Genomic DNA, 55,382 nt, shown 5'->3' with positions numbered 1-55,382 from the left:
CTTCTCTTCACCCCGCAAGCGGGGGCGCACTGGACCGAGATCTGGGTCTGGACGAAAGGGTTCGCCGTGGTCGCGATGACCTGGTTCCATCATTGGCTCGGTCTGCGGCGCAAGGACTTCGAAGGCGGTGAAAACGCGCTGTCCGGGCGGCGCTACCGGTTGATGAACGAGGTTCCGACGCTTCTGATGATCGTGATCGTGCTGTCGGTGGTCGTGAAGTGGTGAGCGCGATTGACTCGCGGCACGCACGCGATTAACTGACGACGACTGCCCGTCCGGGCAGTATACCTCCATACCCAGACAAAGCGGATCACGGCCGCGCAGGCGATCCGGAACGGTGTTTTCATGACCGAAGAGCGTCTCAATCTTGCCGACCTGAAGGCCAAGAGCCCCAAGGATCTTCTTGCCATGGCGGAGGAGCTTGAGATCGAGAACGCCTCGACCATGCGCAAGGGCGAGATGATGTTCCAGATCCTGCGCGAGCGCGCGGACGAGGGCTGGGAAGTCTCTGGCGATGGCGTGGTCGAGGTGCTGCAGGACGGGTTCGGCTTCCTGCGGTCCCCCGAGGCGAACTACCTCCCGGGCCCGGACGACATCTACGTGTCGCCCGACATGATCCGGCAATACAGCCTGCGCACCGGGGACACGATCGAGGGCGTGATCAAGGCGCCCGATGGCGACGAGCGCTATTTCGCGCTCACGGCGGTGAACAAGATCAACTTCGAGGACCCGGCGAAGGCCCGCCACAAGATCGCCTTCGACAACCTGACGCCGCTTTATCCCGACGAGCGGCTGAAGATGGAAATCGAGGACCCGACCATCAAGGATCGTTCGGCCCGCATCATCGATCTGGTGGCGCCGATCGGAAAGGGCCAGCGAAGCCTGATCGTCGCGCCGCCGCGGACGGGCAAGACGGTGATCCTGCAGAACATCGCTCATTCGATCGAGCAGAATCACCCAGAGTGCTATCTCATCGTTCTTCTGATCGACGAGCGCCCGGAAGAGGTGACCGACATGCAGCGTTCGGTGAAAGGGGAAGTGATCTCCTCGACCTTCGACGAACCGGCCACGCGGCACGTGGCCGTCAGCGAGATGGTGATCGAAAAAGCGAAGCGCCTGGTCGAACATAAACGAGATGTTGTTATTCTTTTGGACTCTATCACAAGACTTGGTAGAGCCTTCAATACCGTCGTGCCGTCCTCGGGAAAGGTGCTGACCGGGGGCGTCGATGCCAACGCGCTGCAACGGCCCAAGCGATTCTTCGGCGCTGCGCGCAATATCGAGGAAGGCGGGTCGCTGACGATCATCGCGACCGCGCTCATCGACACGGGCTCGCGGATGGACGAAGTGATCTTCGAGGAGTTCAAGGGAACCGGCAACTCGGAGCTCGTGCTGGATCGCAAGATCGCCGACAAGCGCGTCTTCCCCGCCATCGACATCCTGAAGTCCGGCACGCGGAAGGAAGAGCTTCTCGTGGACAAGGGAGACATGCAGAAGACATTCGTCCTGCGGCGGATCCTCAACCCCATGGGTACCACCGATGCGGTGGAGTTCCTGCTATCGAAACTCAAGCAGACCAAGACGAACGCGGAGTTCTTCGACTCCATGAACACCTGAGGCCGTGTCGGAAGAGACGATTTTCGCGGTTGCGACGGCCCCGGGAAAGGCCGGTGTGTCGGTCATCCGCATATCGGGCCCGGACGCCCACGCGGCTGCGGAGACGCTTGCGCGGGCGCTCCCTCCGCCCCGGCTTGCCGGGCTGCGCAGGCTGCGGGACGCCAAGGGCGACGTTCTGGACGAGGCCTTGGTGCTTCGGTTTCAGGCAGGTCAGAGTTTCACCGGTGAAGATGTTGTGGAATTCCACTGCCATGGCAGTATCGCGGTCGTCAGACGCGTGCTGACTTGTCTTGGAGACTTGCCCGGATGTCGGAGTGCCGACCCGGGCGAATTCACCCGGCGCGCGATGGAAAACGGGCGCCTCGACCTGACGCAGGTCGAGGCCTTGGCCGATCTGATCGAAGCCGAAACCGAGGTGCAGCGGCGGCAGGCGCAGCGCGCATTGAGCGGAGCGCTTGGCGCGCGCGTCGCGTCCTGGAGGGTGGATCTGGTGCGTGCGGCGGCACTTCTGGAGGCGGTGATCGACTTCGCTGACGAGGAGGTTCCGGAAGATGTGTCAGTGGAAGTGCTGGAGCTTCTGGGCCGTGTCCGGGATGGGCTTAGCACCGAGTTGAGTGGCATGGGTGCAGCGGAGCGCGTCCGGGAGGGGTTCGAGGTCGCGATCGTCGGTGCGCCGAATGTCGGGAAATCCACGCTCCTCAATCGCCTGGCTGGAAGGGAGGCCGCGATCACCTCGGATATCGCCGGAACGACGCGGGATGTCATCGAGGTCAAGATGGACGTTCATGGCCTCCCCGTCACGTTTTTGGATACGGCCGGTATCCGCGAAGCGCGCGATGCCGTTGAGGAGATCGGGATCAGCCGGGCCCGCGACCGTGCATCGGCAGCGGATTTGCGTGTTTTCCTTGTCAGCGCGAAGGAAGACGTGGAAGGGATCGCACCGCAATCAGAGGATATCGTTTTGACCGCGAAGGCCGATCTGAGCGGCGCGTCGGGCGGGGTGTCCGGTCTTACGGGTGCGGGCGTAGAGGACCTGTTGCGCCGGGTCGCGGACGTGCTGGGGGCGAGGGTGAACCAGTCCGGGCTGGCAACGCGAGAGCGCCATCGCGTCGCGATGATCGGTGCGGAACAGTCGCTCGAAGCGGCGGTGGCGTTGGTGGCTCGCGGTCCGGAGGCGTATGATGTTGGTGCGGAGGAAACAAGGGCGGCGATTCGAACTCTTGAAGCGCTGGTGGGACGGATCGATGTAGAGGATTTGCTGGACGAGATATTCGCCAGCTTCTGTCTCGGGAAGTAGGAGTGTTTCACGTGAAACAGGACTTCGACGTCATCGTGATCGGCGGGGGCCATGCGGGTTGCGAAGCCGCACATGCGGCAGCCCGAATGGGCGCTCGCACGGCGCTGGTCACGCTCACGCGGGACGGGCTGGGCGTGATGTCGTGCAACCCGGCGATCGGGGGTCTTGGCAAGGGGCATCTCGTGCGCGAGATTGATGCGATGGACGGCACCATGGGACGCGTGGCGGACCGATCCGGTATTCAGTTCCGCCTTTTGAACCGCCGGAAGGGCCCGGCGGTTCAGGGCCCCCGTGCCCAGAGCGATCGCGGCCTCTACAAGAGATGGATGACCGCGGAAATCGACGGCTGCGCCAACCTTTCGGTGATCGAGGGAGAGGTCACCGATTTCGTGATGGAGCGCGAGACCGTTCGTGGTGTCCGCCTCCACGACGGCGCGGAACTGTCGGCGCCGTCCGTTGTCCTGACAACGGGCACGTTCCTGCGCGGCGTGATCCATATCGGGGATGTCAGCCGGCCGGGTGGGCGCATGGGCGACAGACCCTCGGTACCACTCGCGGAGCGGATCGAGTCCTTCGGTTTGCCGCTCGGGCGGCTGAAGACGGGCACGCCCCCGCGTCTGGATGGAAGCACGATTGAATGGTCCCGCGTGCAGAAGCAGCCCGGGGATGACGAGCCCGTCATGTTTTCGTTCCTGAACCGCGCGCCATTCGCGAAACAGGTCGCGTGCGGGATCACGCACACGAATACAAGGACTCACGAGGTGATCCGGGCGAACCTGGATCGCTCGGCAATGTATGGCGGTCGTATCGACGGGGTGGGTCCGCGCTACTGCCCGTCGATCGAGGACAAGGTGGTCCGGTTCGCAGACAAGGACTCGCACCAGATCTTCCTGGAGCCCGAGGGGCTTGATGTCTCGACGGTCTATCCGAACGGCATTTCGACGTCGCTGCCAGAGGATGTGCAGGAGTCCTATGTCCGGTCGATCGTCGGGCTGGAAAAGGCGGTGATCCTGCAACCGGGTTATGCAATCGAATATGACTACGTGGACCCGCGTGCGTTGGACGCGACGTTGGCGGTGAAAGCGGTTCCGGGGCTCTATCTGGCGGGTCAGATAAACGGCACGACCGGGTATGAGGAAGCGGCGGCCCAGGGTTTGGTTGCTGGCCTCAATGCGGCGCGCCATGCGCAGGGTGGCGCGCCGGTGTATTTCGGCCGCTCTGACAGCTACATCGGCGTTATGGTCGATGACTTGGTGACACGGGGCGTCAGCGAGCCCTATCGCATGTTCACGTCGCGCGCGGAATTCCGGCTCGCGCTGCGGGCTGATAATGCGGACCAGCGCCTGACACCCAAGGGGATTGAGCTCGGCTGTGTTTCCGAAGCGCGGCAACGGGTTTTCGAGGCGCGTATGGGCGAGCTTGAAAGCGCTCGGCGGCGTCTTGGCGCGATGTCCGTCACGCCGCGGCAGTTGGCCGGAGCAGGCGTTGACGTGAACCCGGATGGGCCGCGGAGGGATGGCTTCTCGGCACTCTCCGTGCCCGGGGTGACCGTCGAGACGCTGGAGGCGTTCGAGCCGGCGCTTAGCGAAGTGGATCTCGAAACTCGCCGTCAGATCGAGAGAGATGCGCTTTATGCGAATTACATCGATCGGCAGCGGCGCGATGTGGAAGCGATGCGTCGGGATGAGGCACTCTCAATACCCAGCGAGTTCGAATATGCCGAAATCGCCGGGCTATCGAACGAGTTGAAAGCCAAGCTGCAAGAGGCGCGCCCGACCAATCTGGCCCAGGCATCTAGGATTGATGGCATGACGCCCGCGGCTCTCGCGCTGCTTTTGGTAAAGCTGCGGCAAGCGGAGCGTGAGCATGCGCGCGCGGCAGGGTAATGCGGGGCACCACTTTGTCGCTGGATGTTTCACGTGAAACAGGAGCGCGCCTGGATCATTTCCGCGGGCTCGTCGAGAAATGGTCGCCGCGCATCAACCTGGTTTCGCGGGCCGCACTCGCGGATTTGCAGGCGCGTCACATCGCCGATTCGGCACAGCTTTGGCACCTCGCGCCGCCGGCCAGGCGGTGGGTCGATCTGGGAAGTGGAGGCGGCTTTCCCGGCATGGTGATCGCAATCCTCGCGCGAGAGCTTCGCCCGGATTTGCGTGTCGTTCTCATCGAGAGTGACACGCGAAAGGCCGCATTTCTTGCGACGGCCATCCGAGAGACGGACGTGAACGCCGACATCATCGCTGAGCGCATCGAAACCGTGTCTCCACAAGCTGCCGATATCGTATCGGCCCGCGCGCTTGCGCCACTGGAGCGCTTGCTCGGCCTGGTCATGCGTCATCTTGCGCCGGGGGGCCGCGCGCTTCTGCCGAAGGGCGCGAAATGGCGGGAAGAGGTGGAAAACGCCCGTCGGACTTGGACTTTCGAGACGGACACGATACCAAGTGTCACCGACCCGTCCGCCGTCATCCTGTCGATTGGAGAGATTGCGCGTGCCTGATTCGCCCCGTGCCCGTGTTCCGAAAATCATCGCCATCGCCAACCAGAAGGGTGGTGTGGGAAAGACGACGACCACGATCAACCTCGGGGCAGCTCTTGCGGCAGAGGGAAAGCGTGTCCTCATCGTGGATCTGGACCCGCAAGGCAACGCCTCCACCGGGCTGGGTGTTGAACCAGGGCGCCGCGACTACACGACATACGATCTCCTGCTCGAAGACGTGGCCCTGGCGAACGTGATACGCCAATGCGGTCCCGACGGGCTTGCGCTGATCCCCGCCAACGTCGATCTGAGTTCCGCGGACATGGAGCTTCTGACCACGGAACGGCGCAGCTTCCTTCTGAAAAAGGCGCTCAGACAGTCCGGCATGGCAGAGTATGGTTGGGACTATATCCTGATCGATTGTCCGCCGTCGCTGAACCTTCTGACCGTCAATGCGATGGTGGCGGCGGATTCGGTGCTCGTCCCGCTGCAAAGCGAGTTTTTCGCGCTCGAGGGTCTGTCGCAACTCATGTTGACGATCCGCGAGGTTCGGTCGACCGCGAATACCGGCCTCCGGATCGAGGGTGTCGTGCTGACCATGTACGACGTCCGGAACAATCTTTCGCAGCAGGTGGAAGCCGACGCGCGCGAAACGCTTGGGGAGCTCGTCTTCCAGACCGTGATCCCGCGCAATGTCCGGCTGAGCGAGGCGCCGTCCTATGCGATGCCCGTGCTGCAATACGATCCCGCCTCCAAGGGTGCCGAGGCGTATCGCGCTCTCGCTGCGGAGCTTTTGCGCAATCATGCCCGAGTGGCAGCCTGATCCGGAGACTGAAGCATGTCGGAAAAGAAGGGCAAGGCACGCGGTCTCGGGCGCGGGCTGTCGGCGCTGATGGCGGATGTGGAGCCGGCGCGTGACGCCTCTGGCGAGGCGGCACCGCGGCGTCCCGACACCCTCGTGCCCATAGAGCAGGTCGCGCCCAATCCGGATCAGCCGCGTCGGCATTTCGCCGAAGCCGATTTGCAGGAACTGGCGGAGTCCGTCCGCGCTCGCGGGATCCTTCAGCCCCTCATCGTTCGCCCGGACCCGCGGGATCCCGGCGCTTTCCAGATCGTCGCCGGCGAACGGCGCTGGCGCGCGGCGCAACTTGCCCAGCTTCACGAGATCCCCGTTCTCGTGCGCGACTTCGATGATACCGAGGTGCTGGAAGTCGCCATCGTCGAGAACATCCAGCGCGCCGACCTCAATCCCCTGGAAGAGGCCGCCGGCTATCGTCAACTCATGGATCGCTTCGGTCACACCCAGGAAAAGCTGGCGCAAGCGCTGGGCAAGAGCCGCAGCCACATCGCGAACCTGCTGCGGCTTCTCAATCTTCCCGATGAAGTGCAGGGGATGGTGCGCGAGGGCAGTTTGTCGGCCGGCCATGCCCGGGCGCTGGTCGCAACCGACATGCCGGTAGAGATTGCCCGGCAGGTGGCCGCCAAGGGGCTATCGGTTCGGGAAACCGAGAAGCTGGTGAAGAAATCGGCGCAGGAGCCGCGATCACCGCGCGCGCCGCGCCAAAGCGGCGGCGAGAAGGACGCCGATACCCGCGCGCTCGAAGGGGATCTTCATGCCGCGCTTGGGATGGGCGTGGCCATCGAGCACGATCCGGGCACCAATGGCGGTCGCATTGTGATCCGGTATCACTCGCTGGAGCAGCTTGATACGTTGTGTAACCTATTGAGTCGCAACTGAAATCCCGACAGTGTACTATTCCGACAATAACTGTCGGATAACTCCGTTCAACAGAAGGCGGCCCGAATCGGTCGCGCGAAGCCAATCATCCGCTCGCTCAACCAGCCCGAGTTCGGCAAGCTCTTCGATCGATTCTTCGCGCACCGCGTTCGGATCGAGCGATGCGAGTCGCGACAGGGACACGCCCTCGCGCAGTCGCAGGCCCATCATCAGGCATTCGGCCGCCTCGTCCGCGGCGGCAAGCGGCTCGGTCGATCGCCAGCCATGCCCGCGCTCGGCCATGTCCAGCCATGCGTCCGGGGCAAGTTCGGTATCGGTGCCGATGCGCCGCGTGCCGAGGGTCAGCCGGCCATGGGCTCCAGGCCCGATGCCGGCATAGTCGCCGTAGCGCCAATAGATCAGGTTGTGACGCGACTCCGCACCGGGACGCGCGTGGTTGGAGATCTCGTAGCCGTGCATCCCGGCGACGGCGCAGATCTCCTGCGTCAGCTCGTACATGTCCGCGCCCAGCGGCTCGTCCGGAAGCCCCCGCAATCCACCCCGCGCCGCGCGCTCCGCGAAAGCTGTGCCCGGCTCCAGCGTGAGTTGGTAGAGCGAGAGATGGTCCACCGCCATCTCGAGGGCCTCGGAAAGCTCCGCGCGCCATCCCTCCAGCGTCTGGTGCTGGCGGGCGTAGATCAGGTCGAAGCTGACGCGGTCGAAAACGCTTCGCGCGACATCGAAGGCGGCGCGCGCCTCGGCCGCCGAATGCTGCCGTCCGAGCCGCGCCAGGTCCTCGTCGTTCAGGGCCTGCACGCCCATCGACAGCCGGGTCACGCCGGCCGCCCCGTAGGCCCGGAAACGACTCGCTTCGACGGAGGTCGGGTTGGCCTCCAGGGTGACCTCGAGCGTTTCCTCCGTTTTCCACGTTCTTCGCACCCGGTCGAGGATCGCGGCCACCAGATCGGGGTCCATCAGGCTGGGCGTGCCACCGCCGAAGAACACGGTATCAAGACGCCTGTCCGCGGTCAGGCGCCCGACACGATCGATCTCTGCAAGGTAGGCGCGCCGCCAGCGCCCCTGGTCGATGTCGCGCGAGACGTGGCTGTTGAAATCGCAATAGGGGCACTTGGCCGCGCAGAAAGGCCAGTGGACATAAAGGCCGAACCCGCCGGCGCGCCAATCCTCAGCCAAAACAGCCTGCGAGCAGCTTTTCCATCGCGCGCCCGCGATGGCTCATGCGGTTCTTTTTCCAGCGATCCATCTCCGCGAAGGTGATGTCGTGACCGTCAGGTATGAAGATCGGGTCGTAGCCGTGACCCTGCCTGCCCCGCATCGGCCATGTGATGCGCCCCTCGATCGCGCCGTCGAACACCTCATCGTGGCCGTCCGGCCAGGCAAGGACGAGCGTGCAGCGAAACCGCCCCGTCCAGGGTTGTGGCGCGCCGGTTTCGACGAGCGCGTCGTGGGCCTTGCTCATCGCGTGGATGAAATCGCGACCTGCACCCGTCTCCGCCCAATCGGCGGTATGCACGCCGGGCGCCCCGTCCAGCGCATCGATCTCCAGCCCGGAATCGTCCGCCAGCGCAGGCAACCCGGTCGCCCGGGCCGCGGCATGTGCCTTTATGCGGGCGTTTCCCGCGAAACTCGTCTCGGTCTCCTCGGGTTCGGGCAGGTCATGCGCGGCGGCGCCCGTCACCGTGACGCCGTGATCCGCGAGCAACGCCGCGATCTCTTCGAGCTTGCCCGCGTTGTGCGTGGCCACGAGAAGCTGATCGCCCGCGAAACGTCTCATGCCGCGACCGCTGCTTTCTGCACCTCGGCCAGCCGCTTCACGCCCGCATCCGCGAGGTCGAGCAGGGTCTCCATCTGCGCGCGGGTGTAGGTGGCGCCCTCGGCCGACATCTGCACCTCGATCAGGCGACCGTCGCCCGTCATCACGAAATTCCCGTCCGCGCCGGCCTCGCTGTCCTCGGCGTAGTCGAGGTCGAGGACGGCCTGGCCGGCGTAAAGACCGCAGGACACCGCCGCGACAGGTTCGCCCAGCGGGTCGGAGACGATGTCGCCGGCCTTCATCAGCTTGTTCACCGCCAGTCGCAGCGCGACCCAGCCGCCCGTGATCGCGGCACAGCGCGTTCCGCCATCGGCCTGGATCACGTCGCAATCGACGGTGATCTGGCGCTCTCCCAGCGCGACCCGGTCCACCCCGGCGCGAAGCGACCGTCCGATCAGGCGCTGGATCTCGACCGTGCGCCCGCCCTGCTTTCCTGCCGTGGCCTCGCGGCGCATCCGCGTGTTGGTGGCGCGCGGCAGCATCCCGTATTCCGCGGTGACCCAGCCCAGGCCCGCGCCCTTCAGGAAGGGGGGCACGCGCTCTTCCAGCGTCGCGGTGCAGAGAACATGAGTGTCCCCCATGCGAATCATGCACGACCCCTCGGCGTGCTTCGTGACCCCGGTGTCGATTGAAACGGGGCGCAGATCGCTTAAGTCTCTACCAGACGGGCGCATCACTTCTCCTGAGCTTGGAATACGCGCACCGGATACAGGGCCGTGCCGGAGATGCGCAAGCCCGATTGAATTTTCGCAGCCGCGCAGTTTAATGGCAGGCCGGGCAGGGGACTTTTTCGGCAATGCAGGACGCCACACGCCTTCTGGAAGAGCTGAACGACCGCTCGCGCGAGGTCTTTCGGCGGGTGGTGGAAGGGTATCTCGACAGCGGGGAGCCCGTGGGCTCCCGCACGCTGACCCGCGCGATGTCGGAAAAGGTGTCCGCCGCGACGATCCGCAACGTGATGCAGGATCTCGAATATCTCGGGCTTCTGGACAGCCCCCATGTCAGCGCGGGACGTGTCCCCACACAGCTTGGGTTGCGCATGTTCGTCGACGGCCTGCTCGAGGTTGGGGACCTTACCGACGAGGACCGGCAGAAGATCGACGTGACGCTCGGTTCCAACACCGCGGACACCAGCGGCCTGCTCGATCGCGTGGGCGCCGCGCTTTCGGGCGTCACGCAGGGCGCGAGCCTCGTTCTGACACCGAAACACGAGGCGCCGATCCGGCACATCGAATTCGTCAGCCTGGGCCCGGACCGCGCGCTTGTGGTGCTCGTTTTCGCCGATGGCCATGTCGAAAACCGCATCTTCACCCCGCCACCGGGTCAGACGCCGTCTTCCATGCGCGAGGCCGGCAATTTCCTGAACGCGCTGGTCGAGGGGCGCACGATTTCCGAACTGCGCACCGTCATCGGCGCCGAGATCGAGCGCCGGCGGCAGGAGATCGACGGTCTGGCCCGGCAGCTGGTCGAGGACGGGCTGGCGGTCTGGGCAGAGGACGGGGACACGCGGGCGCGCCTCATCGTCCGGGGCCGGGCCAATCTTCTTGGAGGCGCCGGCGGGGACGAAGAGCTGGAACGCATCCGCGTGCTCTTCGACGACCTGGAGCGCAAGCGCGACATCGCGGAGTTCCTGGAACTTGCCGAGGACGGTGAGGGCGTGCGGATATTCATAGGGTCCGAGAACAAACTTTTTTCGCTTTCGGGTTCCTCTCTGGTCGTCTCTCCATATATGAACGCGGACCGGAAGATCGTGGGCGCCGTGGGTGTGATCGGACCGACGCGCCTGAACTACGGGCGCATCGTTCCGATCGTGGATTACACGGCGCACCTGGTCGGGCGGCTGATCTCCGACCGCAGCTAGAGGTGACACATGGCAGACTCCAAGCGTGAGGACAATTTCCTTGATGACGTCGAGGCGGCAGAGGTCGAAGAGCGAGCCTTCGAAACGGAGGAGCCCGCGGCCGAAGAGCTGGAACTCGACGCCTTGAGGGCCGAGCGCGACGAATTGCGCGACCGCTACATGCGCGCGCTCGCCGACGCCGAGAATGCCCGGAAACGATCCGAGAAGGATCGGCGCGAGGCAGAGCGTTACGGCGGGACGCGCATCGCGCGCGACCTCGTGCCGGTTTACGACAACCTGCAGCGCGCGCTTCTCGCGGCACGCGACGAGGGGGAGTCGGCCTCCGTCGCCCTTGTCGAGGGGGTCGAGCTGACCTTGCGCGAACTGATGAACGTTTTCCGCAAGCACGGGGTGGAGGCGATCACGCCGCAGGTGGGCGACCGCTTCGATCCGCAGCTTCACGAAGCGATGTACGAGGCGCCGGTCCCCGGCACCACGGCGGGCGAGATCATCCAGGTGCAGGCGGACGGTTTCCTGCTGCACGACCGGCTGCTGCGCGCCGCGCAGGTGGGCGTGTCCTCCAACACGGGCTGAGAACGACTCCCCGGCTAGGGCGCTCGAGCGATCTCGGCCTTCAATTCGTAGAGCAGGTCGAGAGCCTCGCGCGGGCTGAGTTCGTCGGGGTGGATCTCGGCGAGGCGCGTTTCGATCGCGGAAGGCTGCGCCGGGGCCGGCGCGGATGTGGCCGCTGCTGCGAACAACGGAAGGTCCTCGGCCAGGTCGACCGCGCGGGCGCCGCCCTCGCGATCGCCGCGCTCCAATGTCTCCAGCACCGTGCGCGCGCGCGCCACGACCGAGGCCGGGAGACCGGCAAGCTGGGCCACCTGCACGCCGTAGGACCGGTCGGCCGCGCCGGGGCGCACCTCGTGCAGGAAGATGACCTCGCCTTCCCATTCCTTCACCGCCACCGTTGCGTTCTCCACGCCATCAAGGCGCGTGGCGAGCGCGGTGAGCTCATGGTAGTGGGTGGCGAAGAGCGCGCGGCAGCGGTTCACCTCGTGCAGATGCTCGAGGGTGGCCCATGCGATGGAAAGCCCGTCATAGGTGGCGGTGCCGCGGCCGATCTCGTCGAGGATGACCAGCGCACGGTCGTCGGCCTGGTTCAGGATCGCCGCGGTCTCGACCATTTCCACCATGAAGGTGGAGCGCCCGCGCGCCAGATCGTCCGACGCCCCGACGCGGCTGAAAAGCTGGCTCACGAGGCCGAGACGGGCGTGCCGCGCGGGCACGAAGGCGCCCATCTGTGCCAGCACGGCGATCAGCGCGTTCTGCCGCAGCCACGTGGATTTTCCGGCCATGTTCGGCCCGGTCAGCAGCCGGATCGCCGCCGTATCACCCTCGGCGGACAGCGCGCAGTCGTTGGCGATGAAGGGCGCTCCGTCGGCGCGCAGCGCCGCCTCGACCACCGGGTGGCGTCCGCCTTCCACCGCGAAGGCACGGCTTGCATCGACCTCGGGCCGGGTCCAGTCCTGCTCGCGGGCGAGATCGGCGAGCGCAGCGGCGAGATCGAGTTCCGCGAGCGCGCGCGCCACCTCTCCGAGGGCCGCGGCCTCGGAGAGGATCGCGTCGCGCAGGCGCGCGAACACCGCTTTCTCCATCTCGAGCGCGCGAGCCCCGGCGTTCAGGATCTTCGTCTCCAGCTCGGAAAGTTCCACCGTGACGAAGCGCAGCTGGTTCGCCGTCGTCTGGCGGTGGATGAAGGTTTCCGAAAGGGGCGGGGCCATCATGCGCTCTGCATGGGTGGCGGTTGTTTCCACGAAATAGCCCAGCACGTTGTTGTGCTTGATCTTGAGCGAGGCGATACCCGTGAGTTCCGCGTATTGCGCCTGAAGCCCGGCGATGACGCCGCGCCCCTCGTCGCGCAGCCGCCGCGTGTCGTCGAGTTCGGGTTCGAACCCTTCGGCCACGAAACCCCCGTCCCGCGCAAGCAGGGGAGGCTCGGCCACCAGCGCGGCGTCGAGCAGGGAGAAAAGCGCCTCATGGCCCCGCAGCGCCGCGACGGCCCCGGCAAGAAGATCGGGCAGATCATGCGCCGACGCGCGGACCTGAAGCGTCTCTGCCTCTTGCAGCGCGGCGCGTATCGCGGCGAGGTCGCGCGGCCCGGCGCGGTCCAGCGCCAGACGAGACAGCGCGCGATCGATGTCGGGCACCTTGCGCAGCCGCGCGCGCAGTTCGCCCGCGAGCGTCTGATCCTCGAAAAGCGCGCCGACGGCGGATTGACGGGCGTGGATTGTCGACAGTTCGCGCGAGGGGGCGGAAAGCCGCCGCTCCAGGAGCCGCGCGCCCCCCGCCGTCACGGTGCGGTCTATGGCGGCAAGCAGCGATCCGGCGCGCCCGCCCTGCAGCGCGCGGGTGAGTTCGAGGTTGCGGCGGGTCGCCGCGTCGATCTGCATCAGGGCGCCGGAGGCCTCTCGTGCCGGCGGCCGCAGAAGGGGCAGTTTCCCCTTCTGCGTGAGTTCGAGATATTCGACGATCGCCCCCATCGCGGACAGTTCGGCGCGGGTGAAGGCCCCGAAACCGTCCAGCGTCTCCACCCGGAACAGCGCGGCGATCCGCCCCTCGGCCGCGGTGCTGTCGAAGGCCGAGCGCCCCAGCGCCGTGAGCGCCGCGCCATGATCGGCCACCACGTTCGCGCAGTCGCGTTCCAGTACCTCGGAGACGAGAACTTCCGACGGCGCCAGCCGCGCCAGTTCCGGTCCGAGCCGGACACGCGGAATCGACATGACGTGAAAGGCGCCGGTGGAAATGTCGACCCAGGCGAGGGCGCCCTCGTTCCGCGTCTCGGCATAGGCGGCCAGGAAATTGTGGCGCCGCGCCTCGAGAAGGCTCTCCTCGGTCAGCGTGCCGGGGGTGACGAGGCGGACCACCTCGCGCCTGACCACGGCCTTGGAACCGCGCTTGCGGGCCTCTTCGGGGCGTTCCATCTGCTCGCAGACCGCGACGCGGAATCCCTTGCGGATCAGGGTCAGAAGATAGCCCTCCGCGGAATGCACGGGCACGCCGCACATCGGGATGTCCTCGCCGTCGTGCTTGCCGCGCCTGGTGAGCGCGATGTCGAGCGCCCCCGCGGCCGCCACCGCGTCGTCGAAGAACATCTCGTAGAAATCGCCCATCCGGTAGAACAGGAGCGCGTCCGGATTCTCCGCCTTGATCGCGGAATATTGTGCCATCATCGGCGTTGTGTTGGCGGTTGCAGTCAGGCTACACTCCCCAGCCATCGTTTGCACCCAGCATCCGGAAGGTGACCCGTTGCCGATATTCGGTGGGCTTAGTCAATGTTGACGACCTTTGCACCCCTCGATCTCAGCCATCTGACGCCCGCGGCGCAAGGCTCGGAGCGGCGGGTGTACCTGCACCCGCGGGACGACGACCTCGTGGTCAAGACGATCATCCCGCGCGATGCGCGAAACCTCAGCCTGCGCACGATGCGGGGGCTGACCACGCGGCTTTTCTCGTCGGTCCTCACCCGCTCCACCATCGCCGAGCAGAAGGAGCAGGCGCGCACGCTTTCGGCGGCGCAGGCGAATTTCGGGCGCCCGCCCTTCGCGCTGCATTACGGCTTCGTTCAGACGACCCAAGGCTGGGGCGCGCTCGCGCAACGGGTCGCCGGCCCGCAAGGGCGGCTGGGGCCGACGCTCCTGCAACTCTCCAGAACCGGAGGCCTTACCGAGGAAGTCGTCGAGCTGCTGAACGACACCGCTCGGCGGATGGAGCTTTACGGCGTGCAGGCCAGTGACATGAACGCCAAGAATTTCGTGCTCGGCACCCGGGGCGACGGGCGCGAGGTGGTGCTTGTGGACGGGCTGGGCGACGTGCACGCGCTGCCGTTGCGCAGGCTGTCGCGGCGTTTCAACCGCGCGGCACAGGATCGCGCCTTCCGCAAATGCGCGGCGCGGCTCGGTCTCGAGTGGGACAGCGCGGCATGGCGGTTCCACAAGAGCTGACCGTTGCGTGTAAGGCCCGGCCCTGCTTCGCTGCCGCAAGACGCGGCGGATCTTCCGTAGAAAAACGTGCCGAAGCCACGCGGGCGTGGCGGGGGCCGACGTCTCCGAGCACCGCCGGGGCCGGGAAGAAGGACAGGATGCGATGACGATCTGGAACCTCGGCTCGATCAACGCTGATTTCGCCTATGCCGTGTCGCGTCTGCCGGGGCCCGGAGAGACGGTCGCCGCGACCGCGCTCGATCGTGGCCTGGGCGGCAAGGGCGCCAATATCTCGGTCGCCGCGGCGCGCGCGGCCGCGCGGGTTGTCCATGTGGGCGCGATCGGGCCGGACGGGCGATGGGCGGCGGAGCGGCTCTTGGAATACGGGGTGGACACGCGCCACATCGCCGAGGTGGGCGAGGTGACCGGCCATGCCGTCATCGCCGTAGAGCCGGGCGGCGAGAATGCGATCCTGATCTGGCCGGGGGCGAACGCCGCGATCCCGGAAAGCGTGCGCGATGCCGCGCTTGCCGCCGCGCGCACGGGCGACTGGGCGGTGACGCAGAACGAAACCAACGGCCAGGCCGGGTGGCTTTCGGCGGCGCGGCGGCTCGGGCTGCGAACGGCCTATGTCGCCGCGCCCTTCGAAACTGGCGCGGCGCGGGCGGCGCTGCCTCACGCCGACCTGCTGATCCTGAACGCGGTCGAGGCGCGCCAGCTGAGCGAGGCCACCGGCGCGGCGCCGGGTGCGCTGAGCGTCGCGGATGTGGTGGTGACGTGCGGGGCGGAAGGCTGCACATGGCACGGCCCCGGAGGCGCACGCGAGTTCCCGGCCGATCCCGTGCAGGCGGTGGACACTACCGGCGCGGGCGACACCTTCGCCGGTTACCTGCTCGCGGGTCTGGACCGGGGCTTTCCCATGGCCCAGGCCATAGGGATGGCCCAGAGCGCCGCCGCGCTCATGGTCGCGCGGCGCGGCACGGCGGACGTGATCCCGGATCTTGCAGAGGTGCAGGCTGCCCGCGGCGCGCCCTAGCCGCCGGCGAAGGGCGCGGCCTCTCCCCAGAGCTCGCGCACCCGCGCGTCGCGCCCGCAGCGATCCCGGTAGCGGTTGTAGGCCACCCTTTTCGGCACGCCGATCCCGACGCTGGTGAAGGCGATGCGGTCGTCGCTCTTGTAGTAGTCCTGGTGATAGTCCTCGGCCCGGTAGAAGGGACCTTCCTCGAGGATGGGCGTCACGATGTCCTGGCCCAGGGCGGTCGCGGCGGCATCCTTAGCGTCCGTCGCGAGGCGGCGTTCGGCGGGGCCATCCACGAAGATCGCTGAGCGGTAGCTTTCGCCCCGGTCGCAGAACTGTCCGCCGGCATCGAGCGGGTCGATGGATCGGAAAAAGAGGTGCAGAAGCTGCTCGCGGCTGACCGCGTCGGGGTCGAAGCGGATCTGCACCGCCTCGTAATGGCCGGTTCCGCCCCGCACCACCTGCTCGTAGGTGGGGTTCTCGACCTTCCCGCCGGTATAGCCCGAGACCACCTCGGACACGCCGCGGACCTTCTCGAAATCCGCTTCCACGCACCAGAAACAGCCGCCGGCGACGGTAAGCACCTCGGTCTCGGCGGCGTGAACCTCTTTGGCGTTCACGGTGAGTCCCATCACGATCAGCACCGCCAGAAGCGCGGGCTTGAGGCTTTTGAGAAGACCCATCGCAGATTTCCTTCCAGAATTCGCGCAGGCAGGCTGGGCCGCGTGCGGGCTTTGCGCAAGCCACGAAATCGTGTGTCACGCAGGCGTGAGCGGTCCCCGCCGGCGGGTCGTGCGGGCTTGCGGGCGCGCGCGGACCCAGCCGGCCCCGCAGGGCCGGAGCGCGCGGAAGCTCAGGATCCCAGGCGCTTGCGCCGCGAGGCCAGCAGCTTCAGCCGGAGCGCGTTGAGCTGGATGAAGCCCTTCGCGTCGGCCTGGTCGTAGGCGCCGGCATCGTCCTCGAAGGTGACATGCGCCTCGGAATAAAGCGAATGGTCCGACCAGCGGCCGACCGTGCGCGCGAGCCCCTTGTAGAGCTTGAGCCGCACCGTGCCGGTCACGTGCTCCTGGCTTCTGTCTATCGCGGCCTGAAGCATCTCGCGCTCGGGCGAGAACCAGAAGCCGTTGTAGATGAGCTCCGCATAGCGCGGCATCAGCTCGTCCTTCAGGTGCGCCGCCCCGCGATCGAGCGTGATCTGCTCGATCCCGCGGTGCGCTTCCAGCAAGAGCGTGCCGCCCGGCGTCTCGTAGATGCCGCGGGATTTCATGCCGACGAAACGCCCCTCGACGAGGTCGAGGCGGCCGATCCCGTGCTTGCCGCCGAGCTCGTTCAGCCGCGTCAGCAGCGCGGCCGGCGACAGCCAGTCGCCGTTCACGCTGACCGCATCGCCCTTCTCGAAGCCGATATCGACGTATTCCGGCCGGTCCGGCGCGTCCTCGGGATGCACGGTGCGCTGATAGACGTAGTCGGGCGCATCCTGTGCCGGGTCTTCCAGCACCTTTCCCTCGGAGGAGGTGTGCAGAAGGTTCGCGTCCACGCTGAAGGGCGCTTCGCCCCGCTTGTCCCTGGCGATCGGGATCTGGTGCGCCTCGGCCCATTCGATGAGCTTCGTGCGCGAGGTGAGGTCCCATTCGCGCCATGGCGCGATGACCTTGATGTCGGGGTCGAGCGCATAGGCCGAAAGTTCGAAACGCACCTGGTCGTTGCCCTTGCCGGTCGCGCCATGGGCCACGGCGTCGGCGCCCTCGCGGGCCGCGATCTCGACCAGCCGCTTGGAGATCAGGGGCCGCGCGATGGAGGTGCCGAGCAGGTAGAGCCCCTCGTAGACGGCGTTCGCCCGGAACATCGGGAAGACGAAGTCGCGCACGAACTCCTCGCGCAGATCCTCGATGTAGACGGCCGAGGCCCCCATCATCTCCGCCTTCTGGCGCGCGGGCTCGAGCTCTTCGCCCTGGCCGAGGTCGGCGGTGAAGGTCACGACCTCGCAGCGGTATTCGCTTTGAAGCCACTTGAGGATGATCGAGGTGTCGAGGCCGCCGGAATAGGCCAGCACGACTTTCTTCGGCGCGTCCATTATGGGAACCCTTCGAAATCTTCGGCAGTCGCCGCTAGGTATTGAGTTTCCGGAAGGGGGGCAAGGGTTTGACCGATAGCCGGCAGCCAGGCGCGAACGGGGAGGACATTCAGGTGGATCCGCCCGCCAAGCACCTGCGCCCGGAGGTGCGCGCGCAGTGGTCGTCCGAACCCGCCTTCGTCTTCTCCATGGCCGCCGCGGCGGTGGGTCTGGGCAATCTCTGGCGCTTTCCCTACATGGTGGGCGAGAACGGCGGCGGCGCCTTCATCCTCGCCTATCTGGTGGTGCTCTTCGGGCTCGCGGTGCCGATCATGATGCTGGAGGTCGCGGCGGGCCGTCTGCAGCACGGCAGCGTGGTGACCACCTTCGCCGGCCTGACGCGGCTCGGGCGGCCCTATGGCTGGTTCGTGGTCGCGCTGACTGTGGTCGTGTCCAGCTACTACCTCGTCATCACGGGATGGACGATGGGCTATGCCGTCAACGCGCTTCGGCAGGAGATCACGCTTTTCCGTGATTTCACCGCCGGTTACGGCTCCGTCTGGTATTTTCTCGCCGTCACCGCGCTGTGCGGCCTGGTGCTCTTGCGCGGCGTCCGCGCCATCGAGGCGTTGTCGAAGCTGCTGATGCCGGTGCTGGCGCTCATGATCGCCGGCCTCGTGGGCTTCGCCGCCACCACCGAGGGCTGGGGCCCGGCGGCGGATTTCCTTCTGCGGTGGGAGCCGGCCGCCCTGGCGCGGCCCGAGCTCTGGGCCTTCGCGGCGGGCCAGGCCTTCTACACGCTCGCCATCGGGCAGGGTTATCTCGTGACCTATGGCAGCTACATCCCGCGCAAGACCCATGTCCCGCGGGCCGCGCTGATCGTGACGGCGACCGAGACGGGGGTCGCGCTCCTGGCGGGCTGGATGATCTTTCCCTTCGTCTTCAGCGAGGGGCTGGCGCCCGATACCGGCAGCGACCTCGCCTTCACGACGCTGCCGCGGGTCTTCGACGGTCTGGCCGGGGGCGTCTACCTGGCGACGGCGTTCTTCCTGCTGTTCTTTTTCGCGGCGTTCTCGTCCTGCCTTGCCGGTCTGAAGGTCATCGTCGCCGCGCTGGCCGAGGAACTGAGCCTGCGCAACAGTCATGCGGTGGCGCTGACCGTGGCGGCGATGATCGTGCTGGGCCTTCCCTCGGCGCTGAGCTATTCGCCGCTCGCGCTGACGCTCTGGGGAATGCCGGTGCTCGATTTCCTCGACAGGTTCGGGGGCACGAACGTCGTCCTCGCCTCGGGCGTGATCGGGACCACGCTGCTGTGCTGGATGCTGCCGGCGCCGCGAATCGTCTACGCAATGGGCGCCAAGACCGGCTGGTGGGCCTTGCGCATTCTGTTCGCCGGGCGCAGCCTGCCGTTTCTGGCGGTGGCGCTCTGGCTCTGGTATCTGCGCGCCGGGTAGCAACCGGGCGAGGGAGGCGAGCCATGTCCGATTTCCGCGAGGCGGCCAGCGCCGCCGAGCGCGCCATGCGCGACGTCTTCGAGCCGACGCCGCTGACGCTGAACGCGCACCTGTCCGAGCGCTTCGGCGCCGAGATCTGGCTGAAACGCGAGGACCTCAGCCCCGTGCGATCCTACAAGCTGCGCGGCGCGTTCAACGCCATGCGCAAGCGGCTGGGGCAGGGACGTCTCTTCGCCTGCGCCAGCGCGGGCAACCACGCGCAGGGCGTGGCCTACATGTGCCGCCATTTCGGGGCGCGCGGCGTGATCTTCATGCCCGTGACGACGCCGCAGCAGAAAATCCAGAAGACCCGCATGTTCGGGGGCGAGGCGGTCGAGATCCGGCTGGTGGGCGATTACGTCGACGACACGCTGTCGGCCGCCAAGCGCTACTGCGCCGAGACGGGCGCACAGTTCCTGTCGCCTTTCGACGACGAGGACGTGATCGAGGGCCAGGCCAGCGTCGCGGTCGAGATCGAGGCGCAACTCGGCGCCGCGCCGGACCGGATCGTGCTGGCTGTGGGCGGCGGCGGGCTGTCCGCCGGAGTGCGCAGCTGGTTCGGCCCCGCCGTCCCGATGAGTTTCGTGGAACCCCGTGGCGCGCGCTCGCTTTTCGCGGCGCTCAAGGCGGGCGAACCGGTGAAGCTCGACCGGGTGGACACCTTCGTGGACGGCGCGGCGGTGGCGATGGTGGGCGAGCGGACCTTCGCGCGCCTGTCGGACGTGGATCCGGCGGACGTTCTGTCCGCGCCGGAGGACCGGATCTGTGCCACCATTCTGGAGATGCTGAACGTCGAAGGGATCGTGCTGGAACCCGCGGGCGCGCTTTCGGTGGACGTGCTGCCCGCCCTGGCTGAGGTGATCCGGGGGCGGCGGGTGGTCTGCGTGACGTCGGGCGGCAACTTCGACTTCGAGCGCCTGCCCGAGGTCAAGGAACGCGCGCAGCGCTATTCGGGCATCAAGAAATACTTCATCCTTCGCCTGCCGCAGCGTCCCGGCGCGCTGAAGGAGTTCCTCGGCTATCTCGGGCCGGAGGACGACATCGCGCGCTTCGAGTATCTCAAGAAGTCGGCGCGGAACTTCGGCTCCGTGCTGATCGGGATCGAAACGACCGACGCGGCGAATTTCCCCGCGCTTTTCGGCAAGCTCGATGCCGCCGGTCTGGCCTACCAGGACATCACCGATGACGAGATCCTGGCGCAGTTCCTGATCTGACGGGGCTCAGGCCGCGAGCCTGTCGCCGACCTCCGCGCCGAACGTGGCGCGGGCGGCATCGTAGGAGGCCAGGATGCGATCGACCGGCACGGCCTCTCCGCGAGCGGCCATGCGCTCGCCCGCCTCGCAAAGCCGCGCCATCTCCGCGAAGCCCAGGTTGCGCGCGCTGCCCTTGAGGAAATGAAGCTGCATCCGGATCTCGCCGGCGGGTGCGGCGGAAAGGGCGGCGACGGCGGCGCCGGTCTCCTCGAAGAAGACCGCGACCACCTCCTCGAAATCCTCCGGCCCGACCTCCTCCCTAAGCTCGGCCACCCGCGTCCAGTCGATGATGGGCGTCTGGCTCATGCTGCGTTCCCCGTTCTGCACCCCCATCGGCGAACCGTGCCACCGCGGCGTTAAGCGACGGTTATCGCCCACAGGGGATACCGCGCGGATTCACGGGTTCTTAGCATATCTCGGAGACGGTGCCGGAACACGCGGGAACTAGGGCGGCAAGAACGATGCAGGTATCGGCCGATAGCGCCGTTGCGGTCGACGCGCCGGGCGGCGCGATCCGGGACGTGCTCATCGTCGACGACAGCCGCTTTCAGCGGCGGATCCTCCGCGCGTTGCTCTCACGCTGGGGATTTCGCGTTCGCGAGGCCGGCAGCGGCATGGAGGCGCTGGCGCTCTGCGAGACGCAGCCGCCCGATCTCGTGCTCAGCGACTGGATGATGCCGGGCATGTCGGGGCTGGCCTTTTGCCGTGCGTTCCACGCGCTGCTCGGCAACGGCTCGAACTATTTCATCCTTCTCACGTCGAAGCGCGAAAAATGCGAGGTGGCGGAGGGGCTCGACGCGGGCGCGGACGACTTCCTGACGAAGCCGGTCGATCCGGAGGAATTGCGCGCGCGAATCAGCGCGGGCGACCGGATGATCGCCATGCAGCGGGAGCTGGAGGAAAAGAACCGTCTCATCTCGGAGACGCTCTCGGCGCTTCGGTCCGCCCACGACGCCATCGAAGAGGATCTGCGCCAGGCGCGCCGCATCCAGCAGGCACTCGTGCCGGCGCGGGACCAGCGCTTCGGACGCGCGTCCGTGAGCGTGCTTCTCAGGCCATGCGGCCATGTGGGGGGCGACCTCGTCGGCGCATTCACCCCCGGCCAGGGGCTTTTGGGCCTTTACGCGATCGACGTGTCGGGCCACGGCATAACCTCCGCCCTGATGACCGCGCGCGTCGCGGGCTACCTCAGCGCGAATTTTCCCGACCAGAACCTTGCCATGGAACGGGGTCCCGGTTCCTCCTTCGTCCTGCGCCCGCCGGAGGAGGTCGCGTCGGCCCTGAACGACCGTCTTCTCGCCGACGCCGGTATCGAACAGTATTTCACGATGCTTTACGCCACGGTCGACACGCGGGACGGGGCGGTCAGGCTCGTCCAGGCCGGGCACCCGAATCCGCTGATCCTGCGCGCGTCCGGCACCTGCGAGATGCTGGGCGCGGGCGGTCTGCCCGTGGGTCTCGTCGGCGAGGCCCGTTTCGAGCGGGTGGAGGCGCGGCTCGGCCGCGAGGACCGCCTGCTGGTCTGCTCCGACGGCGTGACGGAATGCCGGCTGGCGGGCGGGGGCATGCTCGGCGACGACGGTCTGATCGCCCTCGCGACCGAGGTGGCGGGTTCGGGCGCGCGGGGGTCCGCGTTTCTCGACGCGCTTTACGAGCGGCTCTTGCGGGCCATGCCCGACGGCGTGGACGTGGCCGACGACGTGTCGGCGGTGCTGCTCGAGCTTGACGGCTAGCGCAGAAAGCGGGCGGCGAATCGGCGGTCGCCCGCATTCCCGAGCTTTCGCCACGCCTCGTTCCGCCGAAGCCAGACCGCCGTATGGCCCGGCTCGGGCGGCGCGCCCAGTGCGCGCACCGGGCGGGCGACGTAGATCGTGCAGAGCTTTTCGGCCCAGAGGTCGTATTCCGGCATGTAGGCGAAGCGGCGAAATGCGCCCAGGCGGCGCGGTGTGGAGATGATCCAGCCCGTCTCTTCCCATACCTCGCGGTGCAGCGCGACGAGAGGCGATTCGCCCGGGTCGATCCCGCCGCCGGGCAGCTGAAGCTCGGGCTCGGGCCACGCCTGACGGGTGACCAGAACCTGGCCCTTTTTCGGCAGCAGGGCATAAACCCCCGGACGCAGGACGTGGCGGCGATCGCGCGCGGGAGGAGAGCCATAGCGAGGGATCATGGCCGGGTTTCGTCCTATTGGCGCATTTCTTGCCATGCCTATATCGTGGCGGTATGCGAAACTCCACGCCGCAAGGATACTGAATGACCCTAGGTAGCAAGATCGCCTGGGACGACACCGTGTTGCCGTTCCAGCTCGACAAATCCGACACGCGGGGCCGCGTGGCCCGGCTCGACGGGGTGCTCGAGGGTGTCCTGAAGCAGCACGACTACCCGCCCCAGGTCGAGGCGCTGGTCGCCGAAATGGCCTTGCTGACGGCGCTGATCGGGCAGTCGATCAAGCTGCGCTGGAAGCTGTCGCTCCAGGTGCAGTCCAAGGGGGCCGTGCGGATGATCGCGACGGATTTCTACGCGCCCTCGGAAGAAGGCGAACCGGCGATGATCCGCGCCTACGCGAAGTTCGACCGCGAGCGGCTGACCGACGGCGACGCGTTCGACCAGCTGGGCGACGGCTACTTCGCCATTCTCATCGACCAGGGCGAGGGCATGGCGCCCTACCAGGGAATCACGCCGATTTCCGGGAACTCCCTGTGCGCCTGCGCGGAAACCTACTTTGCCCAGTCCGAACAGCTTCCAACCCGCTTCGCGCTGAGCTTCGGCCGGTCGACCGAGCCCGGCATGGCGGAGCGTTGGCGTGCGGGCGGCATCATGCTTCAGCACATGCCCCGGGTCTCCGCCACCGCGGGCAGCGAGGGCGGCTCGGGCGAGGGCGGGCTTCTCGAGGCGCGGGACATCGTGCACGGCGAGGACGAGGAGAACTGGAACCGCGTGAACCTTCTTCTCGACACGGTGGAGGACATGGAGCTGATCGGCCCGGCACTGCCGCCCACCGACCTCCTGGTGCGCCTGTTCCATGAGGAGACGCCGCGCGTCTTCGAGACGCAGCCGGTGCGCTTCGGCTGCACCTGTTCGGAGGATCGCGTGCGCCGCGCCCTCTCGATCTACTCGGCGCGCGATATCGAGAAGATGACCACCGAGGAGGGCACGGTGACCGCCGACTGCCAGTTCTGCGGCGCGCATTATGTCCTCGATCCGGCCACCGTGGGTTTCGAGGCCGAGACGGGCGATGACACGTCCGATTGATGCCGACGCCCTGCGCGCCGCGCTCTCGCGCCCGGGTGATCCGAGCTCGGATTTCGATCTGAACCCGGGCTACCGGCCCGCCGGGGGCCGCAAGCTTCGCCCGGCGGGCGTGCTCGTGGCCATCGGCGGCGCGGGCGAAGTCTGGCTGACGAAGCGGTCCTCGGCGCTCAAGCATCACCCGGGTCAGATCGCCTTTCCCGGCGGGAAGCAGGACGAGGGCGACGCCGATCCGGTGAGCGCCGCGCTGCGCGAGGCGGAAGAGGAGATCGGCTTGCCGCGCGACGGGCTCGAGGTGCTCGGCACGATGCCATGCCACGAAACGGTGACGGGGTTCACGGTGACCCCGGTGCTCGCGCAGGTACGCCGGGCCTTCTCTCCCGTGGCCGAGCCCGGCGAGGTGGAAGAGGTGTTCGCCGTGCCGCTGTCGCACCTCGCGGATCCTGGCAACTATACCATGCAGGCCAGGCGCTGGCGGGGACAGTGGCGGAACTATCTCACCGTGCCGTGGGGACCCTATTACATCTGGGGCGCCACCGCCCGCATTCTTCGCAACCTTTCGGATCGGCTCACCCCATGAGCGCGCGGATCGAGGGCGACTGGATCGCGCGGCCGGGCACGCAGGCCGTTTGCGCCATGCTCACTCGGGGCGGGCACCGGGCGCTCTTCGTGGGGGGCTGCGTGCGCAACGCGCTTCTGGGCGCGCCGGTCACCGACATCGACGTGACGACGGAGGCGCGGCCCGAACGCGTGATCGAACTCGCCTCGGCGGCGGGCCTCAAGGCCGTGCCGACGGGGATCGACCATGGCACCGTCACCGTGGTGTCGGAGGGCGAGGGCTACGAGATCACCACCTTTCGCCGCGATGTCGAGACCTTCGGGCGCCACGCCGTGGTCGCCTATTCGGACGACATCCGCGAGGATGCGGCGCGCCGCGACTTCACGATGAACGCGCTTTACGCGCTGCCGGACGGCACGGTGGTGGATCCGCTCGGCACGGGGCTGACCGATCTCGAGGCCCGCCACTTGCGCTTCGTGGGCGATGCGGAAACGCGGATCCGCGAGGATTACCTGCGCATCCTGCGCTTTTTCCGCTTCACGGCGTGGTACGGCGATCCCGTGGCGGGCTTCGACCCGGCCGCGCTGTCGGCCATCGCGGAAACCCGGGGGGGCCTCGACGAACTGTCGCGCGAGCGGGTCGGCGCGGAGCTGAAGAAGCTTCTGTCGGCGCCGGACCCCGCGCCTGCTGTCGCCGTGATGGAGCGGGTGGGCGTACTGATCCGGCTGCTGCCCGGCGCCACGGCGCGCGACCTCGCGCCGCTCGTCGCGCTCGAGGAGGTCGCGGGGGTCGCGCCCGATCCGATCCGGCGCCTCGCCTGCCTTGGCGCGGGCGAGGAGGAGGGGCGCGCGCTTCGGCTCTCCAGGGCCGAGATGCGCCGCCTCGGCCTCCTTCGGTCGCTCGTTGGAAACGGGCAGGGACCCGGTGAGATCGGCTATCGCCACGGCGAGGACGCGGCGCGGGACGCGCTGCTTCTGAGGGGGGCCGCGCTGGGCGAACTTCCCGGCGACGAGGATTTCGCGGCCGCCGCCCATGGCGCGGCGCAGACCTTTCCGGTCAAGGCGCGCGATCTCATGCCCGACCACGAGGGACAGGCCCTCGGCGAGCGGTTGGCCGATCTGGAGCGGCGCTGGATCGCTTCGGGCTTCACGCTGCCGCGGGAGGCGCTGCTCGACTGAACCCGGCCCCCGGTGGCCTTTCCGGGACAGATCGCCGACACTCCGTCCCGATTCCGCACAAGAGGCCCCCCGGTGTTCCGACGCTTCGAAAACCTGGTCGATCCCTACGTGGCCTATCCGCCGACGGACCTGCCGCCGCAGACGCTTTACGCGTTCCTCAAGGACTACGCCCAGCCCTTCCGCCGCGTGTTCCAGTGGGCCGCGCTTCTGTCCGTCGCCGTCGCGGCGGTGGAGGTGGGGCTGATCTGGGCGATGGGCTGGATCGTCGACATCCTCGCGGGCGATCCCGCGCAGGTCTGGGCGGATCACGGCTGGCAGCTGATCGGGCTGGCGGCCTTCATCCTCCTGCTGCGCCCGGCGATCCAGGCGCTCGACGTGCTGGTGCTCAACAACGCGATCATGCCGAATTTCGGCACGCTCATCCGGTGGCGCGCGCACGCGCAGGTGCTACGCCAGTCGGTGGGCTGGTTCGAGAACGATTTCGCCGGGCGCATCGCCAACCGCGTGGTGCAGACGCCGCCCGCCGCGGGCGAGGCGATCTTTCAGGTGTTCGACGCGATCACCTTCGCGCTGGCCTACCTGCTGGGGGCGGCGGTGCTGCTTGCCGGGGCCGACCCGCGTCTCATGCTGCCGCTTCTCGCGTGGTTCGCGCTCTACGGCTGGCTCATGGCCTGGACGATCCGGCGCGTGGGCCCGGCAAGCCAGGCCGCGGCGGACGCGCGCAGCGCGGTGACGGGGCGCATCGTGGACAGCTACACCAACATCCACTCCGTGAAGATGTTCGCCCATCACGACCGCGAACTCGACTACGCGAAGGAGGCGATCGAGCGAACGCGCCAGACCTTCGCCGCCGAGATGCGGCTTTACACCATCATGGACATCGCGCTCGTGCTGCTGAACGGGTTCCTGATCGTGGGCGTGGTGGGCTGGGCCGTCGTGCTGTGGATGCAGGGGGCGGCCACGGTGGGCGCGGTGGCGGCGGCGACGGCGCTCACGCTGCGGCTCAACGCCATGACCGGCTGGATCATGTGGGCGCTGACCACGCTCTTCCGCCAGCTCGGCGTGGTGAAGGAGGGGATGGAGACCATCGCGCAGCCGGTGACGCTGGCGGATGCGCCGGACGCCCGGGCGCTCGCCGTCACCGCGGGGCGGATCGAGATCGAGCGCCTCACGCATCATTATGGGCGGGGGCATGGCGGGCTCGACGGGGTGAGCCTGACGATCCGGCCGGGCGAGAAGATCGGCCTCATCGGGCGCTCGGGTGCCGGCAAGTCCACCCTCGTGAAACTGCTCTTGCGGTTCTACGACATCGAGGAGGGGCGCATCCTGATTGACGGGCAGGATATCGCGCAGGTCACGCAGGAAAGCCTGCGCCGGCAGATCGGCATGGTGCAGCAGGACAGCGCGCTGCTGCACCGCTCGGTGAGGGAGAACATCCTTTACGGTCGGCCGGAAGCGACCGAGGCGGAGATGATCGCCGCGGCGAAACAGGCCGAGGCACATGACTTCATCCTCGATCTTCGGGACGCGGAGGGGCGGCGCGGCTATGACGCCCGGGTGGGCGAACGCGGCGTGAAGCTTTCGGGCGGGCAGCGCCAGCGCATCGCGCTCGCCCGGGTGATCCTGAAGGACGCGCCGATCCTGGTGCTCGACGAGGCGACGAGCGCGCTCGATTCCGAAGTGGAGGCGGCGATCCAGTCCACGCTTTACGGCATGATGGAGGGCAAGACGGTGATCGCCATCGCCCATCGCCTGTCCACGATCGCGCACATGGACCGGATTCTCGTGCTGGACGGCGGCCGCATCGTCGAGGACGGGCCGCACGACATGCTTCTGCGCAAAGGCGGGCTATATGCCGGATTCTGGGAGCGGCAATCGGGCGGCTTCCTCGATCCGGAGGCCGCAGAATGAAGACCGACCGGCTGATCGACGCGTTCCGCCCCGCCGAGGGGCCGCCGCCGCGCACGCTCGCCGCCTTCTTCGGCTGGTGCGTCTCGGGCGCCTGGCCCGCGCTCATCCTCGCCACGCTCTTCTCGGCGCTCGCGGGCGCGATGGAGGCCGGGACGGCCTTCGTGCTGGGCGCGGTCATCGATCACGCGCAGGCAAGCGGGCCCGAGGGTGTCTTCGCGCCCGAAAGCATGGTGCTGATCGCCGGCGCGCTGGTCTTCTTCCTCGTGGCGCGTCCGCTCTTCTTCGGCCTCTCCGCGGCGTCGAACTCGATCCTCGTGCAGCCCAATGTCATGCCTCTCGTGCTGTCGCGGCTGCATCGCTGGGGGCTGGGCCAGTCGGTCACCTTCTTCGACAACGATTTCGCGGGGCGTCTTGCGCAGAAGCAGATGCAGACGGCGCGGGCCGTCACGGACGTGGCGTCCGAGGTCATCAACGTGGTGGCCTTCGCGCTCGCCTCGCTGCTGGGCTCGGTGATCCTGCTCGGCTCGATCGACATGCGGATGGCGGCCGTCTTCGGGGTCTGGCTGGTGGGCTACTTCGCGCTGATCCGCTTCTTCCTGCCGCGCATCCGAAAGCGCTCGGCCGCCCGCGCCGCGGCAAGGGCCCACATTTCGGGGCAGGTGGTGGACACCATCACCAACATCAAGACGGTGAAGCTTTTCGCCCATGACGATCACGAGGACCGCGCGGCGCTGAACGCGATGCAGCATTTCCGCGAAAAGGCGCTGGGCTTCGGCAAGCTTTCCGCCGCATTCCGCTTCGCGCTGATGACACTGGCGGGGCTTCTGCCGGTGCTGATGGTGGGCATGGCGCTCCTGAGCTGGCAGACGGGGGCAGCCACCGCAGGCGACATAGCCGCCGCCGGCACCGTGTCCATCCGCATCGCGCAGATGACCGGCTGGGTGAGCTTCCCGCTGATGGCCATCTACTCGAACGTGGGCGAGGTGGAGGACGGCATCCGCACCCTGACACCGCCCGACCGGCTGGAGGACGCGCCGGACGCCGTGCCGCTTGTCGTGGGCGAGGGGCGGATCACGTTCGACGACGTGAGTTTCGCCTACGGCCGCCGTACCGGCGGCATCGAGCATGTGTCCTTCGAAGTGAAGCCGGGCGAGAAACTTGGCATCGTCGGCGCCTCGGGCGCGGGGAAATCCACGCTGGTGGCGGTGCTGCTCCGCCTTTACGACCCCGAATCGGGCCGCATCCTGATCGACGGGACGGACCTGCGCGACGTCACCCAGGAAAGCTTGCGCCGGCAGATCTCGATGGTCACGCAGGAAACGGCGATGTTCAACCGCTCCGCCCGGGACAACATCCGCTACGGCCGGCCCGACGCCACCGAGGCCGAGATCGTGGCGGCGGCGGAACGCGCCGAGGCGCACGGCTTCATCCAAGGCATGCGGGATCACATGGGCCGCGAAGGCTACGAGGCGCATCTGGGCGAGCGCGGCGTGAAGCTTTCGGGCGGTCAGCGGCAGCGCATCGCGCTTGCACGCGCGATCCTCAAGGACGCCCCGATCCTGGTGCTGGACGAGGCCACCTCGGCGCTCGACTCCGAGGTGGAGGCCTCGATCCAGACCGCGCTCGAGCGGGTGATGGAAGGCAAGACCGTGCTCGCCATCGCGCACCGGCTTTCGACCCTTTCAAGCATGGACCGGATCGTGGTCCTGCATGACGGCCGCATCGCCGAGCAGGGCCACCACGAAGAGCTTCTTGCGCGCGGCGGCCTTTACGCGCGCTACTGGGAGCGGCAGTCGGGCGGCTTCATCTCGACCCGCGAAGCGGCCGAATAGCATTTGAAGCGCCGGGGCGTGGGCGCTATTCCGGCCCGCATGCGACAGGTCAGGATAGAACGGCTCGGGCGGCTTGGCGACGGGCTCGGGGGTGGGCTCGTCGTGCCGGGCGCCCTGCCCGGTGAACTCGTCGAGGGAGACGAGGCGGACGGCGCGCTTGCCGGTCCGCGTATCCTGGAGCCTTCTCCGGATCGGGTGACGCCGCCCTGCCCGCATGCCCGCCGTTGCGGGGGCTGTCAGCTTCAGCACGCCAGCGACGCGCTTGTCGCCCGCTGGAAGGGCGATACCGTGCGCGAGGCCCTCGCGCGCCACGGGCTGGAGGCCAGGATCGCCTCGGTGGAAACCTCGCCGCCAGCCTCCCGGCGGCGCGCGGCCTTCTCGGCCACGCGAAGGAAGAAGGGGGCGCTTGCCGGATTCCACGCGAAACGCTCGGACGAGATCGTCGCCGTGCCCGACTGCCGGGTGGTGCATCCCGATCTGCTGCCCGCGCTGCCACTGGCCGAGGCCCTCGCCCGGCTGGGCGCGTCGCGCAAGGGCGAGCTCGGCGTCACGGTCACGCGGACCGAGGCCGGTCTCGACGTGGCGGCACGGGGCGGCAAACCGGCCGATGGCCCGATGCGCGCCGCGCTCGCCGATATCGTGCACGCGCATCGCCTCGCCCGGCTCACCTGGGAGGACGAGGTGATCGCGATGGCGCGGCCGCCGGTTCTGCGGATGGGCCGCGCCCGTGTCGTCCCGCCGCCCGGCGCCTTCCTGCAGGCGACCGAGGACGGCGAGGCCGCGCTTCTCGCCGCGGTCCGGGCGATCCTCGCGCCGGCACGACGGGTCGCCGACCTTTTCGCGGGCTGCGGCACCTTCGCGCTGCCGCTCGCCGAGGGCGCGGAGGTCCACGCGGTCGAGGCCGACGCGGCGATGCTTGCGGCGCTCGACGCCGGCTGGCGGGGCGCCCATGGACTGAAGCGCGTGACGACCGAGCCGCGCGACCTGTTCCGCGACCCGCTTCTCGGGCCCGAACTGGCGGAATTCGACGGCGTGGTGATCGATCCGCCGCGGGCGGGTGCCGCCGCGCAGATGGCCGAGCTCGCCGCCGCGCGGGTTGCGCGCGTCGCCCACCTGTCGTGCAACCCGGCCACCTTCGCGCGCGACGCGGCCACGCTCGTCGCGGCGGGCTACCGCATGGGCCCGGTGAGGGTCGTGGACCAGTTCCGCTGGTCCTCGCACGTGGAGCTTGTGGCCGGATTCGAGGCGCCCCATATCGGGCGCGGCGAATAGGAGGGGCGGATGGCGTTTCGGCAAAGGCTGGCGGACTGGCTCGCGCAACCCTGGGTTTCGAACACGGTGATCGGGGTCATCGTGCTCAACGCCGTCGTCCTGGGCCTCGAGACCTCGGACACGGCGATGGCGGCGGCGGGGTCCTGGCTCATCGCCGTCGACAGGCTGTGCCTTGCGGTCTTCACGGTCGAGATCGGGCTGAAGCTTGTCGCCCATGGCGGGCGCTTCTTCCGCAGCGGCTGGAACGTGTTCGACTTCACGATCGTCGGCATCGCGCTCGTGCCCGCCGGCGAGGGCCTGTCGGTGCTGCGGGCGCTGCGGATCCTGCGGGTGCTGCGCGTGATTTCCGTTGCGCCCCGCCTGCGCCGCGTGGTCGAGGGCTTCGTGCGCGCGATCCCCGGCATGGGCAGCGTGTTCCTGCTGATGGCGCTCGTCTTCTACATCGGCTCGGTGATGGCGACGAAGCTCTTCGGCGACGCCTTCCCGCAGTGGTTCGGCACGCTGGGCGACTCGGCCTATTCGCTGTTCCAGATCATGACGCTCGAAAGCTGGTCCATGGGCATCGTGCGCCCGGTGATGGATGTCTATCCCCAGGCCTGGGCGTTCTTCGTGCCCTTCATCCTGGTGACGACCTTCGCGGTGGTGAACCTGCTGGTCGGCCTGATCGTGAACTCGATGCAGGACGCGCACCACGAGGAGGAGGGCCTGCGCACCGACGCCTACCGCGACGAGGTGCTCGACCGGCTGCGCCGCATAGAGGAGCGGCTTTCCGACGACGATCGGCAGTGAAAACGAAGACGCGGTGAGAAAATCGCTACGCCGCGGGCCCTGTTCGGGTTTATAAGCGTGCCAACGACAACCCGGATCCGGGGACAGTGATGGCAGGCTTTCTTCGCGTCTTTCTCATGCTGGCGCTGGCGCTCGGGCTTTCGGGCTGCGCCGGCAAGTTCCGAACCTATGACGGGCCGGAAGTGACCCGCATCCTCGTCTTCAAGGAGGAGCGGCGGATGTATCTCATGCATCACGACACGGTGCTGCGCGATTTCGACATCGGGCTCGGATTCGAGCCGGTGGGCCACAAGCAGCGCAGGGGCGACGGCCGCACGCCCGAGGGCGATTACTTCATCGACCGGCGCAACCCCAACAGCCAGTTCCACCTCTCGATCGGGATCTCCTATCCCGAGCCGCACGAGAAGATGGCCGCGTCGGAGGCGGGCGTCGATCCGGGCGGCGATATCTTCATTCACGGGCGGCCGCCGGAATACCGGGACGGCACCCGGGACTGGACGGCGGGATGCATCGCCGTGACCGACCGTGAGATGGAGGATATCTACGCGATGGTGAAGAACGGGACCCGGATCAGCATCTATCCGCGCAAGCCCGTGCCGGTGACGATGTCCGCCATGTCCGGACCGGTTGCCGCCCCGCGGTAAGCTGCCTCAGCTTTGCGGAAACTCCGCGGCGCTCCCGCCGCCCATCACGAGGGTCCACCAGATCTTGCCGCTCGGTTCCTGGAACCAGGCGAAGCCCATTTCGCGGGCCCGCGGATCGAGGATGATGTCGCGGGTGTCGGGTTGCTCCATCCAGGCGGCGAGGGTCTGAAGCTCGGTCTCGTACGTCTCCGAGATCGTTTCGCCCAGGAACCGGCCTTCGTATCCGACGCGCCGCACCCGGTCGAGCGGCGACGATCCGTCGGACCCGAAATGCCACGGGCGGTTCTGTACCGACATGTCGCGCGCATGGGTCGCCGCGGCCGCGTTCAGCCTTTCGTCGAAGTCGACCTCAGCGACACCGGCCGCCGCGCGCAGCGCGTTCACCGAATCGAGCATCTCGAACTTGACCCGGGACACCTCGGCATTGCCGATCCGGTAGACTTGCGGCAATGGCTGACCATCCGGGCCAAGCCGGGGCTCGGCGGTGGGAACCGGCGCACATGCGGCGAGCGCCATGAGCAACGCGATGAGCGGGGCGGTGATCCGCGCCATGAAACCTGCCTTCGTCAGCTGTCGGTCTTCATTCGTCTAGCGCGGGAGGATCGGGGATTCAAAGCCGGTTCGGCCGCGATCGGCGCGAACACGCCCGTTTGAATTGCGACTGCGGCAATTCCGACATATGTTACCTGTCGTCGTCGTGAAGCCGATCATCGGAGTTCAACATGGTAAAATCATTCAAGCCCGGCTTCGATCGCCGCGCCTTTCTGGCCGGTGGCGCCGCGTTCCTCGGCGCCGGGCCGGCGCTCGCACAGGACGTGAACAGCGCTGGCACGATCGAGATGGAAGGCGACATTTCCCAAGGCGTGCGTCGCAACATCTCGAGCTTCCGTTCACTCGACTGGCGGCCCTACTTCTCCGACCTCAAGAACGGCGCGATCCTCGTGGACATCACGTCGCGGGCCCTGCACTACTGGTCCGAGGATGCAAGCGTGTACCGTCTTTATCCGACATCGGTGCCGCTGAGCGAGGATCTCACGCGGCGTGGCCGTACCCGCGTGACGTTCAAGGATCCCGAGCCTGACTGGCGGCCGACGCCGTCCATGAAGCAGCGGAACCCGGATTGGCCGGATTACGTTCCGCCCGGCCCCGACAACCCGCTCGGCACCCGGGCGCTGCACCTGTCCTGGACCTATTACCGCATCCACGGCACCCATGACACGCGCAAGATCGGGCGTCGCTCGTCCAACGGGTGCATCGGACTCTACAACCAGCACATCGAAGAGCTTTACGAATTCTCCAAGGTCGGCACGCAGGTGTTGCTAATTTGACCACATGAAAATCGGCGATTTCGCCCGCGCTTCGGTAAGGTTTGCAATACCGGCCCAGAATTGCTTAGACGAAGCCACAAGGTCATGCTTGGTGCCTGCCGTGCTCTCGCCGTCGCCGGGCCGTCAGGTTGATATCTGGAGGATAGAATGAAGAAACTTGCTCTCGCTGCTGCCATCACTGCCGCTGCTTCCACCGCCTTCGCCGGTGGCATGGACGAGCCCGTGATGGAAGAAGTCGTCATCGTCGAAGAAACGCAACAGCCCACGGGCGCTGGCGTGGTCATCCCGCTGATCCTGCTGGCGATCGTGGCTGCTGCCGCCGCCTCGAACTGATCTCGCGGCATATCATTGAAAGAAAAGGCGGCGCCACGGCGCCGCCTTTTCATTTTGCATGACCCGATGCCGAAATCCCGCGACGGAATAATCGCGGCGCGGGACCGCGGAGTCAGTCCATCCATCCCTTCAGGTTCTCCTCGATCACCGCCGAAAGTGCGTCGATATGCGCCGGATCGTCGTTGAGGCAGGGGATATAGGTGAACTCCTTTCCCCCAGCCTCTTCGAAACTCTCGTGGATCTCCTCGTTGATCTCTTCCAGCGTTTCGATGCAATCGGCGGAAAACGCAGGTGCGATCACGGCGATCCTTTTCTTGCCTTCTTCGGAGGCGAGGCGCGCCACCTCCTCAACCGTGTAGGGCCGTAGCCACTCCTCCGGTCCGAAGACCGACTGGAAGGTGGTGGTGATCTCGCTGTCCTCCCAGCCGAGCCGCTCCTTCAGAAGGCGCGTCGTCTTCTGGCACTGGCAGTGATAGGGATCGCCCTCCATCAGGTAGCGCTGCGGCATTCCGTGGTAGGAACACACGAGGATGTCGGGGCGCTTCTCGAGGTCGGCGTAGGCGCGTTCGACGGATTGAGCCAACGCCTCGATGTAGAGCGGGTGCTGGAAGTAGGGCTCCACCGTCCGCGAGGTCGGCTGCCATTTCTGCTTCATCAGGGCGCGGAAGAACTGGTCGTTCGCGGTGGCCGACGTGGCGCCCGCGTAATGCGGGTAGAGCGGGAAGAACAGGATGCGCGTGCAGCCGGCCTTGACCATCGCGTCCACCTTGGACTGGGTCGACGGGTTGCCGTAACGCATGCAGAAATCGACCATCACCTGATCGCCGTAGCGGTCCTTCATCTGCTTGGCGAGCGCGGCGGTCTGGTCCTTGGTGATCGTCATCAGCGGGCTTTCGCCCTTTTCCTCGTTCCAGATCGACTTGTAGGCCTCGCCGCTCGAGAAGGGACGTTTCGTCAGGATGATGAGCTGCAGGAGCGGCTGCCATTTCCAGGGCGCGTAATCGATCACCCGCCGGTCGGACAGGAACTCGTTCAGGTAACGGCGCATCGACCAGTAGTCGTAATTGTCGGGCGTCCCGAGATTCGCGATCAGCACGCCGACGCGTTGCGGGGGCAGCTTCGGGTGGTCCGCGGGCGCGTGAACGGGTCTGGTCTCGGCTTTGGCGGCATCCAGCATCGGCGTGTCCCTTGCTCTGCGGTTATCGGGGGGAGATATGGAGAAATCCTGCCGCGTCAATCGCGGAGTTTGGTCTCGGTCGTGCCAAGCGCGTCGGCAAGCCGGGCGTTTGCGCTGCCGGGACGCAGGGGTCGAGGCTGATCGGCGGCGGGCGCCCACCCTGTCAGCACCACCAGTTCGAAGGTCGCGGTGACCCGGCCCTCCGACGTTCCGAAGGCCTCGGAATAGAGTTCCGCCGCGCGCAGGATCACCTTTCGTCCGGTGGGCCGGCGCAGCCGCGCTTCGAGCGCGTTGCCCTCCCCCATCGCGCGCAGCTCCCGCATGAGGTGGAGCGCGGAGGGATAGCTGGCCTTCAGGGCAAAACTGTCCGCGACGGGCAATGCGAACCCCGCGCGTTGCAAGAGCGCGCCGAGGTCGCGGATTTCGCCCATGGGCAAGACGCGGGGCGACAGGCCGCCCGTCGCCTCGGTCTCGGCCTGGCCGAGGGCCGCGCGCAGTTCGTGAAGCGTCTGCCCGCCGGCAAGAACGGCCAGGAAGAAACCGTCGGGCCGCAACGCGCGGCGGCACTGGACGAGCTGGCCCACCGGATCGTCGGCCCAATGCAGATCCATGGCGTGGATCACAAGGTCGTGCGCCCCCTCGGCAAGCTCGAGCGTTTCGGCCGGGGCGACGTGACGCGCGCCGGGCGCGATCCCCTGCCAGAGGTCTGGCATCGGGCTTATCACGGCGGGCGCCGTAAACTCCCTGTTAACCATCGCCAGCCGATCCTCGAGATCGGCGCGCGCCGCCTCGTGGAGAAAGGTGACGGGCCGCTTGCGCGCCCGGGCGCGGTTGCGGGACAGCGCCGCGCGATCCGTGATCTTCGTGAGCGTTTCCATGTCGGTCGATAATATGGTCTGGGCGGGTCGCATTCAAACCGCGCTTCGGCTGGTCTTCCCGCCGCTGTGCCTCGGATGCGGCAATCCGGTCGCCAGCGAGTGGGGCCTTTGCGCGGAGTGCTGGCGCGAGACCGCCTTCATCGGCGGCCTCGTGTGCGACGCCTGCGGCGTGCCGCTGCCCGGCGATGATCCGGGGGAACCGGTGCTTTGCGACGGGTGCATGGCGCATCCTCCACCCTGGGCGCAGGGTCGCGCGGCGCTGCTCTACGAGGGCACGGGCCGGCGCCTCGTGCTTGCGCTGAAGCACGGAGACCGGCACGAGATCGTGCGCCCCGCCGCAAGGTGGCTCGCCGCGGCGGCCCGGCCGCTCCTGCGCCCCGGCGCGGTGGTCGCGCCCGTGCCGCTCCATTGGCGGCGCCTCTTCCGCAGGCGGTTCAACCAGTCCGCACTTCTTGGAAAGGCGGTCGCCTCGGATCTCGGCCTCGTTCACGTGCCCGATCTGCTGCTGCGCGCCCGGCGCACGCCCGTTCTCGACGGGCTGGGCCGCGAGGCGCGTTTCGCCACACTCGAGGATGCGATTCGCATCGCCCCGCGCCACCGCCCGCTGATCGAGCGTCGGCCGGTCCTTCTGGTGGACGACGTGATGACCACCGGCGCGACGCTGAGCGCGGCGGCGCGCGCTTGTCTTGCGTCCGGCGCAAGCGAGATTTGCGTACTCGCGCTGGCGCGCGTCGCCCACCGCCCTTAAGTTTCGACAGATTGCTTGAAACCGAAGGGTCGGCTCCGATGAAGCCAGTGGAAATCTACACCTCGCCGCTTTGCGGGTTCTGCATCGCGGCAAAACGCCTTCTTTCGAAGAAGGGCATCAGCTACGCCGAGATCGATGTCTGGGAAGAGCCCCAGCGCAAGGCCGAGATGATCCAGCGGGCCAATGGAGCGCGCACCGTGCCGCAGATCTTCATCGGCGATACCCATGTCGGCGGCTGCGACGAACTTCTCGCGCTTGAACGCGCGGGCAAGCTCGACGCGATGCTGGCGGCCTGATGCGCGCGGCGCTGGTGCAGATGACCTCCTCCGACGCGCCGGAGGAGAATCTTCGCACCGCGCGCGATTTCCTGCGGCAGGCCGCGGCCGAAGGCGCCGGGTTCGTCCTGACGCCCGAGGTCACGAACTGCGTGTCGACGAGCCGCACGCGGCAGAACGACGTGCTGAGCTTCGAGGCCGGAGATCCGACGCTCGCGGGCCTGCGCGACGAGGCGGCGCGCGCGGGCGTCTGGCTGTTGATCGGGTCGCTGGCCATCAAGACGGACGATCCGCGGGGCCGGTTCGCGAATCGCTCCTACCTGATCGGGCCGGAGGGCGCGGTCGCGGCGCGCTACGACAAGATCCACATGTTCGACGTCGATGTGAGCGAAACCGAGACCTACCGGGAATCGGACGGGTTCCGCCCGGGGCACGGGGCCGTGCTGGCCGAAACGCCGTTCGGCATCGTCGGGCTGACGATCTGTTACGACGTGCGCTTCCCCTATCTCTACCGGGCGCTCGCGCAGGCCGGGGCCGAGATCCTGACCGTGCCCTCGGCCTTCTCGCCCGTGACCGGGGCGGCGCATTGGGAACCTCTTCTCCGGGCGCGCGCGATCGAGTGTGGCGCCCATGTCCTCGCGCCGGCGCAGTGCGGCACACACCCGGCCGTGCGCGGCCGGGCGCGGAAGACGCACGGGCGCAGCCTGGCCGTGTCGCCCTGGGGCGAGGTGCTTTGCGACGGGGGCGACCGTCCCGGCCTCAGCTTCGTCGAGATCGACCGCGCGGCCGTCGAAAGCGCCCGCGCCCGCGTGCCCTCCCTTGCCCACGACAGGGAGTTCGGCGGACCCTGACATGGACAAGGCGACCCATGCCCTCGCAGTGACGCTTTTCAGCGAGATCCTGACAGCGGACCAGTTGTCGAGGAACAGGCTGAGTCGCGTGCTGCCGCGGGGCATGGAGATCTCGCATTTCTCGGTACTCAACCACCTCGCGCGCTTCGGAACCGAGCGGAGCCCGGCGCAACTCGCCCGAAGTTTCCACGTGACGCGCGGCGCGATGACCAACACGCTGGGAAAGCTGGAGGCCGCCGGCTACATCCATATCCGTCCGGACTGGGACGATGCGCGGCGCAAGATGGTGACGATCAGCCCTTCGGGGCGGAGCGCGCGCGACGCGGCGCTGGCCGCGATCACACCCATGATCACCGAGCTCGTGGGCGAACTTGGCGAGGAGAAGGTGCGCGCGGTGCTGCCCATCCTGCGCGAGCTTCGGCTGAAGCTCGAGTCGGAGTGAGCGGGGAAAAATCTTCGTCCGAAGATTTTTCAGTGCCGTTGCGATGCCGGCCGGAATTTTCGTCCGAAAATTTCGGCCTCAGGCCGGACGCAGGCTGGCCGTGACGTAGTTGACGCTCAGGTCACGCGCCGAGATCGACCAGGACCATGTGAGCGGACTGAAGACGAAGCCCTTCCGGTCCACCGGCTGCAGGCCCGCCCCGCGCAGCATCTCGTAAAGCTCGTCGGGCGTTATGAACTTTTTCCAGTCATGCGTGCCCTTCGGCAGCCAGCGCATGACGTATTCCGCGCCCACGATCGCTGCGGCGAAACTTCTCGCGTTGCGGTTGATCGTCGAGCACACCATCAGCCCGCCGGGACGCAGAAGCGCGTGACAGGCGCCGAGAAAGGTGGCCGGGTCTGCGACATGCTCCACCACCTCCATGTTCAGTACGACGTCGAACCGTTCGCCGGCGGCGACGAGATTCTCCGCGGTGTCGTGGCGATAGTCGATCTCGAGACCGGATTGGCGCGCGTGGGCCTCGGCCACGGGGATGTTGCGGGCCGCCGCGTCCACGCCGACAACCTCGGCGCCCAGCCGGGCCATCGGCTCGCACAGGAGGCCGCCGCCGCATCCGATGTCCAGAAGCCGAAGCCCCTCGAAGGGTCGCTCGGCGGACAGGTCGCGGTCGAACTCTCCGGCGATCTGGCCCGTGATGTAATCGAGCCGGCACGGGTTGAGCATGTGCAGCGGCTTGAACTTTCCCTCCGGGTCCCACCATTCGGCGGCCATCGCTTCGAACTTGGCGACCTCGTCGGCATCCACGGTGCTCTGGGCGGGCTGCATGGCGATCTCCCTATGGTCATTCGGGCCCGTCAAACAATATAGTCCGCTCATGGACAAGTTCTCCGGCAACAGTGGCCCGGCGCCGCATCTTTATCCCCCCATCGATCCCTATGACCAGCGGATGATGGAGGTTGGCGACGGCCACAGCATCTACGTCGAGCAATGCGGGGCGCCGAACGGTATCCCGGTGGTGGTTCTGCATGGCGGCCCCGGGGGTGGCTGCAGCCCCGCGATGCGTCGCTACTTCGATCCGGCGCGCTACCGCGTCGTTCTGTTCGACCAGCGCGGCTGCGGCCGGTCGCGCCCCCATGCCAGCGTATCGGCCAACACGACATGGCATCTCGTGGACGACATCGAACGCATCCGAAAGGCGCTTGGCATCGGGGAGTGGATCGTTTTCGGCGGATCCTGGGGCGCGACGCTGGCGCTGGTCTACGCCCAGAGCCACCCGGAACGCGTGCGCCACCTCGTCCTGCGCGGCGTGTTCCTGATGACCCGGGCCGAGCTCGACTGGTTCTACGGCGGCGGGGCGGGACTGTTCTGGCCGGAGACATGGGCCCGTTTCATCGCGCCGATCCCCGAGGACGAGCGGGACGACATGATCGGTGCCTATCACCGCAGGCTTTTCTGCGGAGATCTCCGGACAGAGACGAAATACGCCCGGGCCTGGACGTCCTGGGAAAACGCGCTCGCCTCTGTCGCCAGCAACGGCGGCGGCGGAGAGGCGCCCGGCGATTACGCCCGCGCCTTCGCGCGGCTGGAAAATCACTATTTCCGCAATGCCGGATTTCTCGATGAGGACGGACAGATCCTGCGGCGTATCGACCGGATCTCGCGGGTGGGCGCGCATATCGTGCAGGGCCGCTACGACATGATCTGCCCGCCACGCCGCGCGTGGGAACTGGCCGAGGCGTGGCCGGCGGCCGACCTGCGCCTGGTGCGCAACGCGGGCCACGCGCTGTCCGAGCCCGGGATCAGCAGCGAGCTGGTCAGGGTGATGGATTCGCTCGCCGCCGATGAAAGGCCCGCGACGCGCCGTCAGAGCACGTAGCGGCTCAGATCGCTCTGGCGGGTCAGCTCGCCCAGGTGCCGTTCGACGAAATCGGCGTCGACGGTGATCCGGTCGCCTGCCCTGTCCGGCGCGGTGAAGGAAAGCTCCTCGAAGACACGCTCCATCACGGTGTAGAGCCGCCGCGCGCCGATGTTCTCGACGCTCTGGTTGACCTCGGCGGCGATGCGGGCGAGCGCGGCGATGCCGTCCTCGGTGAACGTCACCTCCACCTGCTCCGTCGCCATGAGCGCGGCATATTGCCGGGTCAGCGCGTTGTCGGTCTCGGTGAGGATGCGCACGAAATCGCCCTCGGTCAGGTCGCGCAGCGTCACCCGGATCGGCAGGCGGCCCTGCAGTTCCGGCAGCAGGTCGGAAGGCTTGGCGATGTGGAAGGCGCCGCTCGCGATGAAGAGGATGTGATCGGTCTTCACCGGGCCATGCTTGGTGGAGACGGTGGTACCCTCGATCAGCGGCAGAAGATCGCGCTGCACGCCCTCGCGGCTCACGTCCGCGCCGCGGGTCTCGGCGCGCGCGCAGACCTTGTCGATCTCGTCGAGGAAGACGATCCCGTTCTCCTCTACCGCCTCGCGGGCGCGGCGGGACACGGTCTCGTCGTCGAGAAGCTTGTCGGCTTCCTCCGACACCAGCACCTCGTAACTTTCGGCCACGGTCATGCGCTTGCGCACGGTCCGCCCGCCGAAGGCCTTGCCGAAGATGTCGCCGAGATTGACGCCCATCTGTGCGCCCGGCTGTCCGGGCATCTCGAAGGCGGGAAAGGGCGAGGCGCTTTCGGCCACGTCCAGCTCGATCTCGGTGTCGTCGAGCTCTCCATCGCGGAGCTTGCGGCGGAACATCTCGCGGGTGCCCTCGCGGGCGTTCTCGCCGGCGAGCGTGTCGATCACCCGGTCCTCGGCGGCGGCGTGGGCGGTGGCCTTGACCTCCTCGCGCATGTGCTCGCGCGTCATGGCGATGGCCGCGTCCATCAGGTCCCGGACGATCTGCTCCACGTCGCGGCCGACATACCCCACCTCGGTGAACTTCGTGGCTTCCACCTTGACGAAGGGCGCGCGGGCGAGCCGCGCCAGCCGGCGGCTGATCTCGGTCTTGCCGACGCCGGTGGGCCCGATCATGAGGATGTTCTTGGGATAGACCTCTTCCCGAAGGTCGGGGCCGAGCTGGCGGCGCCGCCAGCGGTTGCGCAGCGCCACGGAGACCGCGCGCTTGGCCTCCGCCTGGCCGATGATGAAGCGGTCCAGTTCCGAGACGATTTCACGGGGGGTCAGGTCGGTCATGGCAGGGTCCGTCTTTGGTCGCGGCGGGCGGCGCGCGGCTGGGCGCACGGGCAGGGGGTCCGGGACCCCGTCACGCCGCGATGATTTCCACGGTCAGGTTTCCGTTCGTGTAGACGCAGATGTCGGCCGCGATCGCCATGGCATGGCGGGCGACGGTTTCGGCGTCCATGTCCGTTTCCATGAGCCCCCGGGCGGCGGCCAGGGCATAGTTCCCGCCCGAGCCGATGGCCGCGACATCGTGTTCCGGCTCGAGCACGTCGCCCGCGCCCGTCACGACAAACATCTGCGACCCGTCCGAGACGATCAGCATCGCCTCGAGCTTCTGAAGATACTTGTCGGTCCGCCAGTCCTTGGCGAGCTCGACGCAGGCCCGCTGAAGCTGTCCGGGGGTCGCCTCGAGCTTGGATTCGAGTCGCTCCAGCAGGGTGAAGGCGTCGGCGGTGGAGCCGGCGAAACCCGCGACCACCTCGCGCCCGCCCGGGGAGAGGCGGCGCACCTTTCGCGCGCTGCCCTTGATCACGGTGTCGCCGAGGCTCACCTGCCCGTCGCCCGCGACCACGACGCGGTCGCCGCGGCGCACCGCGAGGATCGTCGTGCCATGCCAGCCCGGTCCGTCACTCATGCCGTATCCTTCCGGTCGTCCGCCCGGCGCCGCGGCCTGCCGGCGGTCGCGCCAGCGGCCGGCCGGAAAGCAAAGGGGCGCCGCGCGGGCGCCCCGGCCTGCCGGTCATCGGGGTCGGTTCAGATCGAGTCCTCGATCCAGCTTTGCAGGGCGGCCTTCGGCGCGGCGCCCGCGCGGTTGGAAACCACCTGCCCGTCTTTGAAGATGAACAGCGCGGGAATGCCGCGCACGCCCATCGAGGCGGCGGTGTTCGGGTTCTGGTCCACGTCCACCTTGGCGACCTTGATCTTGCCGGACATCTCTTGGGCAAGCTCCTCCAGCGCGGGGCCGATCTGCTTGCACGGGCCGCACCACTCGGCCCAGAAATCCACCACCACGGGGATGTCGGACTGTTTCACCTCGGAGTCGAAGGTGTCGTCGGTCACTGCAACGGTTGCCATCAGGGTCGCCTCCTCGCGGCTTTCATGTGAGCCGCGAAGGTATGTAGGCCACGGCACACCGTCAAGGCGCCCCGGCCCGCGCCAGCGCGCCGATCACGAGATCGCGCGGCAACGGCATCAGGGTTGCGGTGCGGGTCCAGACGATCGCGATGTCCTGCGCGTGGTCCGGAAAGACCTGCGCGAGGGCGGCGGCATAGGCGCCCATCTGGCGAAGAAGGCCCTCGGGCACCTCTTCGGGGCGGGCGGGCAAGACCGCGTTCGTCTTGAAATCGACGGCGGTCATACGGCCGGGCGCGATCAGCAGGCGGTCGATCGTGCCGTGCACCCGCCGCCCCCCGAGTTCGGCGAGCGCCGCGCTGACGGGCACCTCGGCCAGTGCCCCGGGCGCGAAGAGCGGCGCGAGCGCGGGCGCGTCCAGCACGGCGCGCGCCTCGGCCAGAAGCGCGGCCACCTCGGAGGCCGGCGCTGGCTCCGGCGGCCGCGCCAGCAGCCGTTCGGCCAGGATCTGCCAGTCCGCGCGGGGCGCCGCGGGCAAATGCTCGAGCAGCAGGTGCAGCCGCGTGCCCCTGAGCTTCGCCGCGGTCTCGTCGAGCCCCGCCTCGCCGGGAAGCGCCTTGGCGCCGCCGAGATCGGAAGGCGACAGGGTCTCGGGCGGCGGCGACGCCACCGGCGCGGTGCGCGTGGCCCAGCCGGGCAGCGCGGGCGGCGTGGTCGGCGCCGGTGGCTCCGCGCTCTCGGGCGCGTCCCATGCCCCGTGCCGCAGCCGCAGCCCCGGCGCTTCGGCGTCCTCGAAGCCGAAGTCACGCACCTCCGCCCCGAGCCGTTCGAGGCCCGTGCGCACCTGGTCGTGCCAGGCCCGGCCGTCCTTGCCGAGTTCGCCACCCGCGGCCACGATCAGCCAGCTTTCGGCCCGGGTCATGGCGACGTAGAGAAGGCGGTCGCGCTCCGCCTCCTGGGCGGCGATGGCGGCCTCCCGCGCGGCGCGCAGACGGTCCGGGGCCGCATCCGCCGGCATCGCCCAGAGCACGTCGCCACCGTCCGCGACAAGCCTGTCCCGCAGGCGGATATCCCGCTTGCCGCTGTCGGGCAGGATCACGACGGGCGCTTCCAGCCCCTTCGCGCCGTGCACCGTCATGACCCGGATGCGGTCCCCCGCGGCATCCATCTGGCGCTTGATCTCCTGGTCGTCGGCCTGCATCCACTGCAGGAAACCTGTCAAGCTCGGCACTTCGCCGCGCTCGTAGGCCAGCGCCTGTCCCAGCAGGGCGTCGATCCCGTCCTGCGCCTCGGGTCCGAGCCGCCCGATCAGGCGGCGCCGGCCGTCGTGGCGGATCAGGATGCGCTCGATCAGGTCGTAGGGGCGCAGGAACTCCGCCTCCGCCATCAGGTCGTCGAGGATCGCGTAGGCCTCCGGGAACTCCGTCCGGCGCCGCGTCAGCGCCTGCCAGAGATGCCGCTCGTGGCGGCGATGGGCGAGGTCGAAGAGACCCTGCTCGGACAGCCCGAAGAGCGGCGAGCGCAGCGCGGCGGCGAGCGAAAGGTCGTCCTCGGGCAGGTCGAGCACCTGCAGCACGGCGCCGAGATCGCGCACGGCGAGTTCCGCGCCGAGCTTCAGCCGGTCCGCGCCGGCCACCGGCAGGCCGCGCGCCTTGCAGGCGCCGATGATCTCGTGGAAGAGTTCGGAGCGGCGCTGGACCAGCACCATGATGTCGCCGGGCCGCACCGGTCCGAGGTGCCAGCCCGGCGCGCCCTTGGCCGCCCGGGCCACCGGCGCGCGGCTCTCGATCATGTCGTGGATCGCGTCGGCGATGCGCCGGGCGAGCCGCACGGCGTGATGCGCCTCGCCCGTGCGGTCCACGGGCGCGTACCACGGTTCCTCCTCGGGCTTCTCCGCCCTGGGTACGACGGGCCAGAGGTCCACGCGCCCCGGCATGTCCTCCTTGAAGGCGATATGCGGCTCGCCCCCGGAAAACCCCGCCTCCACGCGCCCCTCGAAGGTCGCGTCGACCGCGCGCAGGATCGCCGGCGAGGAGCGGAAGGAGTGATCGAGCGACAGCGACTGGAGCGGGCGATCCGACCCCCGGAGCCTGCGCGCGAACTCCGCCTGCATCCGGTCGAAGGCGCCCGGATCCGCACCCTGGAAGGAATAGATCGACTGCTTCTTGTCGCCAACCACGAAAAGGCTGCGCCCGGCATCGGGGCGCGCGCCCTCGCCCGCCGTGAACTCCCGCGCCAGGAGCTCGATCACCGCCCACTGCTCGGGGCTCGTGTCCTGCGCCTCGTCCACGAGGATGTGGTCGAGCCCCCCGTCGAGACGGAAGAGCACCCAGTCGGCCACCGCCTCGTCCGAAAGCAGCCGCCGCGCATGCAGGATGAGGTCGTCGAAATCGAGCCATCCGCGGCGCTGCTTCTCCGCCTCCAGCGTCTCGAGGAACGGCCGCGCGAAGGCGTGGAGCGCATGCGTGCGCCGTGCGGCCTCGAGCGCGAGCCGGGGCTCGCGGGCGGCCTCGACCCGCTGCATGAACGCCTCGAGCGCGGGCATGTGCGGCGCGAAGGCGCCGTTCTGGACGCGTTTCGTGGGAAAGCTGCCGATCTTTGCGGCGAAGGGCGCCCTGGCCCCGGCGCCGTAGAGAAAGGCATCCTCGAGCGCGGGCAGCGATGCGAGGCCGAGGCTGTCGATGGCGGCGAGCCTCTGGCCCGCCTTCTCGTCGTTGCCGCCGCTTTCGAGGAGCGCCGGGATCAGCGCGTCCAGAAGCGCCCGCTCGCCCCCGAGAAACACCCGGGCCTCGATCGACGCCGCGTCCGTTCCGGGGGGCAGGCCGAACAGCGAGAGCGCGTCGTCCCATCCCAGCGCGCGCACGAAACCCTCGCGGTGCTTCACGATCTCGGTGGTCAGCCCCTCGAGCGCGCCATCGTCCACCTGCCCGGCCAGCGTCTCCACCGCCGACGCGTCCGGGCCCTCGGCCATGCGTTCCACGATCTCGGCCCGCAGCAGCGCGCCGGCCCGGTCCTCCATCTCGGTGAAACCGGGGGTCACCCCCGCCTCCAGCGGGAACCGGCGCAGAAGCCCCGCGCAGAAGGCGTGGATGGTCTGGATCTTCAGCCCGCCGGGCGCCTCGATCGCCCGGGCGAATAGGGTGCGGGCCCGGCGCAGGCGCGCACGGTCCAGCCGGCCCTCCTCTCCCAGTTTCGCGAGTTCGTCGCGCAGCGCCGCGTCCTCCAGCATGGCCCATTCGCCGAGCCGTTCGAAAAGGCGGTTCTGCATCTCGCTCGCCGCCGCCTTGGTGTAGGTCAGGCAGAGGATGCTCTCGGGCGCGGTGCCGCCGAGCAGAAGACGCGCCACCCGGTCGGTGAGCACGCGGGTCTTGCCCGACCCGGCATTGGCGGCCAGCCAGGTGGAGAAGTCCGGCGCGGCGGCCTCCACCTGCCGCTGGCTGGCGGCGTCGCGGCGGCTCATGCCAGGTCCTCCGGAAGGGGGTCGTCGGCGTCGTCCCATTCGCCGAATCGGGCGAGATGGTCGTACTCGCCGTCCATTCGCTCGCTCTTGACCGCGTGGCGCGACGTGAACCCCTTGCCGGGATCCTGGAAGAGCGCGACGAGGTCGCGGAGGTGCGCCCACACCTCCGCCGGCGGCTCGGCGTCGAGGGGGGCCGCGACCTCTTCGGGCTTCGCGCCGAGCCCGACGAAGGCTGCCCCCGCCACCGGCGCGGGACCGAGCGCCTCGAACGCGCCGCGTTCGGCCATGGCGGCGGTGAGCAGAAGCTGCTTGTCGAACGCGGCCTGCTCCTTCGCGGAGGGCGGCGTCCCGGTCTTGTAATCGTAAAGCCAGAGCGCCCCGTCCTCGCCCCGATCGATCCGGTCGGCCCGGGACGAGAGGGTGAAGCCCAGATCCGTGATCTCTGCCGCGCCCCTGGCCTCGAACGCCACGGCCCGGGCGCGGGCGCGGCGCGTGGCCTCCGTGCCGACGAACCACGGCGCGACTCGGGCGAGGCGCGCCAGCCAGAAGGTCCGTGTGGACGCCCAGGGCACCGCGTCCCGCAACACCTCCCGCGCCACGGAGAGCAGTTCGGCCTCCGTCGTGCGTTCGGGCGCATCCACGCGGTCGCGGACGAAACGTTCCAGGACCGAATGCGCGACGATCCCGCGCAGGAGCGCGTCGGGCGGGCGGTCGAGCGGGTCGAGGGGCCGCAGCCGAAGCACGTGGCGCGCGTAGATCGCGTAAGGGTCGCGGATGAGCTTCTGGATCTCGGTGACGGACAGCCGCGCGGGCCGGGCGTCTGCCGGCGGGCGGGGCGAGGGACGGTGCGCCGGCGCTGCGGGCGGGGCCTCGTCTAGGCGCGCGGCCAGCGCGAGCCAGTGTTCGCCGCGCGCCCGCATCGCCGCGAGCGCCGCGTCGCCCCCCTGGCGCGGAAGCCCGTTCATCAGGTTGGTCAGCCGGTTGAGCCAGCGCGACGGCACGGTCTGCGCGCCCTCGTCCTTGACCGACCGGGTCAGCCAGACCTCCTGCGCGCCCACCGCCTGCTGGAAGTCGTGCGCAGCCAGCCCGATGCCGCGCTCCGGCGACAGGAGGCCGGCCCGCTGCCGCATCGTCCTGTTGAGCCAGGGGTCGGGCGCAACCGGTTCCGGCCACGCGCCCTCGTTCAGGCTGCCGAGGATCAGAAGCTCGGCGCCCTGAACCCGCGCCTCGAGCGTGCCCCAGATGCGGATGTGGGGATGCGCCTCCTCGGCGTCGTGCACCTCCTCGCGGCCCAGCACCGAGGACAGCAGGCGGCTGTAATCATGGGCGTCGATGTGGCCCGCGCGATCCGCCTCCGCGGCGAGCTCGTCCATCACCGCGCGGGCCTTCCGACCGGCGTCCCGATCCCAGAGACCGCCGGCACCGGGCCTGTCCGGCCCGGCGGCGAGCGCTTCGGCGAGGTGCAGGTGCGCGCGCACGCGCTCGGACAGCGGCCGGGGGCCCGGAGCGTCGCGTCCGCAGGCCGTATCGGCAAGCCACGCCGCCCATCCCGTCAGCCCGTCGAGCGACCGCGCCTCGGCGAAGGCCGAAAGGCGGCGCGGCTCCGGGTAGGGCACGCCCTCCCGGCGCAGATACAGTTCGAGCTCGCGGGTGAAGAGAAGGTGGCGGTTCCGGTCCGCGCCCGAATGGGTGAGCGGGTGTTTCAGAAGCGCCAGCAGCGCCCCCGCCGTCAGCCGCCCCTCGAAAAGCCCGGCCACCAGCCGCAGGAAACGCCCGGGCGGCGAAAGCGGCAGCGGCTGGCCCGCGCTGTCGTCGGGCATGATGCCCCAGCGCGCGAGCGCCGCCGACACCTGGCGCGTCAGCGTGCGGTCCGGCGTGATGAGCGCCGCGCGCTGCCCGTTCTCGGCCGCCTGCCGCAACCGCAGCGCGATGGCCGCCGCCTCCTCGCGCTGGCCGGGCGCTTCCAGCAGGGTGACGCCCTCGGCCGCCGGACTCAGCTCGCCCAGACCCGGCCCGTCCGACAGCCACTGGTCGGTCACCGGGGCGGGGCGCAGCGCGAGCGAGACGAGGCGGTTCCGCGCGGCGTTGGGCTCTGGCATGTCGTGCCAGCGCGCGACGTCGCCGGGCGCGAGGCCGAGCGCGGTCATCAGCGGCCGGAAGCGGTATTGCGGGTGATCCTCCTCGGGGCGCGGGCCTTCGTCCATGCCCGCCCAGACCGCGTCGGGCAGCGTGAAATCGAACCCCGGCAACACCACCGCGCCCTGCGGCAGCCGCGCCACCGCCTGCATCAGCATCGCCGTCGCGCCGCGCGAGCCGGTGGATCCCGCCACGATGACGGGGTGGTCGGGCGGCGCGGCCTGCCAGCGGGACACGGTTCGCGCGATCACGTCGCGCTGGCGGCTTCCGGCATCGGGCGGCACGTCCGCCTGCCCGATATAGGTTTCGGCGATCTTCAGGAACCGCAGCGCGCGTTGCCAATGCCCCGACTGGTCCGACACGTCGAGCCCCATCACCGTGGCGGGGGCGACCCCTTCGGCGCCCATTTCGTCCATCAGGTCGGCGAGGCTGTCGGCAAGGTCGTAGAGCGCGTCGCGCGGGGCGACGCCGGGCTCGCGCTCGATCAACGCCGCGATGAGCTGCACCAGTTCCAGCCGCCGGCGGAGCGGCGGCGCGGCGGGCGGGACATGGGCGAGATCCGCGACCTCTCCCAGGTCGGTGACGAGGCGGATGCGGGGCAGAAGCCGCGCCGGCCCCGCGTCGAAGATCTCGCGCAGGCGCCGGGCCATGCGGCGGGTGTTCACGATGACCTCCACCCGCGCCATCGCCTCGGGCGACGCGCCGGCGAGCCGCGCCTCGAGCCCGGCCACCAGCGCGGCGGGAAAATCGACGCCGGGGGGCAGGCCGAAGAGACGCGGATCCTCAGGCGCGAACATCGCGACCCTCCAGCATGGCCTCTGCAAGCGCGATGCCCTCGGGGCGGCCCACGTCGCACCATCGGCCCGGATAGGCCAGCGCGTGGAGACGACCCGCCGCGAGGATCCGGTCCCACAGCAGGTTGAGCGAGAACGCAGTGTCGCGGATGGCGTGCAGCCCCGCGGGATCGACGATCTGGGCGCCGGAATAGACGAGGCCGGGGCCCCGCGTCGCGGACCCGTCAGGCGAGATCGCGAAATCCCCGTGCCCCGCGTGGCCCAGCGCGCGCTCCGGCGGCACGCAGAGCAGAAGCGCGTCCATCCGGGCCGGGTCCCATGCCTCGCGCAGAAGCGCGAGCGGGTTCGGCCCGTCCCAGACGGCGTCGGTGTTCATCGTGAAGACCGGGCCCGGGCCGAGAAGCGGCAGCGCCGCGCGCAAGCCGCCCCCCGTTTCGAGGATGTCGGGCGCCTCGACGGAGAGGCGCACCCCGCGCGGGGCGAGATGCGCCTCGAGCGGGGCAGGCAGGTAGTGGAGGTTGGCGACGACGCGGCGCGCGCCGATCGCTTCGGCGATGTCGAGCGCGTGATCGATCAGAGGCCGGCCGGCGACCTCGATCAGCGGTTTCGGCCGCTCCGCGGTGAGCGCGCCCATGCGCGTGCCGAAGCCCGCGGCGAAAAGCATCACGGCGTCGGGCATGGCCGCCTCAGCGTCTCGAGATGGGCGGGGGACGGCGGCGGAAGCGCCCCGTCGAGCGCGGCCGACAGGGTGGCGAGGGCGGGACGGGACAGGTCCGCCTGCAGATGGGCCCAGACCCTCGGCAGCAGACCGAGGTACCCCGGCTTGCCGTGCATCCGCGCCAGCCGGGCGAAGACGCCGAGGATGCGCAGGTTGCGCTGCACCCCCAGGACGGCCATCGCGGTGCCGAATGCCTCCGCCTGCGTGCCGGTCGCGTCGAGGTAGGCCCGGCGCGCGGCGTCGGCGGCCGCGGGGCTCACGTCGCGCCGGGCATCGGTGAGCAGCGAGGCGAGATCATAGGCCGGGTGGCCCGCGATCGCGTCCTGGAAATCCAGCAGCCCGATGCGCGCAGCCTCGTCGCGCTCGGGCAGCCAGATCAGGTTCTCGGCATGGAAATCGCGCAGGACGAGAACGGTCGCCGCGTCGGCATGCCGTGCGAGCAGGTCCTCCAGCGCCTGCACGGCCTGCCGGCGCCGCGCGTCGGGCATTTCGGGGGCGTAGTGCGTGAACGCGGGGTCGGTCATCGCGGCGAGCCGCGCGGGCGTGGCGGGGTCCACCCGGTCCGGTGGGGCGTGGCGATGAAGCGCCGCCAGCGTCCCGGCCGCGGCCGCATAGAGCCGGGGCTCGGCCGCGGGCTCGGCCGCCGCGACCCGCCCGACAAGCGCGTCGCCCAGGTCTTCGAGCAGCAGGAGCCCGCCCGTCTCGTCCGCGGCGAGAATGCGCGGCGCGCTCAGTCCGAGGCCGAGGAGATGCCGTGCGATCCATCGGAACGGGCGCACGGTCTCTCCGGTCGCAGGGTCGGCATCCATCAGGACCGCGCCCGCGCCGTCCGCGCGCCGCAGCCGCGCGTAGCGTCGGGACGAGGCGTCGCCGGCGAGCGGCCGCGCCGCGGCGTCCTCCCAGCCGGCCACGGCCAGAAAGGCGGCGATACGGCGGGCGCGGTCAGCCATGCACCCGCTCCGCGAGACCCTCGAGCCGCGCCGCCCAGCGCGGATCCTCCCATGTCAGCGTGAGCTCGCGGTCGCTCTCGCCCGGCCCCGGCGCGAACCGGATGGCGAGCGCGTCCGCCGGTGCGGCGTCGCCCAGGCGGTCGGGCCATTCGACAAGGCAGATGGCGGTGTCGAACGCCTCCTCGAGGCCGAGTTCCGCGATCTCGGAACTGTCCGCCAGCCGGTAGAGATCCGCGTGCCAGATCTCGCCGCTGCGGCCGGCATAGCTTTGCACCAGCGTGAAGGTGGGCGAGGGGATATCCTCCGGCGCGGTGAGCAGCGCCGCGATCAGGCAGCGCGCGAAATGCGACTTGCCCGCGCCGACCGGACCCGTGAGGAGCACCGCATCGCCCGGCGCGAGGCGCGCGCCGAGAGCTTCGGCGAAGGCGCAGGTCGCCTCTGGCGAAGATGCGTGAAAGGACAGGGGGCTGCGGCTCATCTGGCCGAGACTATCGCGCCCGCCCCCGGCCGCAAGCGCAGATCAGCCCACATCCGCGGTGCGCTGCCCGCCGGGGCCGGGCGGGCCGGGTGCGGCAAGCAGGCGGCGCGGGTCGATGCCGAAGCTCACGACCGCCGCGCCGCCGCCGAGCGGGCGCACGCGGACATCGAGCCGCGGCCCGTCGCGATGCACCGCCGCGTCCCGCCACGACGCCGTCCGCGCCCCGGCCGAAAGCGCGGCGGCCAGCCCGTCCCAATCCGGACCCGGGCGGCAGGCCGTCTGCCAGAGGCGCAGCGCCTCGGCGGCGGTGGTGTCGCGGATGCGGGCGTCCGGGTTCACCGCCCAGAGCCGCCGGTAGGCGCGGTTCGTGAAGACGATCACGCCCTGTGGCGAGAAGACGGCGAGCGCCTCCTCGAGGGCATCGAGCACGGCCTGCCCGAGTTCGATTTCCGTGCGGAACCGGCGGGTCAGGGAAACCTCGGCGGTGATGTCCTCGAACAGGAACGCCACGGCGCCGTCCGGGTGGGGCCGTCCCGTCACGCGATAGGTCAGTCCCGAGGGCAGGCTCCAGCTCTCGGCGCAGCGCCCGGTGGAGGCGGCGGTGGCCAGCGCCTCGGTCGCCTCGCGCCAGGAGCCGTAATCCTTGGGCTCGGGCATGATGCGGCGCTCGCGCAGCTGGTCGAAGAAGGTGGCGAGCGCGGGACGCGCGCTCAGCAGGTCGGCGGGCATCCCGGTCAGATCGAGAAGCGCCGGGTTGAAGAGGACGAGGCGCCTCTCGCGGTCGAAGACGGCCAGGCCGATCGAAAGCTCCGCAAAGATCTTCGTCAGGGTCTGCACGAACTGGCGCTGCGCGGCGGCGCTCGCCACCGCGGCATCCACGTTGGTGGCGAAGTGCACCCATTCGCCGCCCGCCGGCACGGTCCGGATGTCGAACCAGTGGATCGGCGTTCCGTTCGGGCGATTGACCGCATGGCGCGCCGGCGGGTCGCCCGGGGCGGGCCGCGGCAGGTCGAAGAGCCTGGGCGGTACGGCCCCCTCGGCCCAGCTCCGGGTCTGTTCCGCAAGGGCGAGATAGGCGCGGTTTGCCCAGACGACGCGGCCGGTCGCGTCGGTGCGCCAGCAGGGGTCGGGCGCGTGGGTGGTGGCATGGCGCAGCGTCGCGCAGTCCAGCCGCGCAAGAGCGAGGCGGTGCCGGTCCGAGGCGTCGATCTCGGGCTCCTCGATCTCGACGCGCAGCACGCCGCCCTGGCGCTGCAACACGAGGCAAGCGTCGTCTTCCTCGTCCGCCGTGGGTAGCCGCGTCCCGCCCTCGGGCACCCCGTCGGGGGTCTCGGGGAAGGCGGGGAAGCGCGGGCCGAGGCAGGCGCGCAGCCGCGCCCAGTCATCCAACGCCGCCGCGTCCCGTGGAAGAAGCGCGAGCGCCGGCGCGCTGGCGTCGGCGATGTCGGGCCCCTCCATCAGGAACACGACCGCCTCGCCGTGGGGATCGGCGACAACAACGGCGTCGTCGCGCGAAACCCTGGGCACGAGCCACGCCCCGAGAAGCGCGGCGGCAAGGCTGCCCAGGGCGATCGCGGCGAATGTTGCGGCGTCGGGCATGGCCCGTCGGCCTCCGGCAGCTGGTGGCGACGCGGCAAGCCTGATCGGAGAAAGGTTAACGAAGTGTAAAGGCCGCGGCGCCCGTCACGCCTCGATGGGCCGGTTGGGCCCGGCCGACGGCACCGGATCCTCGCCGCTGCGCGCATCGATCTTGCGCCGTGGCCAGCTCACCTCGACCACCGCGCCGGACCGCTCCGGCCGTCGTTCGCGCGGTGCGGCCTGGTCCGCGCCGTTGGCGAAGCTGAGCTGCGCGCCCGTGCGCTCCAGCAGCGTCTTGGCGATGAAGAGACCAAGGCCCATGCCCTCGTATTGCGGGCGCGCGACGAGGTCCCGCACGCTCCGGCGGCGGCGCATGAAGGGCTCGCCGATCCGTGCCAGCACCTGCGGCGGGAAGCCGTCGCCGTCGTCCATGATCCGGACCGAGATCCAGTCGGCGCTCCAGCGCGCCTCGACCCAGACGGTGTCGTGCGCGAAGTCGACGGCGTTCTGGACCAGGTTCCGCAAGCCGTGGATGATCTCGGGCCGGCGGTGGATCGCGGGGGGCAAGGGCTCGGCGCCGGCGCCGAGGGACTGTTCGAACACGATCGTCTTGCCGCGGTTCTGGTGCGGCTCGACCGCCTCGCGAAGCACCTCGGTCAGGGGCGCCTGCCGCAGGTGCAGGTCTTCCTTCCCGGCGCGCCCCATGGAGCGCAGGATGTCGCGGCATCGGTCGGCCTGCGCGGCGATCAGCCGCGCGTCCTCCGAGAGTTCGGGATTGCGGGAGAGTTCCTCGGCCAGTTCGCCGGCGGCCAGCTTGATGGTCGCCAGCGGTGTGCCCAGCTCGTGCGCGGCGGCGGCCACGACGCCGCCCAGGTCGGTCAGCTTCTGCTCCCGGGCGAGGGCCATCTGCGTGGCCGTCAATGCGTCGGACATGGCGTGCATCTCCTGCGCGACGCGCCGCGAGTAGATCGACAGGAAGGCCAGCGCGATGATCAGCGCGGCCCAGACTCCGAAAAGGTAGAGCGGCGGCATCTCGAGCGCGGCGCCGTCCGGCAGCCGCAGCGGCACGTGCCAGACCGCGAGCGCCGAGACCACGGTCATCGCCACGGCGGCGAGAAAGAGCGTGGAGCCGAGCGCCAGCACCGACGCCGACACCGTGACGGGGCCGAGCAGCAGCAGGGCGAAGGGATTGTGGAGGCCGCCGGTCAGCGCGAGCAGCAGCGCGAGCTGCAGGATGTCGAAGAGCGCCATCAGCATCGTCTCGCGCTCCGACAGGCGCCGGTTGCCCGGAAAGACGAACATCGCGACCAGGTTGACGATGATCGAGGCCGAGATCACCAGAAGGCAGGGCCCGAGCGGCAGCACCAGACCGACATGCTCGCGGGCGATCAGCAGCGCCACCAACTGCCCGAAGATCGCCATCCACCGCAGCAGGATCGTCGTGCGCAGGCGGATCCAGTCGCGCCGCCGTCGCCCGGGCAGCATGGTCAGCGAGGTGTCGGTCATCTGCGCTTTCCTGCCGCTTGCATCCGCCCCTGCAATCATTAGGTCTCATGGCGACAGCTTCAACTTCGGAGACGCGTCCCGCAGGCGCGGACATGATCATGATGCGATGGATTGCGCTTGCCGCGGCCGGTGTGGCCGGTCTTGGCCTCGGCCTCGTCCTTCTGGTGGGCGGCGACAGGGTCACGGGCTCCACGAGCGGCGAGGGCGACAGGTTCGCGCAGTGCCGTGGCGCACAGGTCGCAGGGGGTTCGGGCCAGATCGGCGGCTCCTTCGAACTCGTGAACGCGGCCGGGGACACCGTGACCGACGCGGACGTCATCACGAAGCCGTCGCTGCTCTACTTCGGCTACACCTTCTGCCCCGATGTCTGCCCGCTCGACACGGCGCGGAACGTCGCGGCGGTGGAGATCCTGGAAGAGCGCGGGCACATCGTCACCCCGGTCTTCATCTCGATCGATCCCGAGCGCGACACACCGGAGGTGGTCGGCGCCTTCGCCGAGAACCTGCATCCCCGCATGGTGGGGCTCACCGGCTCGCCCGAGCAGGTGAAGGCGGCAAGCCAGACCTTCCGCACCTACTACAACAGGCAAGCGAGCGACGACCCCTACTACCTGGTCGATCACTCCACCTTCACCTACCTCGTGCTGCCCGGCCACGGCTTCGTGGAGTTTTTCCGGCGCGATGCGGGGCCCGAAGACCTGGCCGACCGGGTGCAATGCTTCGTCGAGGCGATGTGAGCGGCGTTTGACCCCTGCATGGTGACGACCTAACTATCAAGGCATGTTGGATATGCCGGAGGCCGAAGTGGCCGACACCCAGACACTCGATCTTGGCCCCGACCGCACGCTGCTGCTCGTCGACGATGACGAATCGTTCCTGCGTCGGCTGGCCAAGGCCATGGAGAAACGCGGTTTCGACGTGCGGACCGCCGAAAGCGTGGCGGACGGTCGCGCCGCCGTGGCCGGGGACGCGCCCGCCTACGCGGTGATCGATCTTCGCCTTGGCGATGGCAACGGGCTCGACGTGGTCGAGGATCTGCGCAAGGCGCGGCCCGATGCGCGGATCGTGGTGCTGACGGGCTACGGGGCCATCGCCACCGCGGTCGCGGCCGTGAAGATCGGTGCGACGGATTACCTGTCGAAACCCGCGGACGCGACCGACATCGTCAACGCGCTTGTCGCCGGCGACGAGGATCTGCCCCCGCCCCCCGAAAACCCGATGAGCGCCGACCGCGTGCGCTGGGAACATATCCAGCGGGTCTACGAGCTGTGCGATCGCAACGTGTCGGAAACCGCGCGGCGGCTCAACATGCACCGCCGCACCCTGCAGCGCATCCTGGCCAAGCGGAGCCCGCGTTGAGCGTCGTGCGGCCGGCCGTCGCGTTGCTTCTGGCCGGAGCGCTCGCCGCCTGTGCGCCGGTGGCGCCGCAACCGCCCGCAGGGGCGCAATTACGCTTGTCGCCGAGCGGGCTCGACGTTGCGGGAACCGGCC

54 protein-coding genes (2 of these 54 only partly in view) are annotated in these 55,382 nt (G+C 68.8%); 32 read left to right on the top strand and 22 right to left on the bottom strand.

The window, feature by feature from the left end; genetic code table 11:
* From hemJ to AB6A69_RS11685, 7 genes are all read left to right on the top strand, one after another.
* Positions 1-225 carry the end of a protoporphyrinogen oxidase HemJ gene (gene hemJ, locus AB6A69_RS11715; protein WP_371060894.1) on the top strand. 228 nt of this gene lie to the left of the window's left edge, so only the last 225 of its 453 coding nucleotides appear in the window; its start codon lies beyond the left edge, outside the window; its stop codon occupies positions 223-225.
* A 120-nt stretch (positions 226-345) separates the two neighbouring features.
* Positions 346-1,617 carry a transcription termination factor Rho gene (gene rho / locus AB6A69_RS11710; RefSeq protein ID WP_371038851.1) on the top strand — a complete coding sequence of 424 codons (1,272 nt, stop codon included), beginning with the start codon at positions 346-348 and terminating at the stop codon, positions 1,615-1,617.
* Positions 1,618-1,621: 4 nt separating this feature from the next.
* Positions 1,622-2,914, top strand: coding sequence for a tRNA uridine-5-carboxymethylaminomethyl(34) synthesis GTPase MnmE (gene mnmE, locus AB6A69_RS11705; protein WP_371060893.1), 1,293 nt, complete (start codon positions 1,622-1,624; stop codon positions 2,912-2,914).
* Positions 2,915-2,916: 2 nt separating this feature from the next.
* Entirely contained in the window at positions 2,917-4,800 is a 1,884-nt protein-coding gene (gene mnmG, locus AB6A69_RS11700) for a tRNA uridine-5-carboxymethylaminomethyl(34) synthesis enzyme MnmG (RefSeq protein WP_371060892.1), read from the top strand.
* Positions 4,800-5,411 carry a 16S rRNA (guanine(527)-N(7))-methyltransferase RsmG gene (gene rsmG, locus AB6A69_RS11695; protein WP_371060891.1) on the top strand — a complete coding sequence of 204 codons (612 nt, stop codon included), beginning with the start codon at positions 4,800-4,802 and terminating at the stop codon, positions 5,409-5,411. Before mnmG ends, rsmG begins: the two co-directional genes overlap by 1 nt.
* Positions 5,404-6,213: a ParA family protein gene (locus AB6A69_RS11690; protein ID WP_371038847.1), complete on the top strand. Its 810-nt coding sequence runs from the start codon at positions 5,404-5,406 to the stop codon at positions 6,211-6,213. The genes rsmG and AB6A69_RS11690 overlap by 8 nt, the downstream gene beginning before the upstream one ends.
* A gap of 15 nt (positions 6,214-6,228) precedes the next feature.
* The gene (locus tag AB6A69_RS11685) at positions 6,229-7,128 is read left to right on the top strand and encodes a ParB/RepB/Spo0J family partition protein (protein ID WP_371060890.1); all 900 of its coding nucleotides are present in this window, start codon (positions 6,229-6,231) and stop codon (positions 7,126-7,128) included.
* 15 nt (positions 7,129-7,143) lie between these two features.
* Here AB6A69_RS11685 and hemW read toward each other — a convergent pair whose 3' ends face one another.
* The 3 genes from hemW to rph are packed head-to-tail and all read right to left on the bottom strand — an operon-like array spanning position 7,144 to position 9,615.
* Positions 7,144-8,301, bottom strand: coding sequence for a radical SAM family heme chaperone HemW (gene hemW, locus AB6A69_RS11680; protein ID WP_371060889.1), 1,158 nt, complete (start codon positions 8,299-8,301; stop codon positions 7,144-7,146).
* Positions 8,294-8,902: an RdgB/HAM1 family non-canonical purine NTP pyrophosphatase gene (rdgB, locus tag AB6A69_RS11675; RefSeq protein WP_371060888.1), complete on the bottom strand. Its 609-nt coding sequence runs from the start codon at positions 8,900-8,902 to the stop codon at positions 8,294-8,296. Before rdgB ends, hemW begins: the two co-directional genes overlap by 8 nt.
* Positions 8,899-9,615, bottom strand: a complete 717-nt coding sequence (rph, locus tag AB6A69_RS11670; protein ID WP_371055871.1) for a ribonuclease PH — start codon at positions 9,613-9,615, stop codon at positions 8,899-8,901. Before rph ends, rdgB begins: the two co-directional genes overlap by 4 nt.
* Before the next feature lie 122 nt (positions 9,616-9,737).
* Here rph and hrcA point away from each other — a divergent pair, with 122 nt between their 5' ends.
* Positions 9,738-10,802, top strand: a complete 1,065-nt coding sequence (gene hrcA / locus AB6A69_RS11665) for a heat-inducible transcriptional repressor HrcA (RefSeq protein WP_371038842.1) — start codon at positions 9,738-9,740, stop codon at positions 10,800-10,802.
* Between the two features lie 9 nt (positions 10,803-10,811).
* Complete coding sequence (locus tag AB6A69_RS11660; RefSeq protein WP_371038841.1) at positions 10,812-11,375, top strand: nucleotide exchange factor GrpE; 564 nt, start codon at positions 10,812-10,814, stop codon at positions 11,373-11,375.
* A 14-nt stretch (positions 11,376-11,389) separates the two neighbouring features.
* Here the strand turns inward: AB6A69_RS11660 and mutS are convergent, their stop codons facing one another.
* Positions 11,390-14,014: a DNA mismatch repair protein MutS gene (mutS, locus tag AB6A69_RS11655; protein ID WP_371060887.1), complete on the bottom strand. Its 2,625-nt coding sequence runs from the start codon at positions 14,012-14,014 to the stop codon at positions 11,390-11,392.
* A gap of 102 nt (positions 14,015-14,116) precedes the next feature.
* On the opposite strand from mutS, the gene AB6A69_RS11650 reads away from it, so the two are divergent.
* Both AB6A69_RS11650 and AB6A69_RS11645 read left to right on the top strand, forming a co-directional pair.
* Complete coding sequence (locus AB6A69_RS11650) at positions 14,117-14,785, top strand: YrbL family protein (protein ID WP_371060886.1); 669 nt, start codon at positions 14,117-14,119, stop codon at positions 14,783-14,785.
* Positions 14,786-14,927: 142 nt separating this feature from the next.
* Entirely contained in the window at positions 14,928-15,800 is an 873-nt protein-coding gene (locus AB6A69_RS11645; protein WP_371060885.1) for a PfkB family carbohydrate kinase, read from the top strand.
* On the opposite strand, the gene msrA is transcribed toward AB6A69_RS11645, so the two are convergent.
* Together msrA and AB6A69_RS11635 are read right to left on the bottom strand one after the other, a co-directional pair.
* Positions 15,797-16,465, bottom strand: coding sequence for a peptide-methionine (S)-S-oxide reductase MsrA (msrA, locus tag AB6A69_RS11640; RefSeq protein ID WP_371060884.1), 669 nt, complete (start codon positions 16,463-16,465; stop codon positions 15,797-15,799). The genes AB6A69_RS11645 and msrA overlap by 4 nt on opposite strands.
* Before the next feature lie 170 nt (positions 16,466-16,635).
* Positions 16,636-17,856, bottom strand: coding sequence for an argininosuccinate synthase (locus tag AB6A69_RS11635; protein WP_371038836.1), 1,221 nt, complete (start codon positions 17,854-17,856; stop codon positions 16,636-16,638).
* Positions 17,857-17,969: 113 nt separating this feature from the next.
* Here AB6A69_RS11635 and AB6A69_RS11630 point away from each other — a divergent pair, with 113 nt between their 5' ends.
* Positions 17,970-19,289, top strand: a complete 1,320-nt coding sequence (locus AB6A69_RS11630; RefSeq protein WP_371060883.1) for a sodium-dependent transporter — start codon at positions 17,970-17,972, stop codon at positions 19,287-19,289.
* Positions 19,290-19,312: 23 nt separating this feature from the next.
* Positions 19,313-20,542, top strand: coding sequence for a threonine ammonia-lyase IlvA (gene ilvA / locus AB6A69_RS11625; RefSeq protein ID WP_371038834.1), 1,230 nt, complete (start codon positions 19,313-19,315; stop codon positions 20,540-20,542).
* A 6-nt stretch (positions 20,543-20,548) separates the two neighbouring features.
* Here ilvA and AB6A69_RS11620 read toward each other — a convergent pair whose 3' ends face one another.
* Complete coding sequence (locus AB6A69_RS11620; protein ID WP_371060882.1) at positions 20,549-20,887, bottom strand: Hpt domain-containing protein; 339 nt, start codon at positions 20,885-20,887, stop codon at positions 20,549-20,551.
* Positions 20,888-21,042: 155 nt separating this feature from the next.
* Between AB6A69_RS11620 and AB6A69_RS11615 the strand changes: the two genes are divergently transcribed.
* Positions 21,043-22,314: a PP2C family protein-serine/threonine phosphatase gene (locus tag AB6A69_RS11615; protein WP_371060881.1), complete on the top strand. Its 1,272-nt coding sequence runs from the start codon at positions 21,043-21,045 to the stop codon at positions 22,312-22,314.
* Here AB6A69_RS11615 and AB6A69_RS11610 read toward each other — a convergent pair.
* The gene (locus AB6A69_RS11610; protein ID WP_371055862.1) at positions 22,311-22,748 is read right to left on the bottom strand and encodes an NUDIX domain-containing protein; all 438 of its coding nucleotides are present in this window, start codon (positions 22,746-22,748) and stop codon (positions 22,311-22,313) included. The genes AB6A69_RS11615 and AB6A69_RS11610 overlap by 4 nt on opposite strands.
* A gap of 83 nt (positions 22,749-22,831) precedes the next feature.
* Here AB6A69_RS11610 and AB6A69_RS11605 point away from each other — a divergent pair, with 83 nt between their 5' ends.
* The 8 genes from AB6A69_RS11605 (at position 22,832) to AB6A69_RS11570 (ending at position 32,012) form a co-directional block, all read left to right on the top strand.
* A complete protein-coding gene (locus tag AB6A69_RS11605) occupies positions 22,832-23,830 on the top strand; it encodes an Hsp33 family molecular chaperone HslO (protein ID WP_371055861.1) in 999 nt (332 codons plus the stop codon).
* Positions 23,814-24,407 (top strand): CoA pyrophosphatase, encoded by a 594-nt coding sequence (locus tag AB6A69_RS11600; protein ID WP_371055860.1) that lies wholly within the window; start codon positions 23,814-23,816, stop codon positions 24,405-24,407. The genes AB6A69_RS11605 and AB6A69_RS11600 overlap by 17 nt, the downstream gene beginning before the upstream one ends.
* Positions 24,404-25,564 carry a CCA tRNA nucleotidyltransferase gene (locus tag AB6A69_RS11595; protein ID WP_371060880.1) on the top strand — a complete coding sequence of 387 codons (1,161 nt, stop codon included), beginning with the start codon at positions 24,404-24,406 and terminating at the stop codon, positions 25,562-25,564. Before AB6A69_RS11600 ends, AB6A69_RS11595 begins: the two co-directional genes overlap by 4 nt.
* 72 nt (positions 25,565-25,636) lie before the next feature.
* Positions 25,637-27,475, top strand: coding sequence for an ABC transporter ATP-binding protein (locus AB6A69_RS11590; protein WP_371060879.1), 1,839 nt, complete (start codon positions 25,637-25,639; stop codon positions 27,473-27,475).
* A complete protein-coding gene (locus AB6A69_RS11585; protein ID WP_371060878.1) occupies positions 27,472-29,307 on the top strand; it encodes an ABC transporter ATP-binding protein in 1,836 nt (611 codons plus the stop codon). Before AB6A69_RS11590 ends, AB6A69_RS11585 begins: the two co-directional genes overlap by 4 nt.
* A gap of 39 nt (positions 29,308-29,346) precedes the next feature.
* The gene (locus tag AB6A69_RS11580; RefSeq protein ID WP_371060877.1) at positions 29,347-30,579 is read left to right on the top strand and encodes a class I SAM-dependent RNA methyltransferase; all 1,233 of its coding nucleotides are present in this window, start codon (positions 29,347-29,349) and stop codon (positions 30,577-30,579) included.
* Between the two features lie 9 nt (positions 30,580-30,588).
* Positions 30,589-31,368: an ion transporter gene (locus tag AB6A69_RS11575; RefSeq protein WP_371060876.1), complete on the top strand. Its 780-nt coding sequence runs from the start codon at positions 30,589-30,591 to the stop codon at positions 31,366-31,368.
* A gap of 89 nt (positions 31,369-31,457) precedes the next feature.
* Positions 31,458-32,012 (top strand): murein L,D-transpeptidase family protein, encoded by a 555-nt coding sequence (locus AB6A69_RS11570; RefSeq protein ID WP_371060875.1) that lies wholly within the window; start codon positions 31,458-31,460, stop codon positions 32,010-32,012.
* Between the two features lie 6 nt (positions 32,013-32,018).
* Here the strand turns inward: AB6A69_RS11570 and AB6A69_RS11565 are convergent, their stop codons facing one another.
* Positions 32,019-32,564, bottom strand: a complete 546-nt coding sequence (locus AB6A69_RS11565) for a CAP domain-containing protein (RefSeq protein WP_371060874.1) — start codon at positions 32,562-32,564, stop codon at positions 32,019-32,021.
* A gap of 170 nt (positions 32,565-32,734) precedes the next feature.
* On the opposite strand from AB6A69_RS11565, the gene AB6A69_RS11560 reads away from it, so the two are divergent.
* Together AB6A69_RS11560 and AB6A69_RS11555 are read left to right on the top strand one after the other, a co-directional pair.
* A complete protein-coding gene (locus AB6A69_RS11560) occupies positions 32,735-33,340 on the top strand; it encodes a L,D-transpeptidase (RefSeq protein ID WP_371060873.1) in 606 nt (201 codons plus the stop codon).
* Between the two features lie 147 nt (positions 33,341-33,487).
* Complete coding sequence (locus tag AB6A69_RS11555; protein ID WP_371038821.1) at positions 33,488-33,673, top strand: hypothetical protein; 186 nt, start codon at positions 33,488-33,490, stop codon at positions 33,671-33,673.
* A 112-nt stretch (positions 33,674-33,785) separates the two neighbouring features.
* Here the strand turns inward: AB6A69_RS11555 and hemH are convergent, their stop codons facing one another.
* Together hemH and AB6A69_RS11545 are read right to left on the bottom strand one after the other, a co-directional pair.
* A complete protein-coding gene (gene hemH, locus AB6A69_RS11550; RefSeq protein WP_371060872.1) occupies positions 33,786-34,850 on the bottom strand; it encodes a ferrochelatase in 1,065 nt (354 codons plus the stop codon).
* Positions 34,851-34,906: 56 nt separating this feature from the next.
* Entirely contained in the window at positions 34,907-35,728 is an 822-nt protein-coding gene (locus AB6A69_RS11545) for a class I SAM-dependent methyltransferase (protein ID WP_371060871.1), read from the bottom strand.
* Between AB6A69_RS11545 and AB6A69_RS11540 the strand changes: the two genes are divergently transcribed.
* Genes AB6A69_RS11540 through AB6A69_RS11525 form a run of 4 tightly spaced genes read left to right on the top strand, consistent with a single transcriptional unit; the run spans position 35,727 to position 38,044 of the window.
* Positions 35,727-36,476: a ComF family protein gene (locus AB6A69_RS11540; protein WP_371060870.1), complete on the top strand. Its 750-nt coding sequence runs from the start codon at positions 35,727-35,729 to the stop codon at positions 36,474-36,476. The genes AB6A69_RS11545 and AB6A69_RS11540 overlap by 2 nt on opposite strands.
* Positions 36,477-36,514: 38 nt before the next feature.
* Complete coding sequence (grxC, locus tag AB6A69_RS11535; RefSeq protein WP_371060869.1) at positions 36,515-36,772, top strand: glutaredoxin 3; 258 nt, start codon at positions 36,515-36,517, stop codon at positions 36,770-36,772.
* Positions 36,772-37,602, top strand: coding sequence for a carbon-nitrogen hydrolase family protein (locus AB6A69_RS11530; protein ID WP_371060868.1), 831 nt, complete (start codon positions 36,772-36,774; stop codon positions 37,600-37,602). The genes grxC and AB6A69_RS11530 overlap by 1 nt, the downstream gene beginning before the upstream one ends.
* A 1-nt stretch (position 37,603) precedes the next feature.
* Complete coding sequence (locus AB6A69_RS11525; protein ID WP_371038816.1) at positions 37,604-38,044, top strand: MarR family winged helix-turn-helix transcriptional regulator; 441 nt, start codon at positions 37,604-37,606, stop codon at positions 38,042-38,044.
* A 78-nt stretch (positions 38,045-38,122) separates the two neighbouring features.
* Here AB6A69_RS11525 and ubiG read toward each other — a convergent pair whose 3' ends face one another.
* Positions 38,123-38,869 carry a bifunctional 2-polyprenyl-6-hydroxyphenol methylase/3-demethylubiquinol 3-O-methyltransferase UbiG gene (gene ubiG, locus AB6A69_RS11520; RefSeq protein ID WP_371060867.1) on the bottom strand — a complete coding sequence of 249 codons (747 nt, stop codon included), beginning with the start codon at positions 38,867-38,869 and terminating at the stop codon, positions 38,123-38,125.
* A gap of 49 nt (positions 38,870-38,918) precedes the next feature.
* On the opposite strand from ubiG, the gene pip reads away from it, so the two are divergent.
* Positions 38,919-39,920 carry a prolyl aminopeptidase gene (gene pip / locus AB6A69_RS11515; RefSeq protein ID WP_371060866.1) on the top strand — a complete coding sequence of 334 codons (1,002 nt, stop codon included), beginning with the start codon at positions 38,919-38,921 and terminating at the stop codon, positions 39,918-39,920.
* Here pip and hslU read toward each other — a convergent pair.
* The 10 genes from hslU to regB all read right to left on the bottom strand — a co-directional run bounded on the left by hslU (position 39,908) and on the right by regB (position 53,891).
* Complete coding sequence (gene hslU / locus AB6A69_RS11510) at positions 39,908-41,212, bottom strand: ATP-dependent protease ATPase subunit HslU (RefSeq protein ID WP_371038913.1); 1,305 nt, start codon at positions 41,210-41,212, stop codon at positions 39,908-39,910. The two genes, pip and hslU, sit on opposite strands and share 13 nt — an antisense overlap.
* Before the next feature lie 70 nt (positions 41,213-41,282).
* Entirely contained in the window at positions 41,283-41,834 is a 552-nt protein-coding gene (gene hslV, locus AB6A69_RS11505; RefSeq protein WP_371060865.1) for an ATP-dependent protease subunit HslV, read from the bottom strand.
* A 119-nt stretch (positions 41,835-41,953) separates the two neighbouring features.
* A complete protein-coding gene (gene trxA / locus AB6A69_RS11500; RefSeq protein ID WP_371060864.1) occupies positions 41,954-42,331 on the bottom strand; it encodes a thioredoxin in 378 nt (125 codons plus the stop codon).
* 4 nt (positions 42,332-42,335) lie between these two features.
* Positions 42,336-45,731, bottom strand: coding sequence for a double-strand break repair helicase AddA (gene addA, locus AB6A69_RS11495; RefSeq protein WP_371060863.1), 3,396 nt, complete (start codon positions 45,729-45,731; stop codon positions 42,336-42,338).
* Positions 45,728-48,664, bottom strand: a complete 2,937-nt coding sequence (gene addB / locus AB6A69_RS11490) for a double-strand break repair protein AddB (RefSeq protein ID WP_371060862.1) — start codon at positions 48,662-48,664, stop codon at positions 45,728-45,730. The genes addA and addB overlap by 4 nt, the downstream gene beginning before the upstream one ends.
* Complete coding sequence (locus AB6A69_RS11485; protein ID WP_371055844.1) at positions 48,651-49,340, bottom strand: nucleotidyltransferase family protein; 690 nt, start codon at positions 49,338-49,340, stop codon at positions 48,651-48,653. Before AB6A69_RS11485 ends, addB begins: the two co-directional genes overlap by 14 nt.
* Complete coding sequence (locus AB6A69_RS11480) at positions 49,325-50,329, bottom strand: aminoglycoside phosphotransferase family protein (protein ID WP_371060861.1); 1,005 nt, start codon at positions 50,327-50,329, stop codon at positions 49,325-49,327. Before AB6A69_RS11480 ends, AB6A69_RS11485 begins: the two co-directional genes overlap by 16 nt.
* On the bottom strand, positions 50,322-50,807 hold the full coding sequence (gene tsaE, locus AB6A69_RS11475) for a tRNA (adenosine(37)-N6)-threonylcarbamoyltransferase complex ATPase subunit type 1 TsaE (RefSeq protein WP_371038808.1): 486 nt from the start codon (positions 50,805-50,807) through the stop codon (positions 50,322-50,324). The genes AB6A69_RS11480 and tsaE overlap by 8 nt, the downstream gene beginning before the upstream one ends.
* Before the next feature lie 42 nt (positions 50,808-50,849).
* Positions 50,850-52,406 (bottom strand): PAS-domain containing protein, encoded by a 1,557-nt coding sequence (locus AB6A69_RS11470; RefSeq protein ID WP_371060860.1) that lies wholly within the window; start codon positions 52,404-52,406, stop codon positions 50,850-50,852.
* Between the two features lie 84 nt (positions 52,407-52,490).
* Positions 52,491-53,891: a sensor histidine kinase RegB gene (gene regB / locus AB6A69_RS11465; protein WP_371060859.1), complete on the bottom strand. Its 1,401-nt coding sequence runs from the start codon at positions 53,889-53,891 to the stop codon at positions 52,491-52,493.
* A 98-nt stretch (positions 53,892-53,989) separates the two neighbouring features.
* Here regB and AB6A69_RS11460 point away from each other — a divergent pair, with 98 nt between their 5' ends.
* The 3 genes in view from AB6A69_RS11460 to AB6A69_RS11450 are tightly spaced (at most 52 nt apart) and all read left to right on the top strand, a layout consistent with a single transcriptional unit that may run on beyond the window.
* Positions 53,990-54,628: an SCO family protein gene (locus tag AB6A69_RS11460; protein ID WP_371060858.1), complete on the top strand. Its 639-nt coding sequence runs from the start codon at positions 53,990-53,992 to the stop codon at positions 54,626-54,628.
* Between the two features lie 52 nt (positions 54,629-54,680).
* Complete coding sequence (locus AB6A69_RS11455) at positions 54,681-55,250, top strand: ActR/PrrA/RegA family redox response regulator transcription factor (protein ID WP_371055961.1); 570 nt, start codon at positions 54,681-54,683, stop codon at positions 55,248-55,250.
* Positions 55,247-55,382: the start of a hypothetical protein gene (locus AB6A69_RS11450; RefSeq protein ID WP_371060857.1), read on the top strand. Its footprint extends 353 nt past the window's final position; only the first 136 of its 489 coding nucleotides appear in the window; it begins with the start codon at positions 55,247-55,249; its stop codon lies off the right edge, out of view. Before AB6A69_RS11455 ends, AB6A69_RS11450 begins: the two co-directional genes overlap by 4 nt.

The sequence above is a fragment of the Rhodosalinus sp. 5P4 genome (assembly GCF_041365695.1).
In the GTDB taxonomy this organism is placed as follows: Bacteria; Pseudomonadota; Alphaproteobacteria; order Rhodobacterales; family Rhodobacteraceae; genus Rhodosalinus.
The sequence above is the reverse complement of the archived record's forward strand: the minus strand, read 5'-3'. Positions and strand labels throughout refer to the sequence as shown.

Bases quoted from the DNA above. Each gene is read 5' to 3' on its own strand.
- rho (WP_371038851.1), top strand. From the start codon at position 346: ATGACCGAAGAGCGTCTCAATCTTGCCGACCTGAAGGCCAAGAGCCCC.
- rsmG (WP_371060891.1), top strand. From the start codon at position 4,800: ATGCGGGGCACCACTTTGTCGCTGGATGTTTCACGTGAAACAGGAGCG.
- AB6A69_RS11685 (WP_371060890.1), top strand. From the start codon at position 6,229: ATGTCGGAAAAGAAGGGCAAGGCACGCGGTCTCGGGCGCGGGCTGTCG.
- rdgB (WP_371060888.1), bottom strand. From the start codon at position 8,902: ATGAGACGTTTCGCGGGCGATCAGCTTCTCGTGGCCACGCACAACGCG.
- rph (WP_371055871.1), bottom strand. From the start codon at position 9,615: ATGCGCCCGTCTGGTAGAGACTTAAGCGATCTGCGCCCCGTTTCAATC.
- hrcA (WP_371038842.1), top strand. From the start codon at position 9,738: ATGCAGGACGCCACACGCCTTCTGGAAGAGCTGAACGACCGCTCGCGC.
- AB6A69_RS11660 (WP_371038841.1), top strand. From the start codon at position 10,812: ATGGCAGACTCCAAGCGTGAGGACAATTTCCTTGATGACGTCGAGGCG.
- mutS (WP_371060887.1), bottom strand. From the start codon at position 14,014: ATGATGGCACAATATTCCGCGATCAAGGCGGAGAATCCGGACGCGCTC.
- AB6A69_RS11650 (WP_371060886.1), top strand. From the start codon at position 14,117: ATGTTGACGACCTTTGCACCCCTCGATCTCAGCCATCTGACGCCCGCG.
- AB6A69_RS11645 (WP_371060885.1), top strand. From the start codon at position 14,928: ATGACGATCTGGAACCTCGGCTCGATCAACGCTGATTTCGCCTATGCC.
- msrA (WP_371060884.1), bottom strand. From the start codon at position 16,465: ATGGGTCTTCTCAAAAGCCTCAAGCCCGCGCTTCTGGCGGTGCTGATC.
- AB6A69_RS11635 (WP_371038836.1), bottom strand. From the start codon at position 17,856: ATGGACGCGCCGAAGAAAGTCGTGCTGGCCTATTCCGGCGGCCTCGAC.
- ilvA (WP_371038834.1), top strand. From the start codon at position 19,313: ATGTCCGATTTCCGCGAGGCGGCCAGCGCCGCCGAGCGCGCCATGCGC.
- AB6A69_RS11620 (WP_371060882.1), bottom strand. From the start codon at position 20,887: ATGAGCCAGACGCCCATCATCGACTGGACGCGGGTGGCCGAGCTTAGG.
- AB6A69_RS11615 (WP_371060881.1), top strand. From the start codon at position 21,043: ATGCAGGTATCGGCCGATAGCGCCGTTGCGGTCGACGCGCCGGGCGGC.
- AB6A69_RS11610 (WP_371055862.1), bottom strand. From the start codon at position 22,748: ATGATCCCTCGCTATGGCTCTCCTCCCGCGCGCGATCGCCGCCACGTC.
- AB6A69_RS11605 (WP_371055861.1), top strand. From the start codon at position 22,832: ATGACCCTAGGTAGCAAGATCGCCTGGGACGACACCGTGTTGCCGTTC.
- AB6A69_RS11600 (WP_371055860.1), top strand. From the start codon at position 23,814: ATGACACGTCCGATTGATGCCGACGCCCTGCGCGCCGCGCTCTCGCGC.
- AB6A69_RS11595 (WP_371060880.1), top strand. From the start codon at position 24,404: ATGAGCGCGCGGATCGAGGGCGACTGGATCGCGCGGCCGGGCACGCAG.
- AB6A69_RS11585 (WP_371060878.1), top strand. From the start codon at position 27,472: ATGAAGACCGACCGGCTGATCGACGCGTTCCGCCCCGCCGAGGGGCCG.
- AB6A69_RS11580 (WP_371060877.1), top strand. From the start codon at position 29,347: ATGCGACAGGTCAGGATAGAACGGCTCGGGCGGCTTGGCGACGGGCTC.
- AB6A69_RS11575 (WP_371060876.1), top strand. From the start codon at position 30,589: ATGGCGTTTCGGCAAAGGCTGGCGGACTGGCTCGCGCAACCCTGGGTT.
- AB6A69_RS11570 (WP_371060875.1), top strand. From the start codon at position 31,458: ATGGCAGGCTTTCTTCGCGTCTTTCTCATGCTGGCGCTGGCGCTCGGG.
- AB6A69_RS11565 (WP_371060874.1), bottom strand. From the start codon at position 32,564: ATGGCGCGGATCACCGCCCCGCTCATCGCGTTGCTCATGGCGCTCGCC.
- AB6A69_RS11560 (WP_371060873.1), top strand. From the start codon at position 32,735: ATGGTAAAATCATTCAAGCCCGGCTTCGATCGCCGCGCCTTTCTGGCC.
- AB6A69_RS11555 (WP_371038821.1), top strand. From the start codon at position 33,488: ATGAAGAAACTTGCTCTCGCTGCTGCCATCACTGCCGCTGCTTCCACC.
- hemH (WP_371060872.1), bottom strand. From the start codon at position 34,850: ATGCTGGATGCCGCCAAAGCCGAGACCAGACCCGTTCACGCGCCCGCG.
- AB6A69_RS11540 (WP_371060870.1), top strand. From the start codon at position 35,727: ATGTCGGTCGATAATATGGTCTGGGCGGGTCGCATTCAAACCGCGCTT.
- AB6A69_RS11545 (WP_371060871.1), bottom strand. From the start codon at position 35,728: ATGGAAACGCTCACGAAGATCACGGATCGCGCGGCGCTGTCCCGCAAC.
- grxC (WP_371060869.1), top strand. From the start codon at position 36,515: ATGAAGCCAGTGGAAATCTACACCTCGCCGCTTTGCGGGTTCTGCATC.
- AB6A69_RS11530 (WP_371060868.1), top strand. From the start codon at position 36,772: ATGCGCGCGGCGCTGGTGCAGATGACCTCCTCCGACGCGCCGGAGGAG.
- AB6A69_RS11525 (WP_371038816.1), top strand. From the start codon at position 37,604: ATGGACAAGGCGACCCATGCCCTCGCAGTGACGCTTTTCAGCGAGATC.
- ubiG (WP_371060867.1), bottom strand. From the start codon at position 38,869: ATGCAGCCCGCCCAGAGCACCGTGGATGCCGACGAGGTCGCCAAGTTC.
- pip (WP_371060866.1), top strand. From the start codon at position 38,919: ATGGACAAGTTCTCCGGCAACAGTGGCCCGGCGCCGCATCTTTATCCC.
- hslU (WP_371038913.1), bottom strand. From the start codon at position 41,212: ATGACCGACCTGACCCCCCGTGAAATCGTCTCGGAACTGGACCGCTTC.
- hslV (WP_371060865.1), bottom strand. From the start codon at position 41,834: ATGAGTGACGGACCGGGCTGGCATGGCACGACGATCCTCGCGGTGCGC.
- addA (WP_371060863.1), bottom strand. From the start codon at position 45,731: ATGAGCCGCCGCGACGCCGCCAGCCAGCGGCAGGTGGAGGCCGCCGCG.
- addB (WP_371060862.1), bottom strand. From the start codon at position 48,664: ATGTTCGCGCCTGAGGATCCGCGTCTCTTCGGCCTGCCCCCCGGCGTC.
- AB6A69_RS11485 (WP_371055844.1), bottom strand. From the start codon at position 49,340: ATGCCCGACGCCGTGATGCTTTTCGCCGCGGGCTTCGGCACGCGCATG.
- AB6A69_RS11480 (WP_371060861.1), bottom strand. From the start codon at position 50,329: ATGGCTGACCGCGCCCGCCGTATCGCCGCCTTTCTGGCCGTGGCCGGC.
- tsaE (WP_371038808.1), bottom strand. From the start codon at position 50,807: ATGAGCCGCAGCCCCCTGTCCTTTCACGCATCTTCGCCAGAGGCGACC.
- AB6A69_RS11470 (WP_371060860.1), bottom strand. From the start codon at position 52,406: ATGCCCGACGCCGCAACATTCGCCGCGATCGCCCTGGGCAGCCTTGCC.
- regB (WP_371060859.1), bottom strand. From the start codon at position 53,891: ATGACCGACACCTCGCTGACCATGCTGCCCGGGCGACGGCGGCGCGAC.
- AB6A69_RS11460 (WP_371060858.1), top strand. From the start codon at position 53,990: ATGATGCGATGGATTGCGCTTGCCGCGGCCGGTGTGGCCGGTCTTGGC.
- AB6A69_RS11455 (WP_371055961.1), top strand. From the start codon at position 54,681: ATGCCGGAGGCCGAAGTGGCCGACACCCAGACACTCGATCTTGGCCCC.